This window comes from Enhygromyxa salina (assembly GCF_000737335.2).
Classification (GTDB): domain Bacteria; phylum Myxococcota_A; class Polyangia; order Nannocystales; family Nannocystaceae; genus Plesiocystis; species Plesiocystis salina_C.
In genome coordinates this window covers 1-51,273 of record NZ_JMCC02000071.1, presented here as the reverse complement: position 1 = coordinate 51,273, position 51,273 = coordinate 1, and the positions used below count along the sequence as shown (strand labels likewise).

Sequence of the window (51,273 nt, the reverse complement as noted above, 5' to 3'; positions counted from 1 at the left end):
GGCTGCGCGGAAGGGCTGCGCGGGCTCGGCTGCGCGGAAGGGCTGCGCGACTGGCTCAACGGCGGACGGGCGACTCTCCTCGCGCACGGGTCGCGCGGATCGAGCCGCGGGAGTCGGCTCGCTCGCGGGCAGCAGGCCCGCGTCACGGGCGAGCTGCTCGAGCATGTTGATGTGCTGCTCCTCGTCGTCCTGCTCCTGCGGGCGGCTTAGCGGCTGACGTGGCTCGGGGTGATGCTGCTGTGCGTGAGCCTGGTCTCGAGCGCGCGCGTCGGGGCTGGCTGGGCCCACGTAGGGCGGCGGCGCGCTCGAGCTCACGAACTCTGGGGTTGGTTGCTGCGGCGCGGGCTGACCACCGGAATTTTGGCCAGCCACGCTGTACGCAGCTTGTGGGTCCTCGCCCTCGGCGCGGCGCTCACGTCCACGCGGCGCGGCGCGTCCACGCCCACCACCGCCGCCGCCAGCGAACCCACCGCCGCCGCGCCCTGCCGCCAGCGCGTCGAGCCGCGCGACCAGATCCCCAAGCGGGATCAACGGCTCGGCGTTGCACAGCTCGAGCAGGCCCATCTCGATCACCAATCGCGGGACGCGGCTGTTCTCGAGGTTGTCGACGACCCGCGCGAAGCGATCGAAGTGTTGCGCGATCACGCTGGGCTCGACCGCTGCGGCCTGGCTCTGCAGCTGGTCAAACAGATCGTCGCTCATGTCGAGCAGCGCCGCGCGGCTCCCCGTCAGCCGGACCACGGCCAGGTCGCGCAGGTGCTGGAGGATCGCCACGGCCAGCTGCATCAAGTCGCTGCCGACCGACGTCAGCGACTCGAAGCGCTCGAGCACTTGCGAGGCGTCACGATCGAGCACCGCCTGGACCAGCTGCGCGATCGAGAAGCGCCCGGCCTGACCGAGCACCGTGAGCACCTCTTCGGTCTTGATCTGGGTGGGGTCCTGCGCGAACGCGATGACCTTGTCGAGCAGCGTCAGTGAGTCGCGGACCGAGCCGTCGCCGCAGCGCGCGATCACGGTGAGCCCCTCCGGCTCGACCGCGAACTGCTCTTGCGTGAGGATGTGTTGCAGATACGGGACCAGCGTCGCCGCCCGCACGCGCCGATAGTCGAGCCGCGACACCCGCGACAAGATCGTGGGGATGACCTTGTGCGGATCCGTAGTCGCAAACATGAACGTCACATGCGGCGGCGGCTCTTCTAGCGTCTTGAGCAACGCGTTGAAGGCCTGCTGCGTGAGCATGTGGACCTCGTCGATGATGTAGATCTTGCGGCGCGCCGACTGGGGCAGGTAGTTGACCTGGTCACGCAGCGAGCGGATGTCGTCGACCGAGTTGTTGCTCGCGCCGTCGATCTCGATCACGTCGACCGAGCGCCCCTCGTTGACGCCGACACACTGCGCGCACTGATTACACGGCTCGGGCGTCGGGCCCTGCTCGCAGACCAGCGCCTTGGCCAGGATCCGCGCGGCCGTGGTCTTGCCCAGACCGCGGACCCCACAGAACAAGTAGGCGTGGTGGACTCGGTCGGTTCGGATCGCGTTCTCGAGCGTCCGCGTGACGTGCTCCTGACCGATCATGTCGGCGAAGCGCTGCGGTCGATACTTGCGCGCGAGAGCGAGGTAGGCCACGGGCCCAACGTAGCTTCTTTAGACCCCCACATCTACGTGGGGTTCGGTGGACGTCTACGTGGGGTTCGGTGGACGTCTACGTGGGATTCGGTGGACGTCTACGTGGGATTCGGTGGACGTCTACGTGGGCTTCGGTGGACGTCTACGCGGGCTTCGGCGGACGTCTACGTGGGCTTCGGTGGACGTGTATTGGGGTCCGGGGGACGTGTATTGGGCTTCGGCGGACGTGTACGCGCGGGCTTCGCCGACTCGGGGCTGCGTAGCGTGCCCCCCTTGCACGGGGCGTTGGTTTGCGACGAACTCAGGTTGGGCGGTTGCGTAGCTCGAGGGCGCCGAGCCGCTCGCCGCGCTCGAGTAGCCGCAGGATTCGCGCCCGCTCGGCGGCGGTGAATTCGGGGGTGATCGGCCAGTTGCCGGTGGCGCGCATCAGCTCTTCTTGCGAGCTCTCTACGCCGACGCGGGCCATGACTTTTTTAACGTCGATCACGATCTTGGGGAGCGGCGAGGGCGGCACCGGGGCGTCGATCTTGCTCGGGTCGATGCACGCGGCGAGATCGTTGACACCCGCTGCGCGCTCATTGAGCTCGGGCAACCCGAACTTGCGGGTGACCGTGGCCGGGAAGCTGGCGTGATCGAGCACCTCGTGGACGACGCAGCCCTTGCGCACGTGCGGGCCGATCACGACGGCCGGGACCCGGAAACCTTGCTGGCCAAACTCGGGGCCGACGGCGTCGGGTGTCGTCGGTGGGGGGACGTGATCATAGAACCCGCCGTGCTCGTCGTAGGTGATGATGAACAGCAGCTTGTCCCAATACGACGACTGCGCGAGTGCTTGGTAGATCGTCGAGATCAACGCCTGCCCGAGCTCGATGTTGTGGGCCGGGTGATCGTCGTTGCTCGTGAAGCTTGGATCGATGATCACGACCTGCTCGAGCGTGCCCGCGTCGATCCGATCGAACATCTCGTCCATGGAGTCGGTGCCAGAGAAGCCGACCACCGGGTACGCGCCCCACTTCCACGGCACGTCGCCATAGTAGTTGTTGTGGGAGATCCCGGCGTCGTCGCAGACGTCTTGGATCGACTGGGGTAGCGGGAACGCGGGCACGTTCGAGGTGCGCCCGCTCGAGCTCGCGGCGTGCAGGTAATAGCGGTTGGGCCAGGTGCCGCCCAGCAACGAGCAATACCAGTGATCACAAAGGGCGTACTCGTCGGCCAAGGCCCACAACACCGGGAGATCCTCGCGGTTGTGGTAGCCCATCACCTCGTGCTTGAGCGACTCGCCGTTGGTGCTGATCTGCTCGGTCACGAAGCCATCGAGGGCGCCGTTGTTCCACTGGGCGTGGACGGCATCCCACTGATGGGGCGGATCCTCCGGCTCGAAGTTGTCGAGCTTGCCCACGAACACCGGCTCACCTTGGGCGTCGGGGTTGCTCTCGTCCCCGCTCAGACCCTCGATGTCGGCCTGACCTTCGAGCAGCTGCCGCGCGCCGAAGTAGTGATCGAACGAGCGGTTCTCCATGCACAGGACGATGATGTGCTCGACGTTGGCCAGCGCCTGCTGGGCGGTCAGATCGGTGTCGTCCGCACACGCGTCGCCGGTGTCTCCATCACCGTCGCCGTCCCCGTCCCCGTCCCCGTCGCCGTCGCCGTCGCCGGTGTCTCCATCCCCGTCGCCGTCGCCGTCCCCATCGCCGGGATCACCATCACCATCCCCGGTGTCTCCATCCCCATCGCCACCCGACTCGCCTGACTCGGTCCCGGTCTCGCCCTCGCCGACAGCGTCATTGCCACACCCGATCGCCGTGGCCCCGACGAGCGCCGACATGCCCTGCAGGGCGCGGCGGCGAGACAACAACTTGCGAACCGAGTCGAGGTACTTCTTGGTCACGGGTGATGACCATCGTACGGCGAGCGACTCGACGTCGAGCCCGCGGTGAGACCGCCGCGCAACGATGCGGCAACAACCGCCTCAACGAGACCCGGCGCGCGCCCCACCTCAAAAGGTGAAGTGCTGCGACACGATCTCTTCGGGCTCGCTCTCCGCTTTGCGCTCGGGGCGAGCCTTCAGCACGGTCGGCACAGGTGCGCCCGCCGCGTCGAGCTTTTCCGCAATAATTTCCTCGAGATAGCCGCTGACACTGCACCCGGTCGCGTCACAAAAATCCTTGAGACGCTGATAGGTGATGCCCTTGACGGAGATGCTTCGGCGGGTTTGTCGCTTGGCCATGTCTGTCGCTGCCTTGTCTCGACCTGTACGCCAACCGGATCTGACACGCAAGCCTCATTCCACAAGATGTTGTGGTGCGGAGCTAACGCGGACACAATATCCTGTGGATAACGCGATCCAAGTGATCGATAACATTACATAAATTCAGTGTCACGAATTCCACGCACCACCGACTGATTCACTATCCAATGTGTAGACTCATCAGTGATATTTTGGCTTGTGGAAAAGATCTCCGAGATCTCCTCCCGTGCCGACGGCGCAATGTCGGCGAGAGTGGTCATCCCTTTGGTGACCCAAACAGCGCTTTGGCGTATGTTTGTCGTTCGGCGAACCAGGCCCACCCCGGCCCCGCGCAACCGGGTCAGGCCGTGGTCTGGCGACCCTACCGGCCATGCTGGAGCCCGACACCCAGGTCATCCCGCCGCGCGATGCGATTCCGCCGCGCGACGCGATCCCGCCGCGCGAGGGGCCTTCGGCCGCGCGGTCCGAGGTCGAGCAGGTGTTCTCCCAGCGCTGGGTTGGACGCTACGAGCTGATCCACCGCTTGGCGCACGGCGGCATGGCGACCGTGTACCTGGGCCGGGCCAAGGGCAAGGCTGGGTTCGAGAAGATCGTCGCCGTCAAGGTCATTCACCCGCACCTCGCGGCCGAGGCCGAGTTCGTGGGCATGTTCCTCGACGAGGCCCGGATCGCCGCGCGCATTCATCATCCGCACGTGGTCGAGATCCTGGATCTTGGTCAGAGCGACTCCGTCTACTACATGGTGATGGAGTTCATCGAGGGTGAGAACCTCGCTGCGCTCGTGCGCGCCTTGAAGGGCGAGCAGCTGCCGATCCCCGTGGTCTTGCAGATCGTCGCCGACACCCTCGCTGGGCTCGGTGCTGCCCACGAGCTCGAGGACGCCGACGGCCGGCCCTACGAGCTCGTGCACCGCGACGTCTCGCCGCACAACATCCTGATCAACCTCAACGGCTGGGCCAAGGTCGGCGACTTCGGGATCATGAAGGCCGCCGGCAAGGCGTCGAACACTCGAACCGGGGAGCTGCGCGGCAAGCTCGCGTACATGTCCCCCGAGCAGGCCCGCGGCGACGGGCGCGTTGACCACCGCACGGATCTGTTCGCGGTCGGGGTCATCCTCTGGGAGCTGCTCACTGGCGAGCGGCTGTTCGCGTGCTCGAGCGAGGCCGCGACGCTCGAGAAGGTCATCGCTTGCGTGATCCCGCCGCTCGGCGACGCGCGGCCCGAGCTCGACGGACACCCCGCCCTCCGCGAGGCCCTCGAGGCCCTGTTGGCCCGAGCGTTGGCCACCAATCCAGATCAGCGTCACGCCGACACCAACGAGATGCTGGGCGAGGTCAAGCGACTGCTCCGCCTCGCCTACGAGCTGCCGGGCGACGAGCCGCGCAGCTACCTCGGCAAGCTGATGCGTCGGTTCTTTTCCGGCCGCGTCAACTATGCACGCGCGGCCCTGCGACGAACCGGCGAACACGACGCGTTGAGCTCCGGCGCCCGTCAGATCGTGGTTGACACAGCGGTGCTCGGCCGCCCACCCACGGGCTCGAACCCGGTCACCCCGCCGTTCGCCGAGCTGGCGCTCACGCCAACCGGCGCAGCCACGCGCGACTCGCCCGAGACCCTGCGCCCGCAGACTGAGTCTCACCCGCAGTTCGAGGCTGTGCCCGCTGCGAATCGACCCCACCCGCTCGCCCAGTGGAGCATGTGGTTGCTGCTCCCCATGCTCGGGGCGGGGATCGCCGTCGCGGCGATGTTGATGCTGGACTCGCAGCCAACGTCGCAGCCGAACACCGCCAAGCCACCCGAGCCAAGCCCCGCGGCCGACCCGGAGCCCGCGGCTCGGCCTGCGCCAAGTTCTCTGGCTGCGGCCAACTACGCACCGATCCCGCAGCGGCCCGCGGGCATGATCCGCTGGTACTTCTCGACCAAGCCCGAGGGGGCGCAGGTGTTGATCGACGGGGAAGATCGTGGCCTCACGCCCGTCTCCGTGTTCGTGCCGATCGGTGAAGCGCCCGTCGACATCCGCCTGCTGCTCGATGGCTACGAGCCCTATCCGCTCGAGCTGCCCCCCACCAACGACCAGAGCTTCTCGACCAGGCTGCAGCCGCTCGCGTCCGACTTGGAGCTGACGAGCAAGCCCAGCAACAAGGCGAACAACAAGCCAAGCAACAAACCAAACAACAAGCCGAACAAGCGCCCGCACCAGCCCGGCAAGGGCGGGTCCTCGGCCGACAGCGGCGAGACCGGCTCGGAGCCCGTCAAGAAGGGCTTCCAGCCGGTCCCGGACAGCTTGCGCGAGTCTGGCGGCTGAGCGGTGGCGTGAAACCACCGATCGGGGCCGGGCGCGGTAAGCTGCGCCGGCGTGAGGCGTCACGAGGGAGACGCGGGGCTCGAGCTCCGCTGGATGAAGTCGACGAGCGCGCGGTCGCTCGCTCGCCAAACGCTCGCGCTGGTCGTGAGCCTGAGCTGCGCCATGCCCACGATCGCACGCGCGGCGCCACCCGATCGCGGCGGCGAGGACAGCCCAGAGCTCTCGTCGGAGACCGCACCCGAAGCGGGCCCGGAACAACGAGGCGAGTCCCCGCCCCCACAGACCACGCCCGCACCCGAGACTGAGACCGCACCCGAGACCGCACCCGAGACTGAGACCGCGCCCGAGACCGCACCCGAGACCGCAATAGAATGGTACGCCCGCGGCTACGAGCTGGGCCAGGCGGGCGACTACGCAGCGGCGGCCGAAGCCTTCTTGCGGTCCTACGATCTGCAGCCAACCTCCGAGGCGCTGTTCAACGCCGCCTTCGCGTTCGAGCAAGCTGGCGCCACGCTCACCGCGATCGAGACCTACGAGCGCTTCTTGGCCGAGCCCGCGCCCACGCAGGCGCTGGTCGAAGAAGCCCAGCGATCGATCGACGCGCTCACCAAGCAAGTCGCGGTGCTCAAGGGCGTGCGCTTCTCCCCCTCGCGTCCACCGGCGCAGCTGTTCGTGCAAGGTCGGTCGGTGGATCTCGACGCGTTCCCGATCTTGGTGCTCCCCGGCGAGATCGAGATCGAGGTCGTCGACGAGCAGGGGGTCCGCGGGCGAGAGACCTACCAGCTGTCGACGGGCGAGATGCTCGTCGTGGATCTCCGGGCGCTGCTGCCCGCGTTGCCCCGCGACCCCGGGCCCAAGCCGGTCGTCAATTCGGGTCCGACCAAGGCCCAGCTCGAGGCCGCCCGCGCCCACGCCCGGCTCGCGCTCGGGCTGCGCCACACAACCTGGGTGGGCGTGGGCCTGAGCGGCGCGGGTGGGATCGGTGCCCTGAGCTTGGGGCTGCTGGCGCAGCGCGAGCGGCAGCGGTTTCAGACCGACAGCTGCTATCAGTTCGAGAACAACTCGTGCCCGCCCGACTTTCCGATCGGCGATCCCAACGCGCACCGACGCGCCCACAAGCGCTACGCCCTGGGCGCGGCCGTGGTCGGGGGCGTGAGCGCGGGGCTGGCGATCACCACCTTGGTCGTCGGACTCGTGAGCGTTCGCCACGCGCGACGTGCCAAGCACGTCCAACAGTCTCGAGGTCACGAGGCGCGCCCGATCGTCCGCGTCACGCCTGGGCTGGGCGGCGTGACCCTGCGGTTCTAGCGATTCACGATCAGCGTGGCGATCTCGACGATCAGCTCGAGGTCGCGCGGCTCGGCGCGATGTGAAAGCGCGATCATCCGGGCCCGCTGCGACAGCTCGGCCGTGCTCGCCTGCGGCTCGGCGCCGCTGTCGGGCAACAATTCCGAGACCGCGGCCCCAAGCCCCTCGGCGATCCGCAGCAGCGTCCGCAGCCCCGGGCTCTGATAGCGACCGTTCTCGAGCCTGGAGATCATGTCGGTCGCGATTCCGGCAGCCTGGGCCGCCTGCTTTTGGGTCATGCCCCGCGTCTCGCGAGCGTTGCGGATCCGCTTGCCAAGCTCGGTCATGTACTGCCGCTCGACCGACTCCCGATCATCGCGGGGTCGACCTCGCAGCCGCTGTTTGTCGCCGTCTTGCACGCTCCCGGATCCTACTCTAGGTGAATTCCAGCTTGCGGACCTCGAGCACGCGGATCCGATCTCGCAGCTGCGCAGCCTCCTCGTAGCGCAGCTCCTTCGCCAGCGCGCGCATCTGTTGCTCGAGCTCCTCGATCCGCTCGGACAGCTCGCTCGGCAGCAGGTCCTGATCCCCCGCGCGGTCGAGCCCAACCGGCAGCTCGTTGGCGCCCGCGCCTCGCTTGGTCCGACCGCGGGCGGCCCCGGGCGTCGGCTTGTCTTGCTCGATCGGCGAGATCTTGGCCCGGGTGCTGCGTGGGGTGATCCCGTGCTCGGCGTTGTACGTGGATTGGATCGCGCGCCGCCGCTCGGTCTCGGCGATCGCCTTGCTCATCGAGTCGGTCACCCGATCGGCGTACATGATCACGCGACCGTCGAGGTTCCGCGCCGCGCGGCCGCAGGTCTGCATCAAGCTTCGCTCGGCCCGCAAGAAGCCCTCTTTGTCCGCGTCGAGGATCGCAACCAGCGAGACCTCGGGCAGATCCAGACCCTCGCGCAGCAAGTTGATCCCAACCAGCACGTCAAACTCACCGAGCCGCAGATCACGAATGATCTCGACGCGCTCGAGCGTGTCGACGTCGGAGTGCAGGTAGCGCACGCGGATCCCCAGATCGGCGTAGTACTCGGTCAGATCCTCGGCCATGCGCTTGGTCAAGGTCGTGACCAGCACCCGCTCGTCGCGGTCGACCCGCGCGCGGATCTCATCGAGCAGATCGTCGACCTGCCCGGCGATCGGCCGGACCTCGATCGGCGGATCGAGCAGCCCCGTCGGCCGAATGATCTGCTCGACCACGACCCCGCTGGTCTGGTCGAGCTCGTAGTCGCCGGGCGTCGCCGAGACGTAGATCACCTGCTTGACCCGCTCCTGGAACTCCTCGAACTTCAAGGGCCGATTGTCCAGCGCCGACGGCAGCCGAAACCCGTGCTCGACCAAGGTCGTCTTGCGGGCATTGTCGCCGCGATACATCGCGCGGACCTGGGGCATCGTCGCGTGGGACTCGTCGATGACAAACAAGAAGTCGTCGGGGAAGTAGTCGATCAGCGTGGGCGGCGGATCACCCTGGTTGCGCCCAGACAGATGCCGCGAGTAGTTCTCGATCCCCGAGCAGCGGCCCATCTCTTCGAGCATCTCGATGTCGAACATGCAGCGCTGCTCGAGCCGCTGGGCCTCGACGAGCTTCATGTCCTCGCGCAATTGCGGAAGTCGCTGGGCCAGCTCTTCTTTAATACCCTGAATCGCCAAGCGCATCTTGCTGGCCGGCGTGACGTAGTGACTGGCCGGGAACAAGGTCACGCGCTTCATCTCGCCGCGCGAGGTCCCGCGCAGCGGATCGACCTCGCGGATCGCCTCGACCTCATCGCCAAAGAACTCGATCCGGACCGCGCTGTCGTCTTCGTAGGCGGGAAAGATCTCCACGACGTCGCCGCGCACGCGGAAGGTCCCCCGGTGAAAGTCGACGTCGTTGCGCTCGTAGTGCATCGCAACTAAGCGGCGCAACAGCACGTCGCGATCGAGCTCTTCACCCACGGCGATCGGCGCGACCATGCCGTAGTAAGCCTCGGCCGAGCCGATACCAAAGATGCACGAGACGCTGGCAACAATGATCACGTCGCGCCGCGAGAGCAACGAGTAGGTCGCCGCGTGACGCATGCGATCGATCTGCTCGTTGATGTTCGAGTCCTTCTCGATGTACGTGTCGGTCGAGGCGACGTAGGCCTCGGGCTGGTAATAGTCGTAGTACGACACGAAGTACTCGACCGCGTTATTTGGAAACAGCGCCTTGAATTCGCTGTAGAGCTGGGCCGCGAGGGTCTTGTTGTGGGCCAGGATCAGCGTGGGCCGCTGGACCTTGGCGATCACGTTGGCGATCGTGAAGGTCTTGCCCGAGCCGGTGATCCCAAGCAGCACCTGCGCGGGGTCCCCACCCTCGAGCCCCGAGGTCAGCTCCGCGATCGCCTGTGGCTGGCTGCCGCCCGGCTCGAACTCGCTGACGAGCGTGAACGGTCGGTCCGCCGCGATCGCCGGACGCACGGGATTGTCGAGATCCCAGCCCAGCTCGGCCTCGTCGATCTGCGACGATTCTTTCCACGCTTCTTCGGCCGAGCTAGCGGTGCGGCGAGCCATGATGGCCAGACCATACTCGGGCGCCGACCGGCTGTCAGAGTTCGCGCCAGCCGCCGCGCGGGCGGTCCTCGAACGCACCAAAGCGCAGCTCGACGGCCAGCTCGAACACCAGCAGCGGCTCCGGGCCGAGCACCGCGAGCGCGTCGGCGGTCAGGCCCGCGCGGCGGTTGCCGACCCGAGCAAACGCCCCGCCGCCAAACACCGCGCGGCGTCGAAACGACAGGCCGTCATTCGGGTCGACAACGGGGATCCGGGTGTGCGCGGCGCCGAAGTCGAGCCCGGCCGAGAACAGCCCCGACGACAGCACCACGCTCGCCAACCCCAGCTGGGTCTGCGGGACAAAGTGCACCTCCGGGTCGACCGACGGAAACAACACCGGCCGATAGTGCCCGCCCACTTCAACGCCAAGTCCGCTCACCCCGCGCCAGCGCCAGATCGCGATCGCCCCGACCGGCCAGACCTGCGGCGCGCGCTGGCCCGGCAACCAGTTCGCCGTCACGCCCACGCTCACGTGGTCGAACAGGCCCACGCGCAGATCCAAGCGGTAAATGTGCGGGGTCCCGCCAGCCGCGGCCAGCGAGATCACCCCGTGATCCAAGAATCGAGCGCTGCGCGGGACCGGCCGCTGCAAATAGCGATGCAAGCCGGCGCCCGGCGAGCTCGCTGGTGCGCGCCGAGGAGCCTGTGCAACCGCGACCTCACTGTGCGTCTCGCCCACCGCGCCCGGCCCCGTCCTGATGGTGCTCGAGATCAGCGAGAGGGCGAGGAGTGCCTGCATGACGTGCGGGATCGTGAGTAAGCCCCGCTCGATCGCAGCTGCGGGGCCCCGGGGCTCGAATGAGAGGGGGTGGCTGCGTGGCATACTAAGCCTTGAATGGCGAAAAAACCTCTGTCTCGTGCCGTCTACCTCGTCAGCGCCAAGCGCACCCCCTTTGGGGCGTTTGGTGGTGCTTTCAAAGATCTCTCGGCGATCGATCTGCAGGTCGTGGCCGCAAAGGCGGCGCTCGAAGCTGGCGGCGTCGACCCGGCAACGATCGATCACGTGATCGTTGGCAACGTCGCCCAGACCTCCGTCGATGCGATCTACATGGCCCGGCACGTGGGCCTGCGCAGCGGCGTCCCGATCCCCGTGCCCGCCCTCACCGTCAATCGCCTGTGTGGCTCGGGCTTCCAGTCGGTCGTCAACGGCGCCCAAGAGATCCTGCTAGGTGACGCCGAGCTCGTGTTGACCGGCGGCACCGAGAGCATGAGCCAGGCCCCGCACGTCACTCGGGGCCTGCGCTGGGGCACGCGACTCGGCGTCAACCCAGAGCTCGAAGACGCGCTGTGGAGCTCGCTGACCGACAGCTACGCCGGCTGCGCCATGGGCCGCACCGCGGAGAACTTGGCCGAGCAGCACGGGATCACCCGCGAGCAATGCGACGCGTATGCGCTGCGCAGCCAACAGGCGTGGGCAGCCGCCAAAGACGCTGGCCGGTTCGACGCCGAGATCTGCTCGGTCACCATAGAGGGCCGGCGCGGCAGCGTCACGGTCGACACCGACGAGCACCCGCGCCGCGAGACCGACTTGGCCAGTCTGGCCAAGCTGCGGACCTCGTTTGGCAAGACCGGGGTCGTGACCGCCGGCAACGCCTCGGGGATCTGCGACGGGGCTGGGGCGATCGTGCTGGCCAGCGAAGCGGCCGTCAAAGCCCACAACCTCACGCCGCTCGCCCGCCTGGTCCAGTGGCATGTCGCGGGCGTCGATCCAAAGATCATGGGCATCGGCCCGGTCCCGGCGATCCGCGGCGCCCTCGATCGCGCCGGTCTGAGCCTGGCCGAGCTGGACCTGATCGAGATCAACGAGGCCTTCGCGCCGCAGTACCTGGCCTGCGAAAAAGAGCTCGAGCTCGACCGCGCCAAGGTCAACGTCGACGGCGGGGCGATCTCCCTGGGTCACCCGCTCGGGGCTTCGGGGTCGCGGATCACCGCCCACCTCGCCCACGAGCTGCGTCGCCGCGAGGGCAAGTACGCCGTTGGCTCCGCCTGCATCGGCGGCGGCCAGGGCATCGCGCTGGTGCTCGAGCGCTGCTGATGCTTCGTTGACGCCCGGAGCCGCACCACCGGAACAGGACAATGACCATGCCGGACCATCCGACTCAGCCAACCCCCGACGACCTTCGTGAGCCCCGCGCCGCCGATCTGGTCTACGACTGGAACAGCCGCAATCGGCGGGGGCCGCTGAGTCCGCTGGTCCACCGCAAGATCAGCTTCTTCGACGAGACCCTGCGCGACGGGATCCAGTCGCCCTCGGTCCGGGATCCCTCGCTCGAAGAGAAGCAAGAGATCCTGCGGCTCACGGCGGCCTTGGGGATCGACGCCGCGGACCTCGGCCTGCCAGGCGCGGGGCCGCGGGCGATCGCCGACGTGACCGCCCTGATCAACTTTGCCGAGCGCGAGCAGCTTGGCATCGAGTACGCCTGCGCGGCCCGAACCCACGAGCGGGACATCAACGCCGTCGCCGACATCGCCGACGCGACCGGCCAAGAGATCTGGGTCTACGCATTCTTGGGCTCGAGTCCGATCCGCCTCTACACGGAGAACTGGGAGGTCTCGACCCTGCTCGAGCGCACGATCCTGGCGGCCGAGCTGTGCGCAAAGCGCGGGCTCCCGATGTGCTTCGTCACCGAGGACACGACCCGCTCGACGCCCACCGTGCTCGACCAGCTGTTCCGCTGCGCCGTCGAACATGGCGTCAAGCGGCTGTGCCTGTGCGACACGGTTGGCCACGCCACGCCGGCCGGGGTCGAGGATCTCGTCAGCTTCACCCGCCTACTGCTCGAGACGATCCGCGCCCCGGACGTCGGCATCGACTGGCACGGTCACAACGACCGTGGCCTCGGTGTCACCAATAACATCGTCGCGCTCGAGTCCGGCGCTGACCGCATTCATGGCACCGCGCTCGGGATCGGCGAGCGGGTCGGCAACGCCTCGCTCGACCTCACGCTCATGAACCTCAAGCTGCTCGGTGAGCTGCCGGACCACGACCTCAGCAAGCTCGTGCCCTGGTGCGAGGCCGTCGCCCACGCCTGCGAAGTGCCGATCCACCCTCAATACCCGCTGGTCGGCGCCGACGCGTTCCGAACGGCCACCGGTGTCCACGCCGCGGCCGTCATCAAGGCCATGAACAAGGGCGACGACGACCTCGCGGATCGGATCTACAGCGGGGTCCCAGCCAACTGGTTCGGGAAGCAGCAGAGCATCGAGATCGGCTTCATGTCCGGCGAGTCCAACGTCCGCTATTGGTTACTACACCGGGGGATCACGCCCAACGACGGTCTGGTGAAGCATGTGTTCGACGCCGCCAAGGCGACGGATCACATCCTCAGCGACGATGAAGTCATGCAGGCCGTGCGCGGCTATGAAGGCTGAGCGAGTTCAGTACAGCAACAAGTATTGAATGCCAGCCAGCAGCCCAAACGCAGTCAGCAACCAGAGCGGAAGGTAATGCTCGAGGCTGGCGCTGCGCCGGTCCAACGCCCGCCAAGGCACGCTTGGCAATGGGCCGGTTCGCAGTCCACGTTTGGCCCCAGCGGTCAGCTTGGGCACCCGAGTCCCTGCAGCGCTGCGCACATAGTCCATGCAATTGATTTGGACACGGATCTGCGGCTCTGCAAATTTTTGGCGATTTTTTGGCGGCGATATTTTTGGCGTGGGGTCGAGCCCCCAGCCAAAGCACGACATCGTTGTCGTGGCATTCGAAGATTGCCACTTGGATCACTGGCTATTCAGCACACCTGCGAACGCCCGAGAGAGCGCGAATGTTCGTTCGCGGATGACCGCCGCGCTCGGTCCCGCGACGGCGCCGATCGACGCAATCGAAGCGGCACCACAGCGCGAGAGGGCTTTTGCGTTGTCGAGGTTCACACCACCGATCGCAACGACGGGCACCTGCGACAGCACGCAGGCGCGGGCCAGCGCCTCGAGGCCGACCACGGGGTCGTGATCGGGCTTGCTCGCAGTCGAGAACACGGGACCAAAGCCAACGTAGTCCGGCGCGAGTTCGTCGATCGCAACGCGCAGCTGGCGTAGGTCGTGGGTCGAGATCCCCAGGCACAGGCCGGCTGCGCGCAAGCTCGATCGCCGGTCGCTTCGACCCTCGCTCGGGAGCCCGAGCCGCGAGAGATCCCCCTGTCCAAGGTGCACGCCAGCGACCCCGGGGATCCGGCGCTCGGCCAGCTCGAGCTCGTCATTGAGGATCATCGGGACACCCGCCGCCATGCATTGGCGCCCGAGCGCAGCCACCAACTCTGGCTCCAAGGGCGCGTGCTTCGAGCGCAGCTGGATGACGCTCGCGCCGCCAAGGATCAACGCGTTTAGCACCGTCGCGGGCGCGAGCGAGTGGCGGCCGGGGAGATCGAGGATCGCGTAGAGCCCAGAGATCTTCACGTCAGCGCCCCGCGCACAGATCCCCCCGCGGGGTCAGACCCGTCGGGTTGCCGACAAACTGAACCGGAATCGCTGGCGGACGCGGCTCCGCGTCGGCGCCTGCATCCACACTGCCATCGTCGCTGTCACCACCCGCTGGGTCCGCGTCGTCGCCCCAGTCGTCGTCCCACTCGTCACCCGCGTTGGCCCCGTCTTCGCCGCCGGGCCCAGCGTCATCGGGCGGTGGATCGGCGGACAGCTCGCCGCCGAGTTGAGGGTTGGGCACCTGCTTTTGGAAGCTCACGTTGATCACCGCCTCGCCCCGACCGTTCGGCTTGGGCTGACGGATCTGGGTCTTGGCCGGCAAGACCGCCCCGTCGACCATGTGCAGCTCTTCGTGGCTGATCGTCCACAGCCAGGTGGGCGCCCCCCCGCTGCCCACCGCCCACAGGCTGGCCCCCGCAAATTGCCAGTGGCCGTTGGCCGCGTTGGGCTTGTCGATCCACGCGAAGGACAGCTCTTGCTCGTAGCGATCATTGGCGATCCGCAGGCGCTCGCGTCCGGCCTTGCGGTCCCACTTGCGATCCAGGACTTGGTGCGGCCCGTCGATCAGCGGGGCGCCACCTAGGATCATCTCGACGAAGGCCTCGGGCTCGAGGCTGACACCAAGCAAGGTTTCGACTGCGCAGCGCGACGGGGGCCCAGAGTAGTAGCCGGGTGTCAGCGACTTGGCGCCCTCGCGCGCGCCGACCCAGCGCAGGCCGTACTCGTCTTCGTTCACGACCAGCGTGACCAATTCGTTGCCCGAGATCTGGATCGTCCCGCTGAACCGGGCCGGCGCCTGGGCGACCAACATCAAGCTCGCGGCGGGGCCCCCCCCCTGGCGTACCTTCGCGCGCGGGACCTGAATCGACTGCAACGCGGGCGCGGTCGCCAGCATCAGCGCGTTGACCTCGGGCACCTGCCCCGGCGGATAGGGCGGCTCGATCCCCTTGCAGGCGACGGAGGTCATGAGCAGCCCAACCAGGGCCAACGTGAGGGTCACGCTGCGCGACGACACTCCCGCAGACTACGCCAAGCCCGTCCACGACCCCAGCAGCCACGACCAAAAGTCGGGGGACTACGTCACGCCCGTCCACGACCCCAGCAGCCGCGACCAAAAGTCTGGGACCAGCCAGGTGTCGTCGGCGGGGAAGACCGGCGGACGGCCAAGGAACGGCAGGCTGCCCAGGCAGGGCACACCGCTGCGCTGCTCGATCACCGTGGCGTTGTGCGAGCGCGACGGGTCGTCGCGGGCGAGCAACTGGGTGAAGATGAAGCCGCAGGGCTCGAGCTCGCGGATCCGCAGCGACTCGATCGTGAGCAGCGTGTGGTTGATCGTCCCCAGCCCGGCGCGAGCGACGATCAGCGGCCGCGCCCGCAGGCCCGAGATCCAATCCGGCAGCCAGCTGCCCCCGGGCATCGGCACCAGCAGACCGCCGGCCCCCTCGACCAAGCTGATCTGCGCCTCGTGGCGCTGCTCGAGCCGGGCCAATGCCCACCGGGCTCGGCCAAGCATCGACTCGACGTCGCTGACGGACGAGCCACGACCCAAGAACGGATTGGGGTCATCAGCGAGGCCCGGCGCGATCGGCTTGGGCCACCTCAGCGGTGAGAGCTCGTCGAGCTCGCCGCGATCGAGCACCGAGGCCGCCAACAGGCGGGCGCGGTCACTGTTGGGGCCGGCCGGCCCAGACTCCGCTGGCTTGAACGGGACCACACGGATCCCCCCCCGCGCGGCCGAGCGCAGCAGCGCGCAGGCGACCATGGTCTTGCCAGCGTTGGTGTCGGTGCCGACGAGGAACACGCGCTCGCTCATGGCTCGCACCTCGAGCTCGCGCTGGCCAAGCCGTGGCGATCCAACAGCTCGCAGAGGTCTCGCGCGAACCGCTCGACCGTCTGTGGTTCGTGCGCCGCGCTCACGGTGATCCGCAGCCGGGCGCCGTCTTCGGGGACGGTCGGCGGCCGGATCGCTTGGACATGCCACCCGCGGTCCAGCAGCTCGGCCGACAGCGCGAGCGCGCGCCGGTTGTCACCAACCAAGACCGGCAGGATCGGCGAGGCATGGCGCTCCAAGCCGCCCAGCCCCGCGCGCTCGCCAAGCAGGGTTCGCAGCGCCTCGACGTTGCGCCACAGCAGCTCACGCCGCCGATCCCCCTCGGGCCCCGCGACGAGCTCGAGCGCGTGGGCGATTCGGGGGATCAGGACGGGCGAGACCCCCGTGGTGAACACGAAGGCCCGGGCATGTCCGCGTATCCACGCGCAAACCTGCGAGGACGCGCAGACAAACGCGCCGGCACAGCCGAGCGCCTTGCCCAGCGGAGCGACGAGGATCGTCGGCCGATGCGACATTTGAGCGGCGCGGCCCCGACCGTTTGCGTACAGGCCAAGCGCGTGGGCCTCGTCCAGATACACGCACCCGCCCAGCGCGAGGTGGGTGTCCAGGTCCGCCAGCGCGGGGCCGTCGCCATCCATGGAGAACACTGACTCGACGAACCACCAGCGGACCGCGGCCGGCTCGGCACGAGGTGGCGCTTCGAGGTGCCCGAGGATCCGTCGCGTCGCGCTGCTCAGCCGCAGTCCGTCGATCAGGCTGGCGTGGTTGAGCGCGTCGCTGTAGGCGAGGTCGCCGGCCTGCAGCAGCGACGCCGGCACACCCACGTTGGCTTGAAACCCGCTCGGAAACAGGACCGCGTCCTCGAAGCCCATCGAGGTTGCAAACCGATGCTCGATGTCGCGGTGGACTTGCATGTCACCACACACCAGGCGTGACGCCGCCGCTCCCGAAGGTTGCAGTGGCGCAGGGGGTCGCTCCTCGGCCAGACCCAGATAGTCGTTGCTGCAGAAGCTGACGACCTCGCGATCTCCAAGCCGGTAGTGAAGTCCACGCCGCTCGGTTGGCGCGGGGCATCGACGCTCGAGCGCCTGTTCACGCTCGCGCTCGAGCGCGACCCGAAGCCGCTCGTCGAGCGCGTGGTTGCCCGGCGAGGGCGGCGAAACTCGTGGAGTCACGAGCGGCGATCCAACCGGTCAGAGACGAACGTGGCAAGATGCTCGCCGTGAGCGAGGCAGTACTGCGTGATGCGTGTGAGCAACTCGGGCTACAGGCGACGACGGGGCGCATAGATAAACTACTGATATTAAAAGACTTTTTCAAGTTTTATGCGCGCTCGATGAACCTGACGGGCCGCGCAGATGAGGCGGCGCTGAACTCGCATATTGTCGAGGCGCTTCAGGTGGTCGCGCTCGCGCAACGATTGGGGATCGGCGGCGGCCGCTGGCTCGACGTTGGCAGTGGCGGCGGCTTCCCGGGATTGGTTCTGGCCGCGTGGCTCGAGGTTCGGCTCGTGCTCGTCGAACCTCGGGCCAAGCGAGCGAGCGGGCTCGAGCTGGCGCTCGCGAGGATCGGCCGGCAAGACGCGAAGGTGCTGCGTGGGCGTGTGGAGGCGGGAAAGTGGAAGCCGATCGAGGGCGGTGCGCTGGAACCTGGATTTGACGCCGCGAGTGCGCGGGCGGTGTTTGCCCCCGAGCGCTGGGTCGCCGAGGCGCGACCCTGGGTGCGTCCGGGTGGCATGATTTGTCTGCACCTTGGAGCGGGGGAGGTTCCGCCTGAGGGCGTTCGTGTGTTGGGCCGGGTCGACGGGGACCGGTGGTCGGCCGTGGGCGTGGAGAATGTTCCACGTGGAACAGTGGGCGCTGGTGAGGCTGGGGCTTCCGTCTGAGGGTCCTGGTGCATCCGTCGGTTGCTTGCTTGGTTGGTTGCGGGGGTGTGATTGGCCGATGGGGGACCGCGCACGGGCTGCAGACGGCCTCAACCCGGCTAGGTCTACTCCAGTCTCGTGACCCCGCTTCCTCTCGTGTCTTCTCATTGGCCCGACCGCCCTTCTCTTCGCTCATCTCCACGTGCGTAGATACGCCGGGTTGAGGCCGTCTGCGGCCTTGTGTGCGCTCTGCGTTCTTGGGGCCTGGCTCCGCTCTGGGACGGAGGGGGCTCTTGTGGGGGAGCGGCGGCAGCTATTGTGGAGGCCTTCGTCGGACGGGTCCGCTGAAGCTCTTTGTGGAACCCATCGCTTGCGGACGAGGGGCGCGGCTCGAGCCGCACTTCAGGAGCTGCCGTACTTGTTCGTCCGTGACCACGCTGTGGGCTCCTGAACCCCAGCGTCGCGCGCGCGATTGGCTGGTCTGCACCGGCAGTTCTAGTTGTCGTTGACCGGCAAAAATAGATGTCGTCGATCAGGCTTGCTCGAGCCGCTGATTCGGCGGCTCTACGTGTGCGGTGGCACCGCCGCGATCCGGCGCTTGCTCGAGGCCGAGCTGCGGCTCCTCAATTGAGGTAGCGGCGCTGAGACTGGACCGGGCTCTTGGCGAGGGGACCTCATGCGCGTCTCTTGATCGCTCGTCGCTCGTGCGTGGATGCCGGTCGGTCGGACCTCTGGATGCTTGCCGACACGGGCTGCAGGCTCGGGACTCTGCTGGTCGGCTGAACCCCGGTAGGTCGTCTGCTTCGTCTGGGCAGCGGCCCCGGTAGGCCGCTCGGGACTCAGTGTGGGTCAGTTGGATGACCTCACGGACAGGGGTGACCTCGCAAAGCTCGGAGACCCTGGGAGGTGAGGGACCTGCTGAGGCTGGGACCGGGTTGGGAGATCTGTGGAGGTTGGAACCGGGTGGAGCTCAGTGACCTGGGGAGGTCAGAGTGCGGAGACCTCCCCAGTTCAGTGAGCCCGACTTCAGGAGCATGGTCCGGCATGGTCCGGAGTCTCGGGGGAGCCACCCAGTGTCGGATCCTAGTGCTCGAGGAGGAGAGCTGAATCGACTTGTGTTCCACGTGGAACACCTCGAGGCCCACTCGCAAGGCTGAGGTGCCAAGATGCGCCCCCGCTAGAGCGCCCATCAGGTTGAAGTCGCGCCGTCAGGGGCGTCAGGGGCCGTTCCTGGCTAGGACCGAGCCCGAAGCTATCGGGCGTACTTTGAGCGCCGAGCGACAACGGCAGGTGTGGGGTCAGACGCACCTGACGCAATTCCAACCTGCTCGGCGCTCCAGCGGGCGCGCAGGGGCGGCGTGCAGGCCCTCGGGAAGACTGGAAGGAGATCTTCTGGGGGAGGTCAGAACAAGGCGACGGAGCACTCGAGCCGTCGCCAGCCTTCCCAACGGAGCACAACAGAGCAGGTCCCTACCTCGCAGGGTCTCCGACCTTTGCGAGGTCACCCCTGTCCGTGAGGTCATCCAACTGACCCACACAGAGTCCCGGGCGGCCTACCGGAGCTGAGCCGAACGCACCGTTCCCGCTTGCGCACCGCTGCCCCCAGAAGAGGCAGACGACCTACCGGGGCTCAGCTGAAGGCCCAAAGTGAGGCGCGACTTCAACCTGATTACCACTCTAGCGGGGGGCATCGGGGCATCTTGGCACCTCAGCCAGGCCAGTGGGCCTCGAGGTGTTCCACGTGGAACACAGGTCGACCCAGCTCTCCTCCTCGAGCACTGGGGGCCGACATTGGGCTCCCCGAGACTCCGGACCATGCTCCTGAAGTCGGGCTCGAGCCGCGCCACCGAATGGGGTCCGCAAAGGGCTTCAGCGAAGCCCGACGAAGGCCTCCGCGAAAGGCTCCTCCGAAGTGAGGCTCCCGCGGCTCCGCCGCCTCCGCACTCCGCTCGACGCTCACCTCTGCCGGGCACTGAACTCCGAACTCTGGAGGTCTCCGCATCCGCCTCCGCAGGTCGAGCCGCGCCACCGAGTGGGGTCCACAAAGTACTTCAGCGAAGCCGTCCGACGAAGGCCCCCGCGGCAGCCTCCTCCAAAGCGACGCTGCCGCCGCTCCCCCACAAGACCACCCTTCGGGCACTGAACTCCGAACTCTGGAGGTCTCCGCATCCACCTCCGCAGGTCGAGCCGCCCCACCGAATGGGGTCCACAAAGTGCTTCAGCGAAGCCGTCCGACGAAGGCCCCCGCGGCAGCCTCCTCCAAAGCGAGGCTGCCGCCGCCCCCCCACAAGACCACCCTCCGGGCACTGAACTCCGAACTCTGGAGGTCTCCGCATCCACCTCCGCAGGTCGAATGGGGTCCACAGAGTGCTTCAGCGAAGCCGTCCGACGAAGGCCTCCGCAAAACCTCCTCCAAAGCGAGGCTGCCGCCGCTCCCCCACAAGACCCCCCTCCGACCCAGAGCGGAGCCAGGCCCCAGGAACGCAGAGCGCACACAAGGCCGCAGACGGCCTCAACCCGGCGTATCTACGCACGTGGAGACTAACGAAGAGAAGCAACGTCGGGCCAATGAGAAGACACGAGAGGAAGCGGGGTCACGAGACTGGAGTAGACCTAGCCGGGTTGAGGCCGTCTGCAGCCCGTGCGCGGCCCCTCATCGGCCAATCACACCCCCGCAAACAACCAAGCAACCAAACATCAACACCAGCACACACGCGGTTCCACGTGAAACACTCAGTCCTCGCCACTCACCAGGTCGCACCGCTCGATATGCTCGGCGATCTCTGGAATGTCCTCGTCCGTCAACAACCGCGCGCGCTCGAGCGTGGCCCGCCCGTCATCCACGAAGCCTCGCTTGCACTGAATCCACCCCAACGTATCGAGATAGTTCGGCTCCTCGGGCTCAACCCTGAGCGCCCTGCGAACCAGCATCTCCGCCCAACCCAGCTCGACCCCTTCCTCGGCGAACGTGTATGCGATCGCGTTATCCTGGACATCATCGGCCGCAAGCGTGAGCGCAGCCGTGTAGTGCTCGACCGCCTCATCGTACCGCTCGGCCGCCAGCTGCTGCGCGCCCAAGTCCAAGTGTGTGAACACGTGGTAGTTCGTCCGCCAAGTTGGCGCATGTGACGCCACCGTCACGGCCGCGAGCCCACCGATCACCGCAACGCCGCTCGCAACTCGCCAGGAACGACGTTCTGGAGAGAGAGAGAGCCCCCACCCCATCGCGCACCCAAACACCAGCCCACCGACATGCCCGGCCTGGGCGAGCGGCGAGTTGTCGAACACCAGCGGCAACGCCGCGCCAACCGCCAGCCAAAACCCCAGCCAGAATCCCAACACCCGAGCAGAGATCGGCTCCAACGCCGCCTGCACCTGCGCGCACCCCCAAGCCCGCGCGACGACGAGCGCCCCCGCGACACCAAAGATCCCCGCCGATGCCCCGACCACCATCGGCGCCTCGGCCCACGCGAGCGAGCTCAAACACCCACCCACGCTCGAGACCAGGAACAGCGCCAGCATCCGCCACCGCCCCCACGCCTTCTCCGCCCACTCGCCCACCGTCCACAGACCCAGCATGTTCAGGCCGAAGTGCAGCCACGATCCATGCAAAAAGCCGGCTGTGAGCACGCGCCACCACTGTTCATCTAGCCAGATTCGTGTCGCCGTCAGAGCCCCAGCGCGCTCCAACAGCTCGGCGTCGGGCAGCATCCACAGGCTCTGGCGGAGCGCTGAAACTGGCTCTGGCGACCGCAAGACCACGGCCACCACGCAGGCCACGAATGCGCACCCGCACAGGGCGATCAAGCCCACGGTCGCCGGTCGCGCCCGAAACCGCGATTTCCAGGCCATGCGCGACCCTACCCGAAGTCTCCCACTCAACCTACTAGAAGGACCCGGGCCCCCGCGGCCGACCGAACCAGCTTTGATTGGCTGTTCGCATGCGGACCCCTGACCCCCTAAAAGTCTACTGGCGGGCCACCATGCCTGAATAGCGTGTAGGGCGCGAGTCCGCCCCTCCACGGACTCGCGGGCCACCTGGACCTCCGGCTTGCGGCCCGTCCGGCGGCGTTGCTATGGTGCCTTGGTTTGGTCGTGCGGCCACGATCCGCCGCTCTTCTGGAGGAGCCCGACCTAATTTGCCGAGGCAAAACCTACTGTTGGTCGACGGCGACACCCGCAGTCGACGGGTGCTCGAGGTAAGCCTGCGCAAGGCAGGCTTCTCTGTGACCACTGCCGAAGACATCGATCAGGCGCTGCTCGTGCTCGAGCATGGCGAGCCGGATCTGATCATCTCGGACACGCGCCTGCCTGGCCAAGATGGCTTCGCCTTTTGTACGGAGGTCAAGAAGAACGCCAAGTGGGCCGGCATCCCCTTCGTGTTCCTGACCTCGGCCAAGGCGATCGAAGACAAGGTCCGCGGCCTCGAGCTCGGGGTCGAGGATTACCTCGTCAAGCCCATCTATATTAAAGAGGTAACGACCCGCCTGCGCATGCTGATGCAGCGCAAGCAGCGAGAGAAGCTCGAGAGCAAGAACGCGGCGCGGACCAAGTTCACGGGTCACCTCGCCGACATGGCCGTGGTCGACCTGTTTCAGACCATCGAGATCTCTCGCAAGAGCGGCACGATCGACTTCGACACCGACCTTGGCGAAGCCACAATTTGGTTTCGCGACGGCACGATCATCGACGCCGAGATGGGCCGGTTGCAGGCCGAACAAGCGGTGTACCGGCTGCTCGGTCTCGCCGATGGCAGCTTCGCGGTCGAGTTCAAGAACATCAACCGCAACCCGGTGATCAAAGAGTCGACCCAAGGCCTGCTCATGGAGGGCATGCGCCGGGTCGACGAGTGGGGCCGGCTGCTCGAGCAGCTGCCCGCGCTCGACGAGGTCCTGGGGGTCGACCGCGCCGCGATCGCAGATCTGCCCGATGATCTGTTGTCGCCCGAGCTGCAGGAGGTGCTGCGGCGCTTCGACGGCCGTCGGACGATCATCGAAGTCGTCGACGAGACCGGCAAAGATGACCTCGAGGCCCTCGAGGCGATCTCGACCCTGTTCTTCCAGGGCCTGCTCTCGCCCGCGCTCGACCACGACTCGAGCGAGATTCGCCTGGGCGACAGCCACACCGCGCTGCAGCTCGAGGCCTGGGGCGACGTCCCCACCAGCACCTCTTCGTTCTTCAAGCCGGCCAAGGTCACCCACGAGTCTGGGCCCCACGCGGTCCCGGTCGAGGTGCCCCCGATGCCAAGCTACCCGCACCAGACCGCGCCGCCCCTCGAAGGCGACGGCCTCGTCGCGGGGCTGCCCGACGAGACCCCTTCGCTCGGCGAGGGGCTCACACCCCTCCACGATCCTCACGTCGACGATGACGACGATGACGATGACCCGATGTTTCGGGACATCGCCAACCGCTTCCAAGCGCTCGAGAACGGCGGAGACGTCGGCGAGCCCCAGCCCACGCCCGACGCCTCCAACTCGGCGCTCAACTTGCGGCTCAGCAGCATCAGCGGCGCGTGGAGTCCACCGCCTTCGGCCGCCGACACGGGGCTGCCCGTCGATGACGAGCCGCTGCCACCGATCCCCGGCGGCCTCCCCGAGCCCCCTCCCCGGCCGCGGGCACCCGATCATCTTCAGGCCCTCGATCGCAAGCTCGCCGACATCGTCGACTCGGCCAGCGACAGCGGCGCGTTCGCCCACACAGAAGCGATTGATCCCGGCCCCGACGATCCCCAGCGCCGTCAGCTCGAAGCGGCGAAGCATCGGATCGAGCAAGAAGAGGCCGCGCGCAAGCGGGTCATCGCCGAGGTCGATCGTCGAGAGGCGGAAGATCAAGCCGCGGCGCTGCGTCGCTCGGAACACTCTGGGCTCAGTCCATTGCCGAGCCCTGTCGTCAGCGACGACGACGACGACGACGACGACAGCGAAAACAACAGCGACAACGCGCAACCGCTGGTCGCCGCGTCGGTCGAAGAGGCGGTGCGCATGGTGGATCAGCGCCAGCGCAGCCGCAGCCAGACCGAGTCGATGTTTCTCGCGCCACGCCCGGCTCCCGTCGTTAAAGAAGGTGACGACGACGACGACGACGACGACGACGTGGACGCGCAAGCCAGCGAGGCCGAGGTTGAAGCCGCGCAGTCGAGCGCCGCGCAGCTCGCCACCGATCACCGCACAGCGGTCGGCGCGTCGGCCCCCGTGGCCCCCAGCGCTCGCAGCGACTCTGCGCCAGGTCGGGCGTTCACGCCTCCGAGCAACCCCGCGTCGCGCCAACCCGAGCCGCGCCGGCTCGCGAGCCCCGCCCCGCGAACCGAGTCTTGGCGCAAGCCACCAAGCCTCGCCGAGCTCGGTCTCGACTTTGGTCCAAAGCCCGACAAGCCGGCGTCGCCAGTAGCGGACACCCCCCTCGACGGGACCCCGATCATCGAGGCGCCAGGCGACGAGCCGCCGGACGACGAGACGCCGGAGCCCGCGGCCAACGAGGCCCCTGTCAGCAGCGCGGAGCCGGTCAGCGACGAGCCGCCCGCGTGGGCGATCGACTCCACCGAGCGCAGCGCCACCTCTGGCGAGATCGGCCGCCGCGATCGCGAGCCAACCCCCGCGACTTCGAGCGCTCCCCCGCCCGCGTCCACGCCCGCCCCGCTGCCCGCCACACCGGCGGCGGCGAGCGAAGACGACGAGTTCGCCTCGTTCGAAGTCAAGATCGCCGAGCCGGCCCACGAGTCACTCATCGCAAGGCGAGCGCGCCCCCAAGCCGACGACGGCGACGCACTACGGCGCGAGTCGGCGCTATCAACCGAGAAGGTCCCCGCGCTCGTCCGCGACTACGAGACGCCCGTCGACGTTGGCATCGAGTCCCCCGACATGACCCCGCCCACGGCTGGCGATGAGGGCTCATCCAAGGCTGGGCTCTGGATCGCGGCGGCCACCGTCATCGCGGTGATCGTCGCCGGGGTCGCGTTCAAGGATCAGATCTTCGGCGGCGGTGCCAGCGACAACGGTGACGCCACCACGCGCGCCGACCCCAAGCCTCCAGACACCAAGCCTTTGGAAAAGGCAGACACGGGCAAAGCGGAGCTTGAAGCGTCCGACGCCGGAACCAACCCCGTGGCGGACACAGCTGCAGCCCCACCTGAGAACGGTGACGCCGCGGGGTCCGACGAGGGCGGCGAGGCCGACACGGCCGAACCCACCCACGGCGAGCTCACCGAGGCACAGCTCACCGAGATCGAGGACAAGCTCAAGACCGCCCGCAACTTCCTCAAGGGCTTCGGCCGCAAGGACAAGGCAATCGAGATCATCGGCGAGATCCTCGAAGTCGCGCCCAACCATGCCCCAGCGCTGTTGCTGCGCGCCGAGATCCTGGTCAACGAAGGCAAGATCGACGAGGCGTTGGCCGCGACACGTCGGGCCAAGATGGCCGACCCCGAGCTCCCCGAGATCTTCTCCACACTCGGCGCCCTGCTCGAGGTCGCCGACGACAAGCAAGGCGCGCTCGAGGCCTACCAGCGGTATCTCGAGCTGTCCCCCAACGGCAGGCAGGCCGCCGCGGTCAAGACCTCGGTCACCCGCTTGGAGCGCGAGCTGGGCAACTAAGCGCGCGCACGGCTCGTTGGCCGGGCTGCGCTCGTCCACGCTCGAGTCGAGCGACCAGGAACTTCAACATGGCACGCGTGCTCGCGATCGAGTCGTCTTGTGACGAAACCGCCGCCGCCGTGGTTGACGGGCTGCGGGTGCGCAGCAACGTCGTCGCGTCACAAATCGAGATCCACGCCCAGTTTGGCGGCGTCGTACCCGAGCTCGCGAGTCGCCATCACCTCGACGCGATCACCTCGGTGATCCGCGCGGCGATCGAGCAGGCTGGACTCGAGCCGACACGCCTTGGCCAGCAGCTCGACGCGCTCGCCGTCACCGACTCGCCGGGCCTCGTCGGCGCGCTGCTCGTCGGTGTCCAGGCCGCCCGGGGCCTCGCGCTCGCAACCGGGTTGCCGCTCCACGGCGTCCACCACATGCAGGGTCACCTGTTCTCGGCCTTCATCGGCGATGATCGCCGCGACCCCGAGCCGTTTGCGCCTCACCTCGCGCTGCTCGTCTCGGGTGGTCACACCGAGCTCGTCCACGTTCGCGGCTTCGGTGACTACGAGATCCTTGGCGCCACCCGTGACGACGCGGCGGGCGAGGCGTTCGACAAGGTCGGCAAGCTGCTCGGCCTGTCCTACCCGGGCGGCCCGATCATCGACAAGCTGGCCGCCGCCGGCAACCCGAGCGCCGTCGCGTTCCCTCGCGCGATGATCAACAGCAACGATCTCGACTTCTCGTTCGCGGGCCTCAAGACGGCGGTCGCCGTGCACCTCGAGCGTGAGGGTCAACCCAACTCGCGCGCCCAGCTCGAGGATCTCTGCGCGTCGTTTCAAGCCGCCGTCGTCGATGTGCTGGTGGCCAAGACCTGCACGGCGAGGCGAGCCCGCGGGTGTGATCGCGTCCACCTCGTCGGTGGCGTCGCCGCCAACGCGGGCCTGCGCGCGCGCTTCGAGCAGGTCGCCGCCAGCGAGGGCTTTCGCCTGGTCGCCGCCCCGCTTCGCTACTGTGGAGACAACGCCGCGATGATCGCCGCCGCTGCCGCCGCCCAGGTCGAGGCGGGCTGGACGGCGCGAGTCGATGTGCAGTCGAGCCTTGCTATTGATGAGGTTGGCCAAGAACCCGAGGCCGCGGTGACATGACCCAGCCACAGATCCCGTCTCCCGCCGAGCTGCTGCGCCGCCACGGTCTGTCGCCGCGCAAGAGCTGGGGCCAGAACTTCCTGCACGAGCGCGAGATCCACTACGAGATCGTCGCCGCCGCAAAGGCCGGGCCCGGCCGCACGGTCATCGAGATCGGCGCGGGCCTTGGCACGCTCACCGCCCACCTGCTCGCGACCGGCGCCCGCGTCGAGGCGATCGAGCGCGATCGGGATCTGTGCGTCGTGCTGCGGGCCGAGCTTGGTGCACAGCCACAGTTCGTGCTCCACGAGGCCGACGCGGTCCGCTTCGACTATGCCGCGATCGCCCAACCGCTGATCGAAGCAGGCCAGCGCCCGCCCGCGGTGGTTGGCAACTTGCCGTACCAGCTCACCGGCATGCTGTTGTTCGCGCTGCTCGAGCACAGCCCGATCACCGGCCCGTGGATCGTCATGGTCCAGCGCGAGGTCGCCGACCGACTGTGCGCCGAGCCGGGCAGCAAGCGCTACGGCGGGGTGACGGCGGCCCTGTCCCGCGTGCGCCGGATCTCTCGGGTCTGCGCCGTCAGTCGCGGCTGCTTCTTGCCGCCGCCGCGGGTCGACTCGGCGGTGGTTCGGCTCGAGCCTCGGCCAACGGCGCTGGGTGAGGTCGCGGATCCAAGCGAGTACCTGCGCTTGGTCCGGACCTGCTTCCAGCGGCGCCGCAAGACCCTGGCCAACGCGCTCGCCGGGGTCGCGGCCGACCGGGATCAGGCGCTGCGCTGGATCGCCGTCGCTGAGCTCGACCCGAAGATCCGACCCGAACGACTTGGCCCAGCCCAGTTCGCCGCGCTGCAGCGCGCCCGCGAAGCCGAGGCCACCGCGACCCAAGCAACCAACTCAGCCAGCCCAGCCAGCCCAGCCGGACCCACCAGCCAGGCCGGACCGACCTGAACCGTGCCCGAGCTCCCCGAAGTCGAGTCTGTCCGGCGCGGCATCGTTCGCTCGAGGATCACGGCGCCCGTGGCCGCGGTCTGGCGTTCACCGCAGGCGCTGCGGATCGGCAAGCACTGGCGACGAGAGCTCGAGAACCTCGACATCTTGATCGGCGCAACGCCCAAGCAGGTCCGTCGTCGTGGGAAATACCTGCTCTGGCACATGCACGCGGCCGAGCCTGCCGCCACCGAAAACACGCAGCTGGTCCTGCTGATCCACTTGGGCATGTCGGGCCGCTGCGGGGTCACGGATCCCAGTCGAGCTCGAGTCGCGCACACCCACCTGGTGCTGAGCTTTGGCGACGGCCGCGAGCTTCGCTTCGTCGATCCTCGCCGCTTCGGAGGCCTGCGCGCTGGCACGCTCGACGCCATCTACGAGACCGATCCAATCGCGAGCCTGGGGCCCGAGCCGCTCGCCCGTGGATTTGGTGGCCCCACCCTCGAGCGCGCGCTTGGCCGCAGCGAGCGAGCCCTGCGCGACGCCCTGTTGGATCAGCAAGCCGTCGCAGGCATCGGCAACATCTATGCGATCGAGGCCTGCTTCGAAGCGCGCCTGCACCCTTTGCTGCCCGCGCGACGGCTCGCCCCCTCGGCCTGGCAACGGCTCGCCGACGCCGTGCAAGCGGCCCTGCGCCGCGGGATCGACAACGGCGGCACGACCCTCAAGGACTTCCGCAACGTCACCGGCAAGGTCGGGCGCAACCAAGACGACCTGCGTGTCTATGGCCGCGCCGATCAACCTTGCCCGGTCTGCGGCGCTCCCCTCGCCAGCTTCGTTCACCAAGGCCGAAGCGGCGTGCTGTGCAAGCGATGCCAGGCCAAGCCGCGGACCCGCCGGGTGCCCTGACAGACCCAAACCGGGCACCGAATCGGCGTCGACACCGCGAGTCAGGCCCTCTCGACGGAGCCACGGCGTCGGTTACGCGATCTGACTGGGGCCAAGAGCTCCGCAAGCAATATAGCTATGTGAGGTCAGGCTCACTCGCAAACTCGGCAAACCCAAGATCGCCGCCCCAAGATCGCCGTTTGCGTCGCGCGTGTCCGCGTCCGTTCATGCGCATCAAAAAAATGCGCACCTCGACTCCAGCGAATCGGCGCCAAGTCGCGGCCCCGTCCGTTGGGACGCTATGATGGCAACCGTAGCGCTCGTCTGGACCTCCGACTTTGACGCCCGACCCCTGGACTTGCCTCCCACAGGGTCGGGGTCGCAAATTCCAGGGGTCGCTCGCGCGACGAAGACGATGACTGCGGACGACCACGCCCCGGCCGACGATGAGCGCCTCGACGGGGCTCGGAGCGACGAGGATCTGATGCTGAGCTTTCGAGACGGCGACGGCGCGGCGTTCGAGCAGCTCGTCGCTCGTCACAAGCGGGGCCTGTACAACTTCTTGCTGCGAAGCGTGCACAACCACAGCCGCGCCGAAGAGATGCTGCAAGACGTCTTCTTGCGCGTGATCCGAGCCAAGGATCGCTACCAGCGAACCGCTCGATTCACGACTTGGATTTACACAATCGCTCGCAACTTGTGCGTTGACGAGAGCCGCCGCCAGAAATTCCGACGCACGCTGCCGCTCGAGGCCAAGCGCCGCGGCAGCGAGAATGGCCTGTCGATCCTCGACGTCACCGACGCCAAGCAAGTCGGCACCGACGCTGCCTCCGAGGCCCCCAAGATCCGCGACAGGGTCGCGGCCGCGATCCAAAATCTTCCCGACGACCAGCGCGAGGTGTTCGTCATGCGCCAGTTCGGCGGGCTCTCGTTCAAGCAGATCGGCGAGGCCGTTGGCGCCCCCGAGAACACCGTCAAGTCGCGGATGCGCTACGCCCTCGAGAAGCTGCGCGGCGACTTGCAAGACATTGACCCCCGTGAACCCGCCGAGTCGGCCGGGTCACCGGGCAAACCGGCTGTCGCCGGCCAAAAGGCATCCGCAAGTGGCTGAATTCGATCCACGCGAGCTCGACATCCTCGAGGACGCCCTCGAGGAGCTTGATCAGCTCGATCATGTAGATCAGATCGAAGAGCTCGCATCGCGTGGTCTGACCCCCGCGTTGCGCGAGCGGCTTGGCGAGTATCAAGACGTGCTCGCGCTGTGCCGCGAAGCGTTTCCAACCGAGACCCCCGCGGATCACGTGCTCGCAGCGGTCATCGCCGAAGCCCACGAGGTCAGCCGCCAACCCAAGCTGCGTGACGGCGTCGAGGGTGCAGGTGGCTGGCGCAGCATCTGGGAGCGCTGGCGTGGCACCGTGTTGCCCGGCATCGCGCTCGCTGGAACCGCCGCCGCGGTGCTGTTCTTGCTCGAGCCCAACACGACGCTCAATGACAAAAACGAGCTGCTGACCGAAGCCAGCAAAAATGATCGCCGCGCCGAGCAGAGCAACGCCTCCGACACCAAGCGCTCGGAGCCAGCGAGTGAACCAACCTTTGAATCTCGGGGCGCCCAGGATCCGACCAAGGATCCGTTCGACACCCCAGATGCGGACGCCGGCGAAGACGTCGAGCTCGACGACGCAAAACCCAACGCTGACGATGCCTCTGATCCCGTCGTCGCGGATCAGCCAGACCCGGCGCGCAAGCCCAGCTCGACACACAAGGCCAAGTCGGCGCCCGCGCCCGCAGTCGCGCCAGCGCCCGCGCCAGAGCCCATGTCAAAGGACGAGACCTGGACCAGCCTCGAGCGCGGCAACGCAGCTCGGCGTATGGGTGACTGCGACCGCGCCCACTCGATCTACTCGCAGATCATCGCCGCGGGGGCCGACTCACTCGCGGTCGCGCGCGCCAAGGCTGGGATCGGCCTGTGCTACGAGCAAGATCGCCGCAGCTCCGAGGCCAACCGCTGGTTCGATGACGCGCGCTCCGGCAACCCTGGCATCGACGCGTGGATCAGCACCCAACGCGACGAGCAACCATTGCCCGGCGAAAAGAAGAAGACCAAGAAGGCCGAAGCGTTCGACGCGGATTCGCTGTAGGCGGGCGGTTGTCCGCTACAGCGAGTCCGCGCGTCAGTCCGCGCGTCAGTCGGGGATGCCCTGCGACAAGAACTCGAGGATCGTTGCAACGGGCACGCCCGAGCTCCCCTCGATGTTCACGCCGAAGCTCTTGTCGACGATCGCCGGTCCCGCGATGTCGACGTGCATCCAACGCTTGCCCTCGTTGAACTGCTCGAGAAACAACCCGGCCGTCAGCGCCCCGCCAGCGCGCTCGCCGGTGTTGCGTAGATCCGCGATCTTGCTGTCGAGCATGGACATCAAGGGCTTGGGCAGCGGCAGCCGCCACATGTCCTCGCCAGCGCGCTCACCAGCGGCGACCCACTCGGAAGCGAGCGCGTCGTCGCGGGTCATGACTCCGCAGATGTGAGGCCCGAGCGCGACGACGCAGGCGCCGGTCAGCGTCGCAAAATCGATGACGAGATCCGGCTCGAGCGAGGCCGCGAACACCAGCGCGTCCGCGAGGGTCAGCCGGCCTTCGGCGTCGGTGTTGTTGATCTCGACGGTCTTCCCGTTCGACGCACGAAACACATCGCCGAGCCGATAGGCGTTGCCGCTGACCATGTTCTCGGCGGCCGCCGAGATCACGTGGACCTCGTAGGGCAGCTCGAGGCGGGCGATCCCTTGCATCGCGCCGATCACCGCTGCGGCCCCGCCCATGTCGAGCTTCATCTGCAGCATGCCGTCGCTGGGCTTGATCGAGTAGCCGCCCGAGTCAAAGGTCACGCCCTTGCCGACCAAGCAGATCCGGCCCTTGCTCTCGCGCTTGGGCTTGTAGGTCATGTGGATGAACTTCGCCGGCTCGGCGCTGCCCCGCGCGACCGCGAGGTACAGGCCCATCGAGCGCCGCTCGCACTCCTCGACATCGAACACCTCGCAGCTGACATCGTGGCCAGCCCCGCGCAGCTCGGCCGCGAGCTCACCCGCGGTCTCGGCCAGGTACGTTGGCGTGACCAGCTCCGCCGGACCGTTGCCGAGGTCACGGGCTCGGGAGATCGCCTGCGCGATGATCTGCCCGCGACGGGTGCCCGCCCGGCGCAGATCCGCGTCCCCGGGTGCCACGACCGTCACGTTCCGAAGCTTGGCCGGCTTGCGCCGCTCTTCGTCGAGGTAGCGCTCGTAGGCATAGCCCGCCAGCTCGATCCCCTCGGCGATCTGCCTGGCGGTCCGCTCATCGTCAGCGCCAAGGTACCCGCGAACATCCAACACCATGTTCACGACCCCTGCAGCCCGAGCGGCCCGCCCAGCCTCGAACGCCAGCCGGCGCAGCCCTGCAGCCCCGTCGAGCTCCGTCGCCCCAAGCAGCATGACCTGCTGAAACTCGGGCTCGCTGATCGAGAAGCGGAAGCTGTCGCCCGCGTTCCCCTCGAAGCTCGCGCTCGAGAGCGCAGCGCTCACGCCAGCCCCAAAACGTTGATCCAGCCCATCGATGTCGTCCTTGGCGACAGCGACGACCAGCAGGCTCTCCGATTTGGTGGAGGGTAGATCGTGACCCCAGTCGATCTGAATCATAGGCGACATTAACCTACACGAAAGCCGAGCTGCCAAACCCGTGATCTTCGCGCATTCCTGTCGCGGCCGCCGGTCTCCAGCTCATGAGAGCTGAACGGAGCATCAGTGATGCATACATGTCATCAGTTGAACGTAAAGATCGCTCAACTTCCTACAAGGATCACTCAACTTCCTATAATTGAGTATCAAAGTTGTTAATTAGAGTTGACATGCATGATCCTGCTTTGTACGGTGCGCGATACTGCCACCCTGAAGGAGGGTCCACCGATGAATACCGAAGCTACCGAGGAAGCGAAGCCCGCTACCAAAAAGAAGGCCGCCAAGAAGAAGGCTGCCAAGAAAAAGGCCGCCAAGAAGAAGGCCGCCAAAAAGAAACCAGCCAAGAAGGCCGCCAAGAAGAAGCCGGCCAAGAAGGCTGCCAAGAAGAAGCCGGCCAAAAAGGCTGCCAAGAAGAAGGCTGCCAAGAAGAAGCCGGCAAAAAAGGCTGCCAAGAAGAAGGCCGCCAAGAAGAAGGCCACCAAGAAGAAGGCCACCAAGAAGAAGGCCTCCAAGAAGCCCGCCGCGAAGAAGCCGGCCTCCAAGAAGAAGGCCGCCAAGAAGAAGGCCACCAAGAAGAAGGCCTCCAAGAAGCCCGCGAAGAAGCCGGCCTCCAAGAAGAAGGCCGCCAAGAAGAAGGCCTCCAAGAAGAAGCCGACTGCCAAGAAGTAGGGCCTCGCGCTCGCTTCGGAAGCCGCCGGGGTCTCTCCGGCGGCTTTCGCACGTCTGGCATCCGTGAGCGTGGGTGGACCCGCGAACGTAGACAGTCAGACCAGAGCGAGCGCGCTGGCGAACGATCGCAAGTTGGCGTAGGCGCGGGGGCCCTCGAACAATACGGTCAGGCCCTCGTGCTCGGCGAGCGCATAGGCGAGCACCTCGGCGTGGCTGGCACGCAAGCGCGCGTCCTTGCCCCCCGAGATCCGCAGCCAACCAGCGCCCTCGAACTCGAGCAGCTGGCCGGTCATGGCAAACGCCGGGGCCAGGACTTCGACCCCCAGCGGTTCGGCGAACGCCGCCGCCTCCGCCGAGCTCCACAGACCCTCGGGCTCCCACACCAACCTGGGGTGCTCGGGGGCCAACGCGTTGACGAAGTCGGTGAAGCGTCGACGCGAGAGTCCGCCTGGGCTGAAGCTGGGCGGGGTACGGATCACGACGCGCGTGGACCCGAACGCCTCGGCGCAGATCCTGGAGATCTCCCACGCGTGGGCGATCCCGTCACCGCGAAGGTGGCCAAAGCTGCCCGGCTCGAGCGCGAGGCTGCGGTTGCTGCCAACGACGACGCCGTCCGACGCTTCGTGCGTGAGGTAGTGCCACGCATAGGGGATCACTTCGGCGTCGCGGTGACGTTCGTGAACCCGCTCGGCCATGCGCTTGGCCGCGCTCGTGCGCGGTGGATTCAAGAAGGTCGTGCGCATGACGACGAGCTCGACCGGATCACTGCGGCGACCCGCACCCAGCAATGTTTCGTCGTCGAGTATGACGCCTAGGCGCATCGCGGGAGAGTCCTCAGGCATCGTTGTCATCGTGTTTCGCGGGGCTTGGTGCGATCGGCAAGGGCGCGTCTGCGGTCAGATCCGCGAGGTCGCCCCAGCCGTCGTCGAGCGCTGCAGGCTCGATCTTCGGGGTCGAGAGCTTGGGCGCCGACACGCTGGGCGCCGACACGCTGGGGATACTCGGCGCGACGACCGGCTTGGGCGGAGCCACCGGCTTGGGCGGGGCGATCGGCTTCATCGTTGAGGCTGATGAGCCTGATGAGGCTGGGACCGAAGGTGTTGGCTTGGAGGCGGATCCAAACGGCTTGGACGGCGTGGCGGGTCGCGTCGAGCTGCTTGGCAGCACGGGACCTCGGGTGGCCTTCGGCGGGGGCGCGAACTTGGGCACCGCGCCAAAGTCGGGCAACGAAAACAAGGAAGACGGCTTGGCGCTGGGGCTCGCCGGCTTCTCTGCTTGTGCGCCGACGTCATTGAACAGCGCCGAGCGGAACATGCTCCCCGATGAAGAGCTTGGCTCGAGCGGACGAATCCCGCTGCTGCTGCTGCTGTCGCCGCTGGTCGCCGTCGACCGGCTCAGCGCTGCACGAGCGAGGCTCGCGAGATCGATGTCGTCGCTCGACCCCGCAGCGGCCGCAGCCGGTGACGCGGCCACGGGGGCGCGCGAGCTCTCGGATTCAACCGCGTCGACCGTGCTCGGCCGATCTGTTGTCTGGGCGGCTACTTCGCCGACGTCACGCGAGTCAACGTCGTTGGATGACTCGCCGAGGTCGTCTGCCTCATCGGCGTCGTCCGACGCGTCCGACTCATCCGACTCATCTGCGTCGTCCGACTCATCGTCGTCATCCGACTCATCTGCGTCGTCCGACTCATCGTCGTCGTCCGACTCATCGTCGTCATCCGACGCATCTTCGTCATCCGACTCGTCCGCGTCGGACGACTCGTCCGCGTCGTCCGACGCAGCTGCGCCGTCCGACTCCGACTCCGACTCCTCGACGTCATCCGACTCGTGGGCTTCGGCGTCCGTCGCGGCGCGAGCGATCGCTTCGCCACCAAGCGCTTCAGCGTCAGCCGTCGTTTCGGCGTCGGACGTCGCTTCGCCGCGGAGCGACGCATCGCTCGCCTCCGCATCCGCATCCGTCCGCGCGGCTGCAGCGACGGGCGCCTCGACCGGCTTCGCTTGCGCGTCTGCTTCGTCATGCGTGGTCGCGGATGCAGCGACGGGCGCGTCGCTCGGCGTCGAGCCGTCGCCGGTCGAGCCGCTCTTGGCTTGTTTCCGTGCGTCACGCCGGGCCTGCTTGCGACCCTTCTTGCCCTTGAGCTTGTCTTTGCCCTTGTTCTTGCCCTTGCCCTTGCCCTTGCCCTTGCCCGTGGCGACGGTGGCGTCGTCGGTCTCGGTCTTCCGCTCTCGCTTTTGCTTGGCCTTGAGAAACGGCCGCAGCCCCTTCTTGCCGCGCTTGAGCAGATCTTGGGCGAGCTGATCCCCAGCTTGCTCGACCACCGGCTCCGCGAGGTCGAGCAGCGCGACCGCCTGCTCGGGCTGGTCGCAGCGTTGCAGGGCCAAGACCAAGCCCCCGAGCACGCGAGGGTGCTCGCCAAAGCTCTCGCGCGCCTGCTCGAGGTGGGCGAGCGCCTCTTTGTTGTGGCCGGACTCGGACAGCAACACGATCCCAAAATTGAGGTGATCGAGATCCGACAGCCGGTCGAGCTTGGCCAGCTTGGCGAGCAGCTCGCGGGCCTCTTTGCGATCACTGGCAAGCACCAGCGCGTGGGCTTGCGCCGACAACAGCTCGGGCTTGTCACCCGGATGCGTCGAGACCCGCTCGGCTTCCGCGAACGCCTTGGCCGCCGCGCGCCCTTCATCGACGGCGAGCAACAGCCTGCCTTCTTGCACGCGAAGCCAGGCGTGAGGCGCGAACAGCTTGACCGTCGTGTTGCCGCGGATCTCGTCGAGCAGCGCGTGAGCGTTGGCCCGCTCGACCGCGTCGACCTTTGTTGCCAAGCGCGCGAGCACCAGCGAGTCCACCAGCGCCGGAGCTGCAAAGAACGCCGCCACACCGACGGCCGCGAGCGCCCAACCGGTCGCCCCCACGTACTGCGCGAGCACGGCGGCGCCACCGATCAGCAAGAGGGCGATCCACCCACGAACCAGCCACGAGGACATCGGCCTGCCCGACTGCTGCCACAGCGCATCAGGGATGTTCGGCGTAGCCGGATCTATCGTCGCTATCGGACCAGACACGGGCGCGCAAAATGCCTCAGGGCGCGCACCGGAGCAAGGCCACCACAGATCCCAACCGGCGACCCACCCACGTTGGCGCCTACCCCCCGATCAGCCCCACCCAAGCCGCTCGGCCCGCGCTGCCCTGAGGCAGCGCACGCGGCCCGGCCCACCAGTGCAGCCGGGCTGGCACCGCCTGCGGCCCATGCGGCGGTGCCCACACCCACCGCTACTGGGTGCTCTGCTTGATCGCCGCGTCCAAACGATCCAGCAAGGCGTAGATGAACCCAGCCACGACCGCCGTTATCCCCGCCAACACCAAGAAGAAGTTCACCGGCGTCATCGAGCTCTGAATTCCGCCAAAGAACCCGGAGAAGTTGTTGCCAAACGCGGTCGCCAAGAACCATCCGCCCATCGCCAACCCCACCAAGCGCTTGGGTGCCAGCTTCGTGACCAGCGACAAGCCCATCGGCGACAGCAGCAGCTCACCGATCGTGATGATCCCGTAGAACCCGACCAGCCAGAGCCCGGACACCTTCGCGTGGCCACCGTCGGAGAACATCCCCCCGAGCGCCATCAGCAACAACGAGGCGGTTGTCAGGCACAGCCCATAGAAGATCTTCCGCGCCGTCGAGACCTCGCTGCCGCGCCCAACCAGCCACGCGAAGAACCCAACGACCATCGGCGTGAACAGGACCACGAACAGCGCGTTGAACGACTGGAACAGCTCGGGGTTGATGACCTGCACCCACTCCCCCGGCGGCAGCTGCTCGGGTGGGTGGCCAAACCGCTCTTCATAGTTGTCGTACAGGTCAACGATCGTCGCCTGGCTGACCACGTAGGTTGGGTAGGCGCCGTCCGCTCCGGTCCGCATCAAGGCCACGCGGCGATCCGCGGACAGCTTCTCGGGCACGTTGACGCTGACCGTGGGCGCGCCGTGGGCGTCGGTCCCCTCGACCACCTCGAGCTGGCCATCCGGGTAGATCGCCGTTGAGAATTGCCAGATCGCGGCCTTGTCCGGCTCGAGCTGGGTGACCTCCACGAGCGGATCGAATTCCTCGAGGGTGAGGTCGGGGTTGGCCGCCAAGACCGCCGCGAGGGTCTCGTGGTCCATGCGCTTTTGCCCGTACATGCGCGCGACCTTCTCTTCCTCGACGACCACGAGGCTGGACAGGTTCGGGCGCGGGACGTCTTCGTTGGCGTTGCCGTAGTAGCTGGGCAGGCCGTCTTGCTGAAACAGGCTTGGAGCCGGGATGTCGCGGGCGGTCGTGTCGTTGGCCCACTGTGTCATCGCCGAGCCGTTGAGGTGCAGGACCATGAAGAAGGTCCCGCCAGCCACGTAGATCGGCAGCAGCGCCAGCAACCCGGGGCGCTCCTTCTCGACCGCCGTGACACCAAGGCGCACGAAGAACACCACGATCGGGATCATCCCGGCGAGGAAGCCAACGATCGCAGGACGCACCGGGCCGTCGGGCATGAAGGTGCTCGACAGCCAAAACCCGAGCGCGCCGAACACCAGCGCGGGCAGCAGGATCTTGAGGAAGACCTCACCGAAGCCGGTGTCGTCGGCGCTCTTCTCGGGCTGACGATCCGCCCGCTCGAGCGACTTCCAGCTGAACATCAAGATGCAGATGCCGACCAGCAAGCCGATCGAGGCGACCAAGAAGGTGGCCTCCCAGTTGAACTTGTTGCGCACCGCCGAGCTCAAGAACGAGGCCACGAACGCCCCAATGTTGATGCCCATGTAAAAGATGTTGAAGCCCGCGTCGCGCTTGGGGTCGTTGGGCTCGTACAGATTCCCAACCATCACGGAGATGTTTGGCTTGAACAACCCGTTGCCGACCACCAGGCCGACCAACCCGTAATAGAAGTAGGTCTCGCCCTGGCTCATCAAGAACAGGCCGGCCGACATGATCAAGCCGCCGATCAGCACGGCCTTGCGATAGCCAAGGTAGCGATCGGCGATCATCCCGCCGGGGAACGGCGTGAAGTAGACGAACGCGAGGTACAGCCCGTAAATCTCGTTGCCCTCGGCGGACGGCAACCCAAGCCCGCCGCGCTCGAAGTCCGTGACGTAGAGCAGCAGCACGTTGAGCATCGTGTAGAAAGCCAGGCGCTCCCACATCTCGATGAAAAACAGCTTAAACAGACCCTTGGGGTGCTTCCCGGATTTGGTCTCGGACACCGGGGAATCATCGCTTTGACGCCAGCGCGGGGCAAGCGAGCATCCCCGGGGGCACGCAGCGCACCACCGCGGGGGGATTCCCGAGTCAGATACGAGGTGGATCCGTCATGCCTGGCTGCAGCTCTGCTACCATCCCCGCACCCACGTGCCGGGCACCCAAACCAACGTGAGCAACGGTCCAGACCTCACCCACTTCGTCCAACACCGCCAGCTCGACATCTACGAGCAGGGCATGGCCCGCCAGGGCTACGCCTACGGTGTGGATCTTCGCCGCTCGCGCTGGTTGGCCAGCTCGACCGTTGGCAACGTCTTGGTCCGCGCGGTCGACCGCGCGTGGCCGCAGCTCGCCAGGCACCTGCTCGACGAAGCAGTGGTCCCCCTCGCCCACGAGGGTCGGCCGGTCCCCATCAAGCTGCTGCGCGAGCTGAGCGAACACACGAGCTTGCTTCGCGCGCCGGTGCCCGCCGTCCGGTTGCTGCGGCCCGAGCAACGCGGGCGCTGGCCGCTGGTCACCGCGCTCGGGGCCACCCACGGGGGCTCGCTGTGGTTGGTGCTCGACGTCGACTCGCTCTTGGCCCTCGAACCCGACAAGCGGGCGTTCTTGCTTGGCGCCGGGCTTGGCCACCTTCACTGTGAGCACGCGGTGTTCTTTTCCGCGCACTTGCTGGCCGGACGCCGCGAGGGCAACTCCAGCATTCGCGCGCTGCAGTCGGTGCTGACCCCGTGGACGCGCGTCATGATGTTCTCGGCCGACCGCGCGGGGCTGCTCGCGTGTGGGCGGCTCGAGACGGCGGTCAGCGTGATCGAGAACCCACCCGTGCCGATCGGCGACGACCCCGATCCCAGCTGGATGCCGCCGCCGCCCAAGACCGCGATGCGGATCCAAGCGCTCGAGGAGTTTGCTCGCTCAGCGGTGTTCGCTCGGGTCCAAGCCATGCGCGCACGCCAGCGCGAGCTGGTCCGCGCGGTCACCTTGTCTGGAGGCCCAGGCCCAGACGGGCCGTTCAACCAGGGGCAGGCGCCTGCCGACGCCAAGCCCGCCGAGCCCGAACAGATCCACGTGCCCGCCAACGCTTGGTCGCTGGCCCGCGTGGACACGCGGCTGACCCATCGCCTCAACCTGCTCTGAACCGCTTCGACGCCCATCATGCTCGACCACCTCCCTGCACGCCCCTCGAGCACCAGCCTGCTCGCCAACGCTGCAACTCGGCTCGCGCAGCTGGCTGGTGACCTTGGCCACCGCGACGTCGCCGAAGCGATCCGTGACGACACCAAGCGCCGGCTCGACGATGGCCGTGTCCGCGTCGTCGTGCTGGGTGAGATCAAGCACGGCAAGAGCACGCTGATCAACGCGCTGCTGGGTGACAACCTGCTGCCGGTCGGCGTGATCCCAACCACCGGGGCCGTGGTCGCGGTTCGGGTCGATCCAGAGCTGACCCGCACGGGCACCTTCTTGGTCGCCGCCAACGGGGATCGCAGCGAGCTCGAGCGCGAGCGCTTCGAGCAGCTCGCCCGCGGCAAAGATCACGACGAGGCCGGGCGCACGCCGGAGCTGCTGGTCCAGCCCGAGCGGCTGCCGGGCACGCTCGAGCTCATCGACACCCCCGGGTTCAACGACATCGATCGATTTCGCGCCGCGGTCAGCCGCAGCGAGCTGCCCCGCGCCGACGTGCTGGTGCTGGTGCTCGACGCCACGCAGGTGCTCAGCCGCAGCGAGCTCGGGCTGATCCGCGACGCGATCGCGGCGGTCGGCGGCCTCGATGGCAGCGGCGCGCGCTGCATCCTGGTCATCAACCGCATCGATTTGGTGCCCGCCGACGAGCGCGATCGCATCGTCGAGCACATTCGCGCCGAGCTCGCGACCGTGATCCCCGGCGTGCTCGAGCCGTACCTGACCGACGCCAAGACGGCGCTGCGCGATCCCAGCTCAACGAGCGAGGCGGCGCAAGCGGTCACGCGCCTGCGCGGAGAGCTGTTTGGCCTGGCCGGTCGCGGCCGCGAGATCTTGCCGGCCCGCGCCCGGGCGTCGCTGCTGCGCCACGCCAAGCTGCTTGGCTACAACGCCGCGATCCAGGCCCGCGCGCTGCGGGTCGAGCACGACCAGATCTCGCAGGACATCCAGGCCGTCGAACAGGCCATGACCGCGCAGGCCGTCGATCTCGCCACGCTCCGGCAGACGATCGAAGCCGCGGGCACGCGCATCGTCGAGGCCAGTGAAGCGCGGCTCGTCAGCTTCAGGGCCGAGCTCGAAGCAGCCGCGCGCACGCAGATCCACACAGCCGACATTCACACGCTCACCCAAGTGGTGCCGGGCGCGATCCAAGACGCGTTCTTGCAGTTCGTCCACCACGAGAGCGAGCGCCTGCGCGCCGAGCTCGAGCAGCTCACCCGGGATCTGTTCGCAACCTGTGGCGAGCTCGCCCGTCGCCGCCTCGACGAGGCGACCTTGCCCCTTGGGTTTCGCGGGCCCGGGGTCTACGTGGAGCCGCCCAAGATCCTGATCGAGGTGGGCATGGTCGCGCTCGGGTTGGTCGGCACCGTGATCTGGTACTTCGGCAACACGGTCACCGGGATGGTCATGACGATCGCCTCGCCGCTGACAACGTTGATCCTGCGCGAGAAGACGGTCCGCGACGCTCGCGAGCAAGCCCGCGCGGCGCTGCCCGAGGCGCTCGACCTCGCGATCGAGCAGCTGCGCGGGACCGTCGGCGAGGTGGTGCTGCGTCACGGACAGGCCTTGGACGAGCACCTGATGCTCGCGGATCGTGCCCTGTCAGAGCAGCTGCTCGAGGGCCTGCGCGGCGCCGAGCGGCGGCTCTGCGAGCACGAGCAGCGCGTGGCTGCGCTCGTCGGCAACGCGCCGCCGCAGGATCCGGGTCACCCCAGCGCGGACGCCAGCGCGGGCGACGAGCCAAGCCCCACGGGCGACGCCAAACCATCTGACGCGGGCGACGCCAAACCATCTGACGCGAGCGACGCGGACGACAAGGCCGCCGGGGAGCTCGCGAGCAAGCGCTTGCGCGAGCGGGTCGCGGCGGCCGCCCAGGCGGAGTTCGGCCTGCTCGAGCAGCAGCTCGAGGGGATCGTCGGCGAGCTCGCGTCGCTGGTGCTCGACGAGGCTCCCGAGCGCGAGGCCGCCCCCGTGTTGCACTGAGATCACCACGACGCCTCGGTTGCCTCGATGACCTGGACCGGGTCCTAGCTAGATCGAAGCAACCGAGCCAACCGAGCTAACCGAGCGAACCGGGCTAACCGAATCATGGCCGACGACGACAGCAACCCCTTCGGTGAGACCGGCAAGCAGGCGCGTGACTGGGCGCGCAACTTCAAGCTCAAGGCCGTCGGCGACACGCTTGGCGAGTGGGCCCGCAAGGTTCGCGACTACGCCGTCGAGGTGTCCGAGAGCGTCGGCGTGCCCGAGGCCGTCCGCGACGCGACCGAGCAGGCCCGCGCGATGCGGTTGGCTGGCGAGGCCGGGCAGGCCCGCGCGCTGCTGCGAGAGCTGATCGACGCCCACAAGGACGAGCCCGCGCTGATCAACGCGCTCGCGTTGACGGCGGTGCACGAGCGCCTGATCGACAAGCGCGTGCCAGCTGGGCTCGCGGTCCTGCGCGAGCTCGCGGAGCGCATCGAGACCAAGAAGGTCGCGGCGATCCACCTCGTCGAGGCCACCGAGGCCCTGCGCGTGGCCGACAAGCCCGACGAGACGATCGAGATCCTGCGCCGGTCCGACCGCGCGCTCGAGCGGCTTGGGTCGCAGGATCTCAGCGAGGCGCGGCTGCTCGAGCACCTGTTGGCCGCGTCCGCGCACCGCCGGCTTGGCTCACCGGATCGGGCGATTCGTGAGGTCCGCAAGGCCGCCGCCGCCCTGCCGCCCAGCGCCGGCGAGGGCCTGCGCCACCTGACCTTGGTGCTTGGCGTGGATCAGCTGCTTGCTGATGGCCGCATGGTCGAGGCGGAGCGCTGGGTCACGACCGCGCACCAACGCCGGCTCGCGCAAGCGAGGATCGCCGCCGCCCACGAGCACGTTCAGCGGGTCGAGACCGGGGCCGAGCACGAGGGCGGCGTCGCCCCCGAAGACGACGCGCTGACGATCGACGAGGTCGGCACCGTCCACGACGCGGCCAGCGAGATCGACGAGCGACTGACCGTGCTCGAGCAGGCTCTGCTCGCGCGGGTGCTCGCGGCCCGCGGTGAGCGGACCCGCGCGGCGGCGCTGCTCGAGGAGCTGCCGTCCGACGACGGCGGGCTCGACACGCTGCTGCTCGACGCACGCGTGCGTGTTGCGATCGCGGCGACCAACGGACCGCGCGCCCGCGAGGAGGCCCTGCGCTACCTGCAGCTCGACGCGCAAGACCCCGAGCGGCTGCGGCTGTGGGCCCTGGCCGAGCTTCGCTACACCACGCCCGCGACCACGCCGGACAAGCCTGCTGCAGGCTCGGGCAAGCCCGCGCCCGGCGGCGACAAGCTCGCTACAGGTCCGGTGATCGACAGCCTGCTCCGGGCCCTCGAGCTCGCGCCCGCCCACGCCCGCGCCGCGCAGGCGCAAGAGCTGGCCCACGTGGCCCTGCGCTGCGAGGTGTTCACCGATCAGGTTCACGCGGCGCTCGCGGCCGTGCGTCGGGAGCAGCGAGACCTCGTGGGCGAGGAGCTGCGCCTGCACCGGGTCCGCTCGGCGTTGCAACGGGCGCTGCGCGAGCAACGGGGGCTCGCGGGTCTCGACCCCGAGGTCGCCAAGCTGTTCGACGAGGCCGGCCCGCCCTACCGCCTGCGCACCCAGCCCGAGCTCGCGCAGGTGTTGGGCCCCGACGAGCTCAGCCCGCTGCGCGACCCGCTTCGCCGCGAGTGTCTCGTCGCCGCCCAGCGCGAGCTCGCGATCGCCGAGCGCACGATGCTCGACGGGCCCGAGCACATCGACGCGGTCGAGCGGGCGCTGGTCGCCGCGCTGATCCAAGATCCCGAGCTCGCGGTCGCGCGGCTGCGGCTCGCCGAGCTCCGCCGGCCGGTGGTCAGCGAGCGCCTCGAGGATCTGCTCGCGGTCGCGACCGAGCTGCTCGCCAAGCTCCCCGACGAGATCCTTGGCGTGCCGATCCGCGAGGGTCAGCGCGCGCTCGAGATGGTCATCGCGGCGCGCGAGCGGCTCGCGCGGCCGCTCACCATTGCGATCATGGGCGAGTTCTCGGCCGGCAAGAGCACCTTCGTCAACGCGCTGCTCGGTGAGGCCGTCGCGCCCATGGGCGTGCTCCCAACCACCAACACGATCAACGTGTTTCGGCGCGGGACGGGCCGCGGCGCCCGGGTTCACTACCGCGACGGCAGCATCTCCACGGTCACCGCCAACGAGCTCGATCCCTACCTGCGAAACCTCGATGACGCCGAGGCCAACCGGGTTCGCCACCTCGAGATCGACCGCGTTGGCGAGCGCATGGGCGACGCCGCGGTCGTCGACACACCCGGGCTCAACGCGCTCGACGAGTATCACGAGAAGGTCGCCCGCGCGTTCATCGAAGAGGCCGACGCCGTGGTCTGGATCTTCTCCGCCACCCAAGGCGGCACCGCGACCGAGGCCGGGATCCTTGGCGAGCTGCGCGAGGGCGGGCGCAAGGTGCTTGGCGTGCTCAACAAGGTCGACACGCTCGACTCGGACAGCGACCGCGACGAGCTCGCCAACTATCTGCGCGAGCAGCTTGGCGAGGTCCTCGTCGCCGTGTTGCCGCTGTCGGCCTCGGCCGCGCTCGCGCACCGGACTGGTGAACGAACGGGTGAACACAGCGGCGCAGAAGATCCGTTCCGCCCGATCGACGACGCGCTCGAGCACTGGTTCTTGCAGCACGCCCGCGAGCTCAAGCAGGACCTGACCCGTCGGCGACTCCGCGAAGCGCTCGAGCTGGCCAAGACCAGCGTCGAAGGTACGGTCGAGGCTCTCGAGGCGCGGGCCGCCGGCGAGGAGCTCTCGACCGCGCTGGCCCGGGCGACCGCTGCGTTGGGCAAGTTCTCCGAGGATCTTCACGAGGGCTTGCTCGGCCTCGATGACCTGCTCACCCGCGAAGCCTTGACGATCGGGATCGTCGAGGCCGGCGAAGGCGTGCGCCGCAAGTCCGACGAGCAAGACGGCGAGTACCTCGAGGCGACCCTCGAAGACGCCGCGATGCGCCTGCTGCAAGACGAGCTTGGTCGGCTCACGGGTGAGCACGAGGTCCTTGCCAATTTGCTGGTCGAGCGCTTGGTCCCGTGGGCCCGCGGCTACCTGGCCGGCCTCGCCGCCCGAGGCTTCGCGCGCGAGCTGGTCAACACCCACGGACGCGCGGCCAAGCGGGGAGAAAAGGCGCTTCGTGACGCGCTGCGGTCTGGCTTGCGACCGCTGGCCGATGACTGGCGCGTCGCCACGCGCGAGCAATTTCGCGAACTCGAGCGAGCCCTCGCCCGGGCGCGGCAGCGATCGATCACAGCGCCGCGCGCCGAGGCCCTGCGCATGCGCACCTCCGTGCTGGTTGGCTTCGAAGGTCTGCTCGAGCTTCTGTGAGCTCATTGATTGGATCGCGTTGGGAAGCGAGCGGGCCGACTCGCGTCGACCCAAGACTCGCTGCCCGACTCCGGGGCATGCCTCGCCAACTTCTCGCCGAGCAGCGCGAGCCATCGACCGCGCTGCGAGAGAGCTCGGTGCTCATCACCTTGGCGACTCAGTCAGCGCCAATCACGCTGCCCGATCACTGCCCAGCCGACCATGTTCGCAAATTCGAGAGCTATCTGGTTGCACATATGGTCGAGATAGCGCGGACGATGTGATAGAACCGCCCGACACATGGCTCGGGAATTGACCCTCGTCGACGCTGGCCTCGGCAACCTGGCAAGCGTCGAACGCGCGCTGATCCAGGTCGGCTCGGCGACCCAGATCACCGACGATCCAGACAAGGTCGCCACCTCAAGAATCGTCGTCTTCCCAGGCCAGGGGGCCTTTGGGAAGCACACGGACCAACTCGTGAGCGGCGCGATGGGCGAGGCCCTGCGCATGGTCATCCAGCGCGGCGACCCCTTCTTGGGGATCTGTCTCGGGATGCAATTGCTGTTCGAGGGCTCCGAGGAAGGGGGCGGTCACCGCGGCCTTGGCGTGCTGTCTGGAAAATGCCGGCGCTTCCCAGACGAGATGACCGCGGCCGAGGGAGATCGCGTGCGTAAGCTCAAGATCCCCCACATGGGCTGGAACGAGGTCCAGCCCTCGGGCGAGCACTACTACTTCGTGCACAGCTACTACGTCGACGCGGGCAAGTCCGACGACGTGATGTGGTCCACGACCTACGGCGACGTCACCTTCGCCGCGGCGGTTCGCCGCGAGAACATTTTTGGCTGCCAGTTCCACCCAGAGAAGAGCCAGCAAGCTGGGCTGCGCTTCCTTCGGGCGTTCTTGCTTGGCAGCCGGCAGTAGGGGTCGACCGTGCTGGTGATCCCGGCCATCGATCTCCTCGAAGGGCAGGCCGTGCGTCTCGTCGAGGGCGATCGGGCCCAGGCCACGGTGTACTCCAACGAACCGTGGACCCTCGCAACCCAGTTCGTCCACGCCGGAGCCAAGCGGGTCCACGTCGTGGATCTCGACGGCGCGTTCGCTGGCAAGCCAGTCCAGCTCCCGCTCCTGCGCCGGCTGCTGGGCGCCGCCCGTGAGGCCGGCGAGGTCGAGCTGCAAGTTGGCGGCGGGATCCGTGACGCCGCGGCGGTCCAAGCCCTGATCGAAGCTGGCGTCGACAAGGTCGTCGTCGGCACCCTCGCGATCCGTGAGCCCAAGTTGGTCGCGCAGCTGTGCAGCGATCACCCGGGCCGGATCGTCGTGGCGATCGACGCCCGCGACGGCATGGTCTCGATCGAAGGCTGGCGCGAGACCTCGTCCATGCCCGCGACCGAGCTTGGGCTGCAGGCCGCCGAGTGGGGCGCCGCCGCCCTGCTGTTCACAGATGTCAGCCGCGACGGTCTGCAGGTCGGCTCGGCCGTGGAATCAACCGCCGCCTTGCAAGCAGCGGTCGACCGCGCCCACCCGGCCAACATGATCGACGTGATCGCCAGCGGCGGCGTCGGATCCCTCGAACACCTAGACGCGCTCGCAGCTGCGGGCGTCCGCGCCGTGATCTGCGGCCGGGCGCTCTACGAGCGCAGCTTCACCCTGAAAGAGGCCCTTGCACGATGTTGAAACGACGCATCATTCCCTGTCTCGATGTCAAAAATGGCCGCGTGGTCAAGGGTGTCCACTTCAAGGGCCTGCGCGACGCAGGTGACCCAATCGAGGCCGCCCGCGCGTACGACCAACAAGGTGCCGACGAGATCTGCCTGCTCGACATCACCGCGACCACCGAAGGCCGCGAGAATTTCGTCGACGTGGTCCGCAGCGTGGCTCCGCAGATCTTCTGCCCGCTCACGGTTGGCGGCGGCATCCGGCGTGAAGACGACGTCCGCAGGCTGCTCAACGCCGGCGCCGACAAGGTCGCGATCAACTCCGCGGCCGTCACCTCGCCGCTGCTGATCAAGCGCCTCGCAACCCGCTACGGCAGCCAGGCGATCGTCGTCGCCGTCGACGTCAAGCGCATGCCGGCGCTGCCCCGCGACGAGGAGCCGCTCTACGAGGTCGTGATCCACGGCGGCAGCCGCTCGACCGGCCTCGACGCCATGCGCTGGTGCGAGCAGGTCGCCGAGCTTGGCGCGGGCGAGATCTTGCTGACCTCCATGGACAAGGACGGCACCCACGACGGCTACGATCTGTGGATCACCCGCGAGATCGCCCGCCGCGTGCCCGTCCCGATCATCGCCAGCGGCGGCGTCGGCTCGCTCGAGCACCTGCGCCAAGGTCTCGCGCTTGGCGAGGGCGAAGCCGACGCGGCGTTGGCTGCCTCGATCTTCCACTTCGGCCTGTTCACGATCTCGCAGGCCAAGCAATACCTCCACGACCACGGGATCCCCGTTCGCCCGCCCGAGCACCGCCGGGCTGCGTAGGAGCCCGTGCCTGAGCTGATCCCCGAGCTGTGGTCGAAGCTCGCGCCCGACGCTTCTGGCTTGGTCGCGGCGATCGTCGTCAACGCCAACGACGATCGCGTGTTGATGCTCGGCTACATGAACCGCGAGGCCCTCGCCGCGACCCTCTCGACCCGCAAGGTCACCTTCTTTAGTCGCTCGCGTCGGCAGCTGTGGCAAAAGGGCGAGAGCTCGGGTCACACGCTGGAGCTCGCGTCGATCCGCGTCGACTGTGACGGCGACGCGCTGCTCGTTCGCGCCGTGCCGCGCGGCCCCACCTGTCACACCGGGACCACGTCCTGCTTCTTCAAGACGGTCGACCTGCCGCCGCTCGGCGCTCACGAGCCCGTTGGGATCACCGGCGAGGACGACGGGCCGGGCCCAAGCGCGGGTCCGATCGGGTCGCTGTGGCAGACGATCTTGGATCGCAAGGCCGGCCGCGGCCTCACCAATCGCGACGGCAAGAGCTACGTCCGCAGCCTGCTCGACGGCGGCGTCGAGCGGATCAACGCCAAGCTGCGCGAAGAGGCCGGCGAGCTGTGTGACGCGCTGAGCAACGAGACCGACGCGCGCGTGCTCAGCGAAGCCGCGGACTTGTTGTTCCACGCCCTCGTCGGCCTCGCCGCGCGCGGGCTCGAGCCCGAGCAAGTCGCCGCCGTGATCCGCGAGCGTCACGGCCTCAGCGGCGTCGACGAGAAAGCCCAGCGATGAGCCTCGAGCTGTTGCTCTGGATGCTCGCCGCCTACCTGATCGCGGGCATCCCCGTCGGGCTGGTGGTTGGCCGCGCGCGCGGCGTTGATCTGCGCGAGGTCGGGTCCGGCAACATCGGGGCGACCAACGCCCTGCGCGCGATGGGCAAGGCCTGGGGCGCCTTGGTCTTCGTGCTCGACGTCGCCAAGGCGGCCGTCCCCGTCGCCGCCGCGCTGCACTACTTGGGTCCGAACCCCGGCGGCCCCACCAAGGTCGCCCTCGTCGCGCTCGCGGCGATCTTGGGCCACGTGTTCCCGATCTACCTGCGGTTTCGCGGCGGCAAGGGGGTCGCGTGCGCGTTCGGGGTGTTCTTGGTGCTCGCGCCGAAGGCCGCCCTGCTCAGCGTGATCGTCTACGCCCAGACCGTGTGGCTGACCCGCGTCTCCGCCGTCGGGTCGCTGACCGCCGCGCTGGTGATCGTCGTTGTCGCCTGGGTCGACCCGAGCGTCCCGCTTCCTTACGTGATCCTGGCCGCCGCCCTGGCCGGTCTGATCTGGGAGCGCCACCGCCCCAACCTCGAACAAATGTTCGCGCACGCCCGCGAAGCCCGCGCGCGCGAGGCCAAACTCGACCGAAACGAATAGTGGCCATTCTCAATGTGGCTACCATTACGTATTTGATGGGCAGCATTGATTCGGTGGATTTGGCGAGGTGACCCACGCCACAAATCGCGTCAATCCTTGCCGAGCTCGCTCGCCACTTTCGCGGCCTCCTGCACGGTCCGCGCGAGCACCGAACGAATCCGCCCGTCCTCCATCGTCAGGATCCCGGCGATCGTGCAGCCGGCCGGAGTCGTGACCTGGTCCTTGAGCGCCGCCGGGTGCAGGTCGGTGTCCAGCACCATCGCCGCCGCCCCACGAAACACGTTGGCCGCGATCCGAACCGCCACGTCCCGCGGCAACCCCATCATCACGCCGCCGTCGGCCATCGCTTCTAGCATCACGTAGACGAACGCCGGCCCGCTCCCGTTGAGCCCCGTCACCACGTCCATCAGCTTGGGCTCGAGCTCGACGCACTCGCCCACCGACTCGAAGATCCGCTGCGCGAGGGCCAGCTGGACGTCGTTGACTGCGTTGCCGCCATGGGTCCCGCCGGGGCTCAGGCGACAGATCACCGTCATCCCTTCGCCGATCAGGCTGGGCGTGTTTGGCATCGCCCGCACGAGCGCGGTCCCCGGTAGCCAGCCCCCAAGCTTGTCCAGCGTGACCCCGGCGGCGATGCTGATCAGCAGCTTGCCATCGAGGGCGTCGCGCATGTCTGGCTTGTCGAGCACTTCGGCGAAGCGCTGCGGCTTGAGGCTCACCAACACCACATCCGCGCTGCGACAGGCCGCCAGGTTGTCAGTCGTCGCCGCGACCGCCAGCTTGGCATGCAGTCGATCGGCGACGACCTGCCGCCGGGCGGTGACCACGACCTTTTCGGGCGCGAGCCACCCCGCCCGCAGCACCCCCGAGACGATCGCCTCCCCCATGGTTCCGCAGCCGAGCACACACAAGCTTCGAGGTCCGTCGAGCATGAGCGGCCATTAGCACGAAGCGGCAGCGCCGGGGAGCCGCGACCCGCCTCCAACCCCCAGCCGGCAAAAATTTGGGGGGCACCGATCGCCAGGTGAGACTGGGCCCAGTGTTTCGACCGGTGCGAACGGCGATCAGTTTTGTGGTGCTCGGCGCGGCGCTGTGGGCCGCGTTCGCCATCGACCTGGGCGGTCACACCTTCGCCGAGCACATCGACACGATCAGCGAAACACCCGAGGCCAAGCAGCTCATCGATGGCACCCGGTCCACGCTCAACCCGGCCCTGCAAGAGGTGCGTGACCGGGTGCTCGGCGAGTACGTGGAGGCGCCAACGTGGATCCCCAGCGACCAACCACCGGAGCCCAACGCTGTGAATTCAAAGCCCAATTCGGAGCACGACCCGATCGTCTCCGCCTCGACGCTGTCGCCTGAATCGGGGTTTGAACCCGCCCTCCCTGGGCGAGGTCCCGACGACGACGGCGGCGGCGAACCTCGCCTGCCCGGTCGCCGCTGAGCTCGGTCAATTGGCAAACCGCCAATTGGCGAACGAGCGATTGCCCAGCTGAGAACATCACATTCCCGCTACGGTTTTTGAAGCTTCAAAAAACCCGCGAATTCCCCCTTTGCGGCCGCTCCCAGCTGCGATACACAGCCGCCATGCGATCGATCTCAGCGACTGTGATCTTGACCCTCGGCCTCCTCGCCGGCGTGAGCGGCTGCTCAAAACCCGAGTATCCCGCGTGCAAGAAGGACAAGCATTGCGAACCTGGCGAGACCTGCGTCGACAACCTCTGCCAGAACTGCCAGGCCGACACCGATTGCAAAGGCAAAGGCCCCAACGGTGAAGACCTGACCTGCGTCGACTTCCGCTGCGAAGCCGCGGGCGAGTGCAAGACCGCCGCAGACTGCGACGCGGGCATGATCTGCAACGCCGGCAAGTGTGAGTTCTGCGCGGACGACAGCCAGTGCGAGAGCGGCGTGTGCAACGAGAGCGGACGGTGTGAGCCCCTGCCCTGCTCGACCGACGACGACTGCCCGGTCGACGAGATCTGCGACGGCGGCCAGTGCATCTACAAGCCGCTGCAGTCGGACGCCGGCGCCGTGTGTGGCATCTCGGCCCTGTACTTCGCGTTCGACAGCGCGAAGCTCTCGCCCGGCAACCAGCAGCAGCTGACCACCGCCGCCCCCTGCTTCATCGAGATCGTTGACGGTGGCAGCACCGTCGTCCTCGAGGCGCACGCCGACAACGTCGGCACCGAGGAGTACAACATCCTGCTGACGGATCGCCGCGGCACCAGCGTGCGCTCGTTCCTCGCCAACCTTGGTGTGGAGGACGGCAAGCTCCGGGTCGTGGGCAAGGGCGCCCTTCAGGCCCAAGGCAACGACGAGAGCTCGCGCAGCAAGGACCGCCGCGTTCAGTTCATCGTCGAAGCCCCCTGACGGGCCGCCTTCGGGCGCTGAGCCTCGCTCATTGGAGTGAGCCGCCCGCGAGCGGGCGAAAACTCTGTGTGCCTGTGTGGCCTCGAGCTCCGATGCTCGGGGCCACAACTGTATGATCACCGCGTGCTCGTGGCGGCGATCTTGCTCGGCGGCGTGTTGCTCGGCCCGCCGCCGACGAGCGACGCCGCGAACGACGAGCAGGTGACGGCCGAGTCCGCGTCCGAGTCCGCGTCCGAGACCGCGCCCGAGTCCGCGCCGCCGGCCGCGTCCGAGTCC

The 51,273-nt window shown here is 67.8% G+C and carries 39 protein-coding genes; 23 read left to right on the top strand and 16 right to left on the bottom strand.

Translation table 11 applies throughout. From position 1 onward, the window contains the following. From dnaX to DB30_RS25310, 3 genes are all read right to left on the bottom strand, one after another. Positions 1-1,626: DNA polymerase III subunit gamma/tau (dnaX, locus tag DB30_RS25325; protein WP_052553489.1), on the bottom strand; the 1,626-nt coding region annotated here is incomplete at its 3' end. Between the two features lie 301 nt (positions 1,627-1,927). Further along, entirely contained in the window at positions 1,928-3,514 is a 1,587-nt protein-coding gene (locus DB30_RS25320; RefSeq protein ID WP_052553487.1) for an alkaline phosphatase family protein, read from the bottom strand. A 108-nt stretch (positions 3,515-3,622) separates the two neighbouring features. Then, a complete protein-coding gene (locus tag DB30_RS25310) occupies positions 3,623-3,853 on the bottom strand; it encodes a hypothetical protein (RefSeq protein ID WP_052553485.1) in 231 nt (76 codons plus the stop codon). Positions 3,854-4,244: 391 nt separating this feature from the next. On the opposite strand from DB30_RS25310, the gene DB30_RS25305 reads away from it, so the two are divergent. Both DB30_RS25305 and DB30_RS25300 read left to right on the top strand, forming a co-directional pair. After that, positions 4,245-6,179, top strand: coding sequence for a serine/threonine-protein kinase (locus DB30_RS25305; RefSeq protein ID WP_052553483.1), 1,935 nt, complete (start codon positions 4,245-4,247; stop codon positions 6,177-6,179). A gap of 51 nt (positions 6,180-6,230) precedes the next feature. Further along, positions 6,231-7,487 carry a hypothetical protein gene (locus DB30_RS25300; RefSeq protein ID WP_146660531.1) on the top strand — a complete coding sequence of 419 codons (1,257 nt, stop codon included), beginning with the start codon at positions 6,231-6,233 and terminating at the stop codon, positions 7,485-7,487. Here the strand turns inward: DB30_RS25300 and DB30_RS25295 are convergent. From DB30_RS25295 to DB30_RS25285, 3 genes are read right to left on the bottom strand one after another with little or no spacing between them, the layout of a single operon-like run. Further along, positions 7,484-7,885 carry a helix-turn-helix domain-containing protein gene (locus tag DB30_RS25295; protein ID WP_052553479.1) on the bottom strand — a complete coding sequence of 134 codons (402 nt, stop codon included), beginning with the start codon at positions 7,883-7,885 and terminating at the stop codon, positions 7,484-7,486. The two genes, DB30_RS25300 and DB30_RS25295, sit on opposite strands and share 4 nt — an antisense overlap. Positions 7,886-7,901: 16 nt before the next feature. Then, positions 7,902-10,046, bottom strand: a complete 2,145-nt coding sequence (gene uvrB, locus DB30_RS25290; RefSeq protein ID WP_052553495.1) for an excinuclease ABC subunit UvrB — start codon at positions 10,044-10,046, stop codon at positions 7,902-7,904. Positions 10,047-10,080: 34 nt separating this feature from the next. Beyond that, positions 10,081-10,824 (bottom strand): hypothetical protein, encoded by a 744-nt coding sequence (locus DB30_RS25285; RefSeq protein ID WP_052553477.1) that lies wholly within the window; start codon positions 10,822-10,824, stop codon positions 10,081-10,083. 96 nt (positions 10,825-10,920) lie between these two features. On the opposite strand from DB30_RS25285, the gene DB30_RS25280 reads away from it, so the two are divergent. Together DB30_RS25280 and DB30_RS25275 are read left to right on the top strand one after the other, a co-directional pair. Further along, the gene (locus DB30_RS25280; protein WP_052553475.1) at positions 10,921-12,120 is read left to right on the top strand and encodes an acetyl-CoA C-acetyltransferase; all 1,200 of its coding nucleotides are present in this window, start codon (positions 10,921-10,923) and stop codon (positions 12,118-12,120) included. 47 nt (positions 12,121-12,167) lie between these two features. Then, a complete protein-coding gene (locus DB30_RS25275; RefSeq protein ID WP_146660530.1) occupies positions 12,168-13,457 on the top strand; it encodes a LeuA family protein in 1,290 nt (429 codons plus the stop codon). A 345-nt stretch (positions 13,458-13,802) separates the two neighbouring features. Here the strand turns inward: DB30_RS25275 and DB30_RS25270 are convergent, their stop codons facing one another. The 4 genes from DB30_RS25270 to DB30_RS25255 are packed head-to-tail and all read right to left on the bottom strand — an operon-like array spanning position 13,803 to position 17,504. Further along, a complete protein-coding gene (locus DB30_RS25270) occupies positions 13,803-14,474 on the bottom strand; it encodes a thiamine phosphate synthase (protein WP_052553474.1) in 672 nt (223 codons plus the stop codon). A 1-nt stretch (position 14,475) separates the two neighbouring features. After that, positions 14,476-15,513 carry a hypothetical protein gene (locus DB30_RS25265; RefSeq protein ID WP_052553472.1) on the bottom strand — a complete coding sequence of 346 codons (1,038 nt, stop codon included), beginning with the start codon at positions 15,511-15,513 and terminating at the stop codon, positions 14,476-14,478. A gap of 60 nt (positions 15,514-15,573) precedes the next feature. Next, the gene (bioD, locus tag DB30_RS25260; protein WP_052553470.1) at positions 15,574-16,311 is read right to left on the bottom strand and encodes a dethiobiotin synthase; all 738 of its coding nucleotides are present in this window, start codon (positions 16,309-16,311) and stop codon (positions 15,574-15,576) included. After that, complete coding sequence (locus DB30_RS25255) at positions 16,308-17,504, bottom strand: aminotransferase class I/II-fold pyridoxal phosphate-dependent enzyme (protein WP_052553467.1); 1,197 nt, start codon at positions 17,502-17,504, stop codon at positions 16,308-16,310. Before DB30_RS25255 ends, bioD begins: the two co-directional genes overlap by 4 nt. 38 nt (positions 17,505-17,542) lie before the next feature. Between DB30_RS25255 and DB30_RS25250 the strand changes: the two genes are divergently transcribed. Further along, a complete protein-coding gene (locus tag DB30_RS25250) occupies positions 17,543-18,214 on the top strand; it encodes a 16S rRNA (guanine(527)-N(7))-methyltransferase RsmG (RefSeq protein WP_146660526.1) in 672 nt (223 codons plus the stop codon). 2,712 nt (positions 18,215-20,926) lie between these two features. Here the strand turns inward: DB30_RS25250 and DB30_RS25245 are convergent. Beyond that, complete coding sequence (locus DB30_RS25245) at positions 20,927-22,045, bottom strand: rhomboid family protein (RefSeq protein ID WP_052553463.1); 1,119 nt, start codon at positions 22,043-22,045, stop codon at positions 20,927-20,929. A 308-nt stretch (positions 22,046-22,353) separates the two neighbouring features. Between DB30_RS25245 and DB30_RS25240 the strand changes: the two genes are divergently transcribed. From DB30_RS25240 to DB30_RS25215, 6 genes are all read left to right on the top strand, one after another. Then, entirely contained in the window at positions 22,354-25,782 is a 3,429-nt protein-coding gene (locus tag DB30_RS25240) for a DUF4388 domain-containing protein (protein WP_052553461.1), read from the top strand. 68 nt (positions 25,783-25,850) lie between these two features. Next, complete coding sequence (gene tsaD / locus DB30_RS25235) at positions 25,851-26,906, top strand: tRNA (adenosine(37)-N6)-threonylcarbamoyltransferase complex transferase subunit TsaD (RefSeq protein ID WP_052553458.1); 1,056 nt, start codon at positions 25,851-25,853, stop codon at positions 26,904-26,906. Then, positions 26,903-27,835, top strand: coding sequence for a 16S rRNA (adenine(1518)-N(6)/adenine(1519)-N(6))-dimethyltransferase RsmA (rsmA, locus tag DB30_RS25230; protein ID WP_052553455.1), 933 nt, complete (start codon positions 26,903-26,905; stop codon positions 27,833-27,835). Before tsaD ends, rsmA begins: the two co-directional genes overlap by 4 nt. A gap of 3 nt (positions 27,836-27,838) precedes the next feature. Further along, positions 27,839-28,723, top strand: coding sequence for a bifunctional DNA-formamidopyrimidine glycosylase/DNA-(apurinic or apyrimidinic site) lyase (mutM, locus tag DB30_RS25225; RefSeq protein ID WP_146660522.1), 885 nt, complete (start codon positions 27,839-27,841; stop codon positions 28,721-28,723). 394 nt (positions 28,724-29,117) lie between these two features. Next, a complete protein-coding gene (locus tag DB30_RS25220; RefSeq protein WP_052553447.1) occupies positions 29,118-29,813 on the top strand; it encodes an RNA polymerase sigma factor in 696 nt (231 codons plus the stop codon). After that, a complete protein-coding gene (locus tag DB30_RS25215) occupies positions 29,806-30,840 on the top strand; it encodes a tetratricopeptide repeat protein (protein ID WP_052553444.1) in 1,035 nt (344 codons plus the stop codon). Before DB30_RS25220 ends, DB30_RS25215 begins: the two co-directional genes overlap by 8 nt. Before the next feature lie 45 nt (positions 30,841-30,885). Here the strand turns inward: DB30_RS25215 and DB30_RS25210 are convergent, their stop codons facing one another. Beyond that, complete coding sequence (locus DB30_RS25210) at positions 30,886-32,370, bottom strand: leucyl aminopeptidase family protein (protein WP_052553441.1); 1,485 nt, start codon at positions 32,368-32,370, stop codon at positions 30,886-30,888. A gap of 267 nt (positions 32,371-32,637) precedes the next feature. On the opposite strand from DB30_RS25210, the gene DB30_RS43185 reads away from it, so the two are divergent. Then, positions 32,638-33,078, top strand: a complete 441-nt coding sequence (locus tag DB30_RS43185) for a histidine biosynthesis protein HisIE (protein ID WP_153258402.1) — start codon at positions 32,638-32,640, stop codon at positions 33,076-33,078. Positions 33,079-33,173: 95 nt separating this feature from the next. On the opposite strand, the gene DB30_RS25200 is transcribed toward DB30_RS43185, so the two are convergent. From DB30_RS25200 to DB30_RS25190, 3 genes are all read right to left on the bottom strand, one after another. After that, a complete protein-coding gene (locus tag DB30_RS25200; RefSeq protein ID WP_205633060.1) occupies positions 33,174-33,899 on the bottom strand; it encodes a hypothetical protein in 726 nt (241 codons plus the stop codon). Positions 33,900-33,912: 13 nt separating this feature from the next. After that, the gene (locus DB30_RS25195) at positions 33,913-36,060 is read right to left on the bottom strand and encodes a tetratricopeptide repeat protein (protein ID WP_052553435.1); all 2,148 of its coding nucleotides are present in this window, start codon (positions 36,058-36,060) and stop codon (positions 33,913-33,915) included. Between the two features lie 286 nt (positions 36,061-36,346). Next, positions 36,347-38,302, bottom strand: a complete 1,956-nt coding sequence (locus DB30_RS25190; protein ID WP_052553433.1) for a peptide MFS transporter — start codon at positions 38,300-38,302, stop codon at positions 36,347-36,349. Between the two features lie 145 nt (positions 38,303-38,447). Between DB30_RS25190 and DB30_RS25185 the strand changes: the two genes are divergently transcribed. The 9 genes from DB30_RS25185 (at position 38,448) to plsY (ending at position 48,627) form a co-directional block, all read left to right on the top strand. After that, positions 38,448-39,431, top strand: a complete 984-nt coding sequence (locus DB30_RS25185; RefSeq protein WP_052553430.1) for a M48 family metalloprotease — start codon at positions 38,448-38,450, stop codon at positions 39,429-39,431. Between the two features lie 18 nt (positions 39,432-39,449). Beyond that, positions 39,450-41,456, top strand: coding sequence for a dynamin family protein (locus DB30_RS25180; RefSeq protein WP_052553428.1), 2,007 nt, complete (start codon positions 39,450-39,452; stop codon positions 41,454-41,456). 105 nt (positions 41,457-41,561) lie between these two features. Beyond that, positions 41,562-44,825: a dynamin family protein gene (locus DB30_RS25175; RefSeq protein ID WP_052553426.1), complete on the top strand. Its 3,264-nt coding sequence runs from the start codon at positions 41,562-41,564 to the stop codon at positions 44,823-44,825. Positions 44,826-44,902: 77 nt separating this feature from the next. Beyond that, complete coding sequence (locus tag DB30_RS25170; protein WP_052553424.1) at positions 44,903-45,088, top strand: hypothetical protein; 186 nt, start codon at positions 44,903-44,905, stop codon at positions 45,086-45,088. Between the two features lie 16 nt (positions 45,089-45,104). Further along, positions 45,105-45,725 (top strand): imidazole glycerol phosphate synthase subunit HisH, encoded by a 621-nt coding sequence (gene hisH, locus DB30_RS25165; RefSeq protein ID WP_052553423.1) that lies wholly within the window; start codon positions 45,105-45,107, stop codon positions 45,723-45,725. Between the two features lie 9 nt (positions 45,726-45,734). Continuing rightward, complete coding sequence (gene hisA / locus DB30_RS25160) at positions 45,735-46,478, top strand: 1-(5-phosphoribosyl)-5-[(5-phosphoribosylamino)methylideneamino]imidazole-4-carboxamide isomerase (RefSeq protein WP_052553421.1); 744 nt, start codon at positions 45,735-45,737, stop codon at positions 46,476-46,478. Then, the gene (hisF, locus tag DB30_RS25155) at positions 46,472-47,275 is read left to right on the top strand and encodes an imidazole glycerol phosphate synthase subunit HisF (protein ID WP_052553419.1); all 804 of its coding nucleotides are present in this window, start codon (positions 46,472-46,474) and stop codon (positions 47,273-47,275) included. The genes hisA and hisF overlap by 7 nt, the downstream gene beginning before the upstream one ends. A gap of 6 nt (positions 47,276-47,281) precedes the next feature. Continuing rightward, positions 47,282-48,004 carry a bifunctional phosphoribosyl-AMP cyclohydrolase/phosphoribosyl-ATP diphosphatase HisIE gene (hisIE, locus tag DB30_RS25150; protein ID WP_240480324.1) on the top strand — a complete coding sequence of 241 codons (723 nt, stop codon included), beginning with the start codon at positions 47,282-47,284 and terminating at the stop codon, positions 48,002-48,004. Next, complete coding sequence (gene plsY / locus DB30_RS25145) at positions 48,001-48,627, top strand: glycerol-3-phosphate 1-O-acyltransferase PlsY (protein WP_146660515.1); 627 nt, start codon at positions 48,001-48,003, stop codon at positions 48,625-48,627. The genes hisIE and plsY overlap by 4 nt, the downstream gene beginning before the upstream one ends. A gap of 89 nt (positions 48,628-48,716) precedes the next feature. Here plsY and proC read toward each other — a convergent pair whose 3' ends face one another. After that, the gene (proC, locus tag DB30_RS25140; RefSeq protein ID WP_146660513.1) at positions 48,717-49,559 is read right to left on the bottom strand and encodes a pyrroline-5-carboxylate reductase; all 843 of its coding nucleotides are present in this window, start codon (positions 49,557-49,559) and stop codon (positions 48,717-48,719) included. Positions 49,560-49,678: 119 nt separating this feature from the next. On the opposite strand from proC, the gene DB30_RS25135 reads away from it, so the two are divergent. After that, on the top strand, positions 49,679-50,071 hold the full coding sequence (locus DB30_RS25135; protein WP_205633059.1) for a hypothetical protein: 393 nt from the start codon (positions 49,679-49,681) through the stop codon (positions 50,069-50,071). Positions 50,072-50,214: 143 nt separating this feature from the next. Beyond that, positions 50,215-50,997 carry an OmpA family protein gene (locus tag DB30_RS25130; protein ID WP_146660509.1) on the top strand — a complete coding sequence of 261 codons (783 nt, stop codon included), beginning with the start codon at positions 50,215-50,217 and terminating at the stop codon, positions 50,995-50,997. Positions 50,998-51,273 lie beyond the last annotated feature (276 nt).

Excerpts from the sequence above, each read along its gene's own strand:
- DB30_RS25310 (WP_052553485.1), bottom strand. The coding sequence starts at position 3,853 with ATGGCCAAGCGACAAACCCGCCGAAGCATCTCCGTCAAGGGCATCACC.
- DB30_RS25305 (WP_052553483.1), top strand. The coding sequence starts at position 4,245 with ATGCTGGAGCCCGACACCCAGGTCATCCCGCCGCGCGATGCGATTCCG.
- uvrB (WP_052553495.1), bottom strand. The coding sequence starts at position 10,046 with ATGGCTCGCCGCACCGCTAGCTCGGCCGAAGAAGCGTGGAAAGAATCG.
- DB30_RS25285 (WP_052553477.1), bottom strand. The coding sequence starts at position 10,824 with ATGCAGGCACTCCTCGCCCTCTCGCTGATCTCGAGCACCATCAGGACG.
- DB30_RS25280 (WP_052553475.1), top strand. The coding sequence starts at position 10,921 with ATGGCGAAAAAACCTCTGTCTCGTGCCGTCTACCTCGTCAGCGCCAAG.
- DB30_RS25275 (WP_146660530.1), top strand. The coding sequence starts at position 12,168 with ATGCCGGACCATCCGACTCAGCCAACCCCCGACGACCTTCGTGAGCCC.
- bioD (WP_052553470.1), bottom strand. The coding sequence starts at position 16,311 with ATGAGCGAGCGCGTGTTCCTCGTCGGCACCGACACCAACGCTGGCAAG.
- DB30_RS25250 (WP_146660526.1), top strand. The coding sequence starts at position 17,543 with ATGCTCGCCGTGAGCGAGGCAGTACTGCGTGATGCGTGTGAGCAACTC.
- DB30_RS25245 (WP_052553463.1), bottom strand. The coding sequence starts at position 22,045 with ATGGCCTGGAAATCGCGGTTTCGGGCGCGACCGGCGACCGTGGGCTTG.
- tsaD (WP_052553458.1), top strand. The coding sequence starts at position 25,851 with ATGGCACGCGTGCTCGCGATCGAGTCGTCTTGTGACGAAACCGCCGCC.
- rsmA (WP_052553455.1), top strand. The coding sequence starts at position 26,903 with ATGACCCAGCCACAGATCCCGTCTCCCGCCGAGCTGCTGCGCCGCCAC.
- DB30_RS25220 (WP_052553447.1), top strand. The coding sequence starts at position 29,118 with ATGACTGCGGACGACCACGCCCCGGCCGACGATGAGCGCCTCGACGGG.
- DB30_RS25210 (WP_052553441.1), bottom strand. The coding sequence starts at position 32,370 with ATGATTCAGATCGACTGGGGTCACGATCTACCCTCCACCAAATCGGAG.
- DB30_RS43185 (WP_153258402.1), top strand. The coding sequence starts at position 32,638 with ATGAATACCGAAGCTACCGAGGAAGCGAAGCCCGCTACCAAAAAGAAG.
- DB30_RS25200 (WP_205633060.1), bottom strand. The coding sequence starts at position 33,899 with ATGCGCCTAGGCGTCATACTCGACGACGAAACATTGCTGGGTGCGGGT.
- DB30_RS25195 (WP_052553435.1), bottom strand. The coding sequence starts at position 36,060 with ATGTCCTCGTGGCTGGTTCGTGGGTGGATCGCCCTCTTGCTGATCGGT.
- DB30_RS25180 (WP_052553428.1), top strand. The coding sequence starts at position 39,450 with ATGCTCGACCACCTCCCTGCACGCCCCTCGAGCACCAGCCTGCTCGCC.
- DB30_RS25175 (WP_052553426.1), top strand. The coding sequence starts at position 41,562 with ATGGCCGACGACGACAGCAACCCCTTCGGTGAGACCGGCAAGCAGGCG.
- DB30_RS25170 (WP_052553424.1), top strand. The coding sequence starts at position 44,903 with ATGCCTCGCCAACTTCTCGCCGAGCAGCGCGAGCCATCGACCGCGCTG.
- hisH (WP_052553423.1), top strand. The coding sequence starts at position 45,105 with ATGGCTCGGGAATTGACCCTCGTCGACGCTGGCCTCGGCAACCTGGCA.
- hisF (WP_052553419.1), top strand. The coding sequence starts at position 46,472 with ATGTTGAAACGACGCATCATTCCCTGTCTCGATGTCAAAAATGGCCGC.
- plsY (WP_146660515.1), top strand. The coding sequence starts at position 48,001 with ATGAGCCTCGAGCTGTTGCTCTGGATGCTCGCCGCCTACCTGATCGCG.
- proC (WP_146660513.1), bottom strand. The coding sequence starts at position 49,559 with ATGCTCGACGGACCTCGAAGCTTGTGTGTGCTCGGCTGCGGAACCATG.
- DB30_RS25130 (WP_146660509.1), top strand. The coding sequence starts at position 50,215 with ATGCGATCGATCTCAGCGACTGTGATCTTGACCCTCGGCCTCCTCGCC.